The sequence below is a fragment of the Corynebacterium appendicis CIP 107643 genome, from assembly GCF_030408415.1.
Classification (GTDB): Bacteria; Actinomycetota; Actinomycetes; order Mycobacteriales; family Mycobacteriaceae; genus Corynebacterium; species Corynebacterium appendicis.
Map to the genome: position 1 here is coordinate 845,200 of NZ_CP046976.1, position 57,349 is coordinate 902,548.

A 57,349-nucleotide genomic window follows, 5' to 3' on the forward strand; every position below is an offset into this window, starting at 1 on the left:
ACTGTCACGATCCCGGAGGACTTCTCGCAGAACGTGGTCACGGTGATCGATCCGGAGCCGAAACAGGCGAATATCATGGTCAACTTCAACGACTACAACGGCAGTAACGGCGCCATTTTGACCTCCGGCCTGGTCCCGCAGATCCAGTCCGAAGTCCGCGCCGAGGTGGCCAAGACCTACGCGGAGGAGGTTCTCGGCGGCCTCAACGAGCTGGGCGACGGCATCCGCCAGGCAGCTGACGGCTCCAAGCAGCTCGACGACGGTGTCGGCCAGCTCAAGGACGGCGCCGGGCGCTTGGACGACGGTGCGAAGCAACTCAATGACGGTCTGTACCAGCTCGAGGACGGCACCGACCAGCTCGCCGACGGGGCGCGCCAGATTGATGAGGGCGTGGACAAACTGACCGGTATGCTGATCCCGCTGCTGGAGAATGTGCAGGGCGGCGTCAGCCAGCTCACACCCATCGTGGACACCCTGCGACAGTTCGGCCTGCACGCCGAGGCGGACAAGCTCGACGGCATTGTCAGTCAGCTCGACCCGGGCAACCCGGACAACGTGGTCAACGACCTGAACCGTCTGCGCGAAGGCACGGGCGAGCTCTACGCCAACCTCTCCAATCCGGAGATGCCGTACCGAAACGGCCTCAACCAGCTCATCGACGGCTCCGAGCAGCTTGTCGACGGCACTGGACAGCTCACCGACGGCACCGCACGCCTCCAGGACGGCGCAAATCAACTGAATGACGGTGCGAAGCAGCTCAACGACGGCACTAGCCGGTTGACCGACGGCACCTCGCAGCTTGTCGACGGCGGCGGGCAGCTCGAAGACGGCATTAACCAGCTGAAGGACGGTTCCGAGGAGCTGTCGACCAAGCTCGGCGAGGGTGCTGACCGTGCGCCGGAAGTCAAGTCCATGGATAAGTCCTCCGATCAGATCGCGGTGCCGATCATCTTCGACGAGGCGAACCTGCACCCGACGCAGGTCGTGGTCGATCCGGAGGACCCGACGAAGAAGGAGCCGTCGAGCGGCTTCTCCGTCCTTGGCCTGATCGTGATCAACTTCCTGCTCATGGCAGTGGTGTCGATCCTTCTGCCGCACGCTATTGGCCGCCGCCACAAGGCATCCGGCGCGGCCGGCCCGGTTTTGAGCGCCTGGGGCACGATGTTGGGCATCAACGTCGCACTCACCGCGCTGCTGGGCTTTGTGTCCATCACCCTGGGCTGGCGTCCGGAGAACTGGTTCGTCATCGTCGCGGCTCTGCTGCTGATCGACATCGCCGGCACCACGATCTTCCAGTTCTTCCGGATCCTGTTCGGCCGGGTAATCGGTGCGATGTTCAATATCGGATTCTTCGCCCTGGGTCTCTTCGTCTCCAGTGCGGTCTGGCCGCTGTCCACGCTGCCTGCCCCGCTGAAGTTCATGAACCCGCTGCACCCGATGAGCCACGCACGCAACCTGTTCGTGCGCTCCGTGGACGGCATCTACGACAACACCTTCTGGATCGCCATCGTGGTCCTGCTGGTCTTCACCGTCCTGGCGCTCGGCGCATCCATCCTCATCTACGATGCACGCCGCAAATCTCTGTTCATCGACGACCCGAACGAGAACGAGCGCGACCGTAAGAAGTACGAGCGCGAGATCCGCGAAGGCGAGGAGCCGCTGCAGTCGGTGTTCTCCCGCTAGTCAGCGGGAGAAGTTGGGCGGACGTCGTGACTGGCGTCCGGCCTTTCTCATGTCCACTATGCGATGTGCACTATGCGATGCTGATCTTCACCGATTCGCGACCTGGTGTTTTCGCGACTGCATAGTGCGCTTCGCATAGGGGGCATCGCATAGTGCGCTCCGTTAGGAGAAGACACGAAAAACCCCGCCGAGGCATTCAGCTAAAAGAATTGAGCTGAAGCCCGGCGGGGCTTTTCGTGTGAGCGGCGAGAGCTACCAGGTGGCCACGAACCGCATGAGCAGCTGCGCGATCGGGTCCGGGAACGGCTTGCGCAGCCACTTGAGAAGGCGGTCGGTGAGGCTGACGGCGTAGTGGGGGACCCATTTGCCCCACGGCGCGTTCTTGGTCAGGACGCGGACGGCTTCATCGGCGACGTCGCCGGGGGTGAGGTTCACACCCATTGTCTTGACGGACTGGGCGTTGACATTGGCGACCTGGGTGGCGGCCCAGAGGGGCATGAGGTCGTGGACGCGGATGTCGTCGTTACGCCATTCGACGCTGAGTGCTTCGGTGATTCCGTTCACGTAGAACTTCGTGGCGGAGTAGGTGGAGATCTCCGGCTGGCCGAAGATGGCGGACGCGGAGCTCATGTTGATGACCACAGCGTCCTTCGTGGCCTTGAGATACGGGTAGGCGGCCTGGGCGCCGAAGGTGACACCGAGGCAGTTGATGTCCACCAGCGCGCGGATTTTCTCCGGGTCCTGCTCGGCGAGCAGGCCGTCGATGATGATGCCGGCGTTGTTGAACAGGAAGTCGAGGCGGCCTCCAGTGCGGGCGGTGAAATCCGCTAGGGCGGTGTCCCATTCGTCCCGGTCGGTGACGTCGAGGTGTCCGGTGACGAGCTGGCCGTCGGGGATATTATCGGTGCCCCAGGTGACGTCCTGGATGTCGTAGGCGCCGACGGTCCAGCCGAGGTTGAGCAGCCGCTGTGCGGTCGCTTTGCCGATGCCGCTCGCGCCGCCGGTGATGAACGCGGCGGGGCGGGAGGCGGCGTCGGCGGTGAAGTCCGCGGGCTTCACGTAGGGAGTTTCGGTGGTGTCTTCATGAAATGGCTTGGCAAATGGATTCCACATAGAAAAAACTCTAAACCCTAGATAAATATGGCGCGGGTCAAAGCTATATAAATATGTGATTCACAGCATAGGTCAGTTGTCGCTCCACGTGCGGGTCTTCGCGAACATCGCGGCGACAGCGACACCGAGCATGAGCACACCGGCGGGCAGCAGCAGAGCCACGCTCATCGCCTCAGCGAACGGTTCGTGGAGGAATTCCGGCAGGGGACCGGTCTCCGAATGCCCGGCCGCATCGCTCCCGAGACGCAGCGCGAGCTGGGACGACATTGCCGCAGCCACCGCGGCCGAGCCGATGACAGCGCCACCTTGCCGCACCGTGTTGTACACGCTCGACCCCGCGCCCGCGAGCGCCGGATCGAGGTTGCGGGTCGCGATCATCGACAGCGGCCCCCAGATCAGCGAGTTGCCGAGACCATAAAACACGCTGATCAGCAGCATCCAGTAGGGATTGATCTGCGGGTCGGTGATCCACGCCGTGGCAAAGATGCTTATCGACGTCACCGCCAGCCCCACAATCGCGAACGGTTTCGGGTCATGCGTATTGGTCTGCTTGCCGATGAACCCGGACAGTGCGCCGGACACCAAACCCGACGGCAGGAGGAGAAGCGCGGCCATCGTGGGGCTGAAATTCTGCACCCGTTGCACGTAGATCATCAACGGAATGGCGAAGGTGGACACCGCGAAGCCCACCGTGGTGATCGCAGCGGATGCGAGCGCGAAATTCCGGTCCGCGAACAGCGAGAGCGGGACCAGGGCATCGCGACTGGTGCGGGCCTGCCAGGCGATGAATGCGGCGATGAATACTGCGCCCACAACGATCAGGCCGATCGAGCGCGCGTCCCAGTCGAAATTGGAGCCCTCTTGAATGCCGAAGATCAGGCAGAACATTCCCACTGCGGATAAGGCGACGCCGAGCCAGTCGAGACGTCGGGCGGTGAGTTCTAGCTTGGGCACGTTCTTCCAAGCCAGGATCAGCCCGATGATGCCGAACGGGACGTTGACAAAGAAGATCCACTCCCAGCCGCCAAGGTCCACGAAAATCCCGCCGAGCAGCGGGCCCACGATTGTGGCGACGCCGGCGACCGCGCCCCAGACGCCCATGGCGCTGCCGCGCTGGGTGGGGGAGAAGGTTCGGATCATCACCGACATCGTCTGCGGCGTGAGTATCGCGCCGCCGAGCCCCTGGAAGGCGCGGGCAGCAATGAGCACCCCGACGGAGCCGGCCAGTCCGCATGCCAGCGACGACACGGTGAACACCGCGAGGCCGAGCATGTACAGTCGCTTCGGTCCGAACCTGTCGCCGAGCCGGCCCGTGATGAGCAGCGGCACCGCATATGCCAGCAAGTACGCGCTATTCACCCAGATCACGCCGTTGTACGTGGCGTTCAGGCTTTCCGCGATCGCGGGGATGGCGACGGCGACGATGGTGGAATCCACGAGGATCATGAAGAAGCCGACCATCATCGACCACAGCGCCGGCCACGGGGAGCTTTGCGACGCCGAATCCTGTTGTGCCATTGCGCCTCCAAACCCTCTATTCCGACACCGGCAATCTACCCCTTCACTTCGAAAGGGTCTATCCCCGCTGGATGACCGCACAAAAAGAACCAGCCCCTCCCCGCCGGGGAAGAGGGCTGGTTCAGGTTGAGTGCAGACTCAGCGCTGAATTAGATCTGGATGCCGAAGTCCTTCAGTGCGGCGTTGATCTGGTCGCGGACCGGTGCGAACTGCGGGACGAAGGCCACGATGACGCCGGCGAGAGCTGCCAGCAGGCCTGCGACTCCGAGGCCGATCAGAACCGGTTTAGCGCTGGAACCGTCGTTGCTGGAACCGGAGGAGCCGTCCTCGCCACCGTCCTGGCTGCCCTCAACCTTCACCGGCATGGTCACGTCGGTGCCCTTGTCGGTGGTGATGCGCAGGACTGCGTCCGCCGGAGCGTTGGCCGGAACAGAAAGATTGACGGAGGCAGTACCGGCCTCGCCCAAGCCCTTCTCGCCAAGCGCCGGGTCGATGTCAGACTCCGCGGAGGCAAGCTCCTTGCCCTCAGCATCCTCGAGCTTGACGGTGACCTTCTTGGCGTCGTCGTTCTGGGAGTAGATCAGGGAGGACAGGTCGATCTTCGCGTCCTGGCCTGGCTTCAGAGGCTGCTCGACCTTCACGCCAACAGCGGACTGGCCGCGCGGAGCGAGCTCCTCGCCGCTCTTCAGGTACTGGATGAAGGCATCGACATCGACGAGGCCGATGTTGGACATCTCGGAGCCCTTGGTAAGAGCATCGAAGCTGTCGCCGCCGCCGAGCAGGAAGGTGGAGCCAGCGACAACGTAGTCCTTGTCCATGTCCATCGGCTTGCCGTCGATGGTGATGGAGGTGATGCGCTCGCCCTGCTCAGCGTCCGGGTTGTAGGTGTAGGAGACGTTGTTGGACAGGCCCAGCGCCAGACGCGGGCGGTCTTGACCCGGCTTCCACTGCTGCTCGAGAGCCTCCTTGAAGTCGGCGCCCTTGAGGGTCTTGTAGGAGTTCTCGTTACCGAACGGCTGGACGGAGAAAGCCTGCTTGTAGGTGACCTCGCCGGCGGGCAGGTCGTCGCGGACGCCGCCAGCGTTCATGATGCCGATGTCGGGGGTGACGCTGGAGTTCGCAGCGACGCTCCACTTGGCGGCCTCGGCGAGGAGGTTGCTCAGGGAAGACTCAACACCGCGGTTGGAGCCGGATTCATCGCCCGCGTTCTTGCCGCGGGTGAAGTCGATCGGAGACGTAGCGACGACCTCCTTGCCCTGTTCTTCAGCTTGTGCCTTGGCCTCGTCGACGATCGCAGCGATCTCCGGGTTCGCCTTGTCGCACGCAAGAACGGTGGCGTTGTCGACGACCTTGGCCTCGTCGACAGTGATCTCCTTGGTATCGCGGTCGATGCTCAGGTCGACGTTTGCGAAGCCCTGGGAGTAGGAGCCAGCCTGCGCGACGACCGGGGTGGTGGACTTATCCGGTGCGACGTAGACGTGGGTGTGGCCGAGGAAAGCGACGTCGACGTTTTCAAACTTGTCCGGAGAGATATTGCCTGCGTGGACCAAGGCGACGACGACGTCGGCTTCCTTGGAGTCCTTGATCTGCTTGGCCAGGGTGTTGGTGGTGGCGACCGGGTCGTTCCAGGTGATTCCCTCGATGCCGTCCGGGCTGACCAGGTTCGGCATATCGGCGGTGACGGTGCCGACGAATGCGACCTTCACACCGTCGACATCTTCGACGTGGTACGGCTTGGTGCCTTCGACAGACTCGGCGTTAGCTGCGAGGTAGGGGAAGTCGGCGTCGGGGATGACGCGGTCGGTGAGGTCTTTTGCGCCCTTGTCGAATTCGTGGTTGCCAACGGCGGAGACCTTCAGGCCCATCTCGTTGAGGACGTCGATAGTCGGTGCATCGTCGAGAAGCATTGCCGCGAACGGGCCAGCGCCGATGTTGTCGCCGGAAGAAGTCAGGATGTGGGCGTCGCCAAACGGCTCAGCTTCCTTGTCGATCGCGCACTTCAGGCGCTCGGCGCCGGGGATGGACTTCTCCGGTTTCTTGGAGTCCTCTTTGTACTCGAAACGACCGTGAAAGTCGGTGATGTTGGAAATCGAGATCTTGGCGGTATTCTCGTTGGCGGTAGCGGTGACGGGGGAGAGAACGCCAGCGCTGACGGACAGCGCGGCGATGGTGGCGCACAGAACGCGGTTACGCATCGGAGGGAACCTTTCGGGCAGCGGTGGAATGAAGTAACCGGGTGGAAAACAGCCAGCTCACGATGCTGTGATTGCCAGCTTCCAACCAGGGCACGTCAAAACTAAGCCAGGCACATGGACCTGTTGTGACGGTCACATGGATTGCCCGTGACCGGCGGGTGAAAAGCGCGTGACCCGTGGTTGGGGGAAGGCAAGGAAATGGGGAAAGGCCGGACGTCGATAAGCGAAACGCCCAGCGAAAATGCTGGGCGTTGTGTGGATGCCGTGCGTTTATGCGCCGTCGGCGTCCGCCTTGGTCTCGTGGTGGGTGCCCGGCTCGTGCTCCGGCGGAGCGTAGATGGAGTAGAGCTTCGCTGGTGCGTCGGACTCGTTGACGAAGTTGTGCCACTTGCCGGCCGGAACGAAAGCGACCCAGTCGGCGCCGATGACCTGGTCGACCTCGAGGTCATTCTCGCTCGGGCCGATCTGGGCGCGCAGCTCGCCACCCTCGAGGCGGAGGAACTGGTCGTGGCCGTCGTGGACCTCAGCGCCGATCTCGCCGCCGGGCGGAATGGTCATGACAGTGAGCTGGAGATTCTTACCGGTCCACAGGGTGTCGCGGAAAGCCTCGTTGTCGAGCGTGGCCTTCTCGATGTCGACGACGTACGGGTTCGGGCCGTAGTCGTTGCCCTTCTGTGCAGTCATTGTGGCCTCCTTGCCGTGGGGATCCTTCACCTCCCAGCTTACGCTGAATTCTGGTGGCCGGTTCCCAGTTGATAACCCAGCTTTGGGTGCATGGGCGGGGTACAGTGACGGCCATGACCACTGGTGAGTCCGATTTTCCCGGGGCCGACGACATCCCGGAACGAATAACGTCCAACGACGCGCGCCTGTCGCACTTCGTCGAGGCGAATGACCGCTGGGAGGAAATTCCCGAGCGTCTCGCCGAAGACTGGGATTCGATGGCGCAGCTCATCGCGTACTACGAGTCTGTGTGGCGCGACGACGTCCGCGATTTCCCCGAGGCGCAGTACGGCGTGCTCTCCGAGGACGGCGTGTGGAACGAGATGGGGCGTTTCTACCAGTCGATGAAGGAGATCGCTGAGACCGCGACGCGCGTCGTGCGCGAATACGAGCGTGACAATGATCCCGAGGTCGACCCGGGCACCGCGCCGACGGACGAGGAGACCGCCGACGAGCAGTAGCGCAGCTGCGCTTTCCGCTTATCGACGCCCCGTTCCGCGCCCTTTTACCTAGTCCAGCGTGGTTAGCTCGTTTCGGTGCGCGGGGGGAAGAATGAACCGGAACGGAACTCTCACAGGTCGTGGGCTAGTCGGCGCGGCGGTGACGCCCGGTGTACTCCTGCGGCGACACATCGTCTTTGGAGTGCTTCGGCCCGTGCGAAGCACGGCGCGCCCGGCGGAGACGGACCTTCTCCACTTCGGTGAGGTAGGTCTCGCTAGCCGCGGTGTCGCCGTTTCCGCTATGCGACGGGTTGAAGTCCACGAAGGCTGGGAAGTACTGCGTGGGCGCGTCCTGGGCGGAGTCCGCGGAGTGGGCGGGCGACGCCGGTTCTTCCTGCTGCTCGAACGGCTCTGCTGCAGTGTCGACGGGTGCTGCGGTCTCGGCAGGCTCCGCTGGGTGCAAAGGTGCAATGGTTCGCGCGCCAGGGCGGGGGTGGACCCAGTCGTCGGGGTCGATGGCGGCGGACAGATTGACGGTGACGACGAGTGAGCCGTCGCCGAATTCGTAGACCTCGGCGGACGGGATATCGATCTCCGGGCCGGCGGGGAGAGGCAGCAGCGGGAGAGTCCGGACCGGAAAGGCGCCGGGGGCGCGGGTCACGTCGACGCTGATGGAGCCATCGACGGCCCAGGCGCGGGCTTTGACGTCGGATCCCTGCGCGAAGAGCGCCGCGAGTTTCTCCCGGATCGGCCCAGCCTGCTGGGTGTCGAGGGTGCCGAGGACGCGACCGCCGCAGGTGACCACGACGGTGTGACCGTGCAGGTGCAACCCCACGAGCCATTGCCCGGGCGACATCAGCATGGTCTCGGCGGCGGTGAATTCGCCGTCGGCGACGTGAACGTACACGGGGGCTTCACCGGGGGCGGTGCCCGGCAGCAGCAAGGCGCCGGGCAGCAAGTTGTTACGGGGCACGCACAGCGCCGGCGGCGCGAGCTGCACGGTAACGCGGTGGGACGCCGTGAGGCGGTCGAACGTGATCGTGGCCTGGGCGGTGGGCACCAAGCCCGCCTCGTGAAGGGTGTCCACGCTGCGGAAAGGAGCGCGCTCGTGGGCGCCGATATCGCCGATGACGGAGCCGTGGGCTGCCGGCCAGCGCACCCGCCACGCGCCGGTGAGCGGGTCGGGCTCGAGTTCGACGGTGGTGCGGAGGGGCTCGTCGTCTAGCGGCGTGCCGGCGTGCGCGAACAGGGTCGCCGCGACGAGATTGCCCACGCCCAGTTGCGACCCGCCGCCGAGAGCGGACGGGGCGAGAGGGTAGCGGGGCATCGGTTCCATGGCCCTCGACCTTAGCGCAGGACCTTGCGCACTCCCGCCACAACACCGAGGACGATGAAGCCGACGATCAGGCCGACGACCGCGGAGCCGGCGGTGTCCACCAGCCAGCCGAGTGCTCCGCCGCCGACAGCTTCAGACGCCTGCGCGAGGATGTCGTGCGGCCAGTGCCAGCCGAAGACTTCGTGGAAGCCGCGGACGATCAGGTGGCCGCCGACCCACAGCATTGCCACGGTGCCCACGATGCCGATTATCTTCAGCACCCACGGCATGCCCTTGACCAGAGCTTTGCCCAGGCCGGGGGTGTTGCCGCGCTCGATCATTCCGAGACCGATGTCGTCGACCTTGACCAGCAGCGCGACGGCGCCGTACACAGCCGCGGTGATGAACAGGGCGACGGCGACCAGCACGATGAACTCCATGAACAGCGGCTGGTCGGCGATCTCGTCGAGTGCGATGATCATGATCTCCGCCGACAGAATCAGGTCGGTCCGCACGGCACGTTTGACCAGAGAATCTTCGCTTTCCTGGTCGCGGTTGACGGCTTGTTCCTGCTGTTCTTTCTCGTCGTGGAGGAGCTTGTCGGCGATCTTCTCCGCTCCTTCGAAGCAGAGGAAGGTGCCGCCGAGCATGAGGATCGGCACGAGCGCCCAGGGCGCGACAGCATTGAGCAGAAGTGCGATCGGGAGAATGATCAGCAGCTTGTTGCGTAGCGAGCCCTTCGTGATTTTCCAGATGATCGGCAGTTCGCGGGCGGGGGAGACCCCCGTGACGTACTGCGGGGTGACAGCAGCATCGTCGATGACGACGCCGGCTGCCTTGGTGGAGGTTTTCGCCGTCATGGCCGCCACATCATCCATGCTGGTGGCGGCGGTTTTGGCGATGAGGGCGACGTCGTCAAGCAGTGCGAGGAGACCGCCAGCCATACGCGGACCTTTCTGTTCGGGGGTGTGTCGAAGAACAAATACTAGTGCGAACGCGCCGTTTGGGTAGGGTGTGGTCCATGTCAGAATCCGTGACCTCTACCGCGCGCGTGCGACTCGACCGCCCCGCACGTTACGGCAAACTGTTGGCCAGCTATTTTGAGCAGCTTATCGACGCCACGTGGGACCCCGAGTCCTCCAAAGGCACCTTCACGTTCCCTCCCGCCGGTGCCCTGGGAAACCCGGGCGGCGGTGCTGCGACCTGCGACGTGATTGCCACCGACGGTGTTCTCATGCTCAGCCTTGAAGGTGCGGAATCCGCTGTCGAGTGTGCCGAGCGCGATCTTGCGACACGGTTGATTCACATGGCGAAGGACCAGGAAGTCGCAGTGGAATTTGCCCGCGGCGACGGCGGCATTGCGCGATTCACCCGCGAGGACGAAGAACTGACTGCTTAAGTCCGCCGATACTTATGTCGCGGCCGGCGTGAGCTCGACCTCGTCTGCCCAGGTGAGATCGATGCCGAGGGCGCGGAGCCATTCCATCGCGTCGTCGTCGTGGCGGGTGATGCCTTCGACGGCGTTCAACGTTGCGTCGATAGCCTTTTCCGCTTCTTCCGCGGTGATGAAGCCGGCAGAGGTGGCCGCCGCGAGCTCGTCGATGTCGAGTACGTCGATTGCCTCGCCTTGGACTGCGACGAGGTCGACGTACAGGTCGCGGGTGCGCCACACCTCGCCCTCGACGTCGATGTCCGCGATGTCGAAGTAGTAGTCCTGCTCCACATCGACGCCCTCGCGGAAGTGGAAGATATTCGCGCGCAGGTTCAGCTTGGGCAGCAGCCAGCTCTCGAGGTACCCGAATTTCGGGTGGTTCGCCCCGCGCGCCATGTACAGGCCGAAGTCGGTGACCCGGAAGGTGTCCACCTCGCGCAGGAACCCCTTCGGGTCAGTGTTGATCTTCGACGTAGTGTCGAAGGTCTCCTGCTTCACCGGGTGCAGATCGGGGCCGTCTGCGCTCTCAGTCTGGCCCGTGCTGTTCGCATCCATTGCGTTCACCTGCCGTCCGTGCGTGTTTATGCGTGGATACTTACTTCACCGTCACGCTCAGCGCCGTCGGGGCGAAGCCGCAGCTGCGGCCGTCAGTCTTGACAGCCCCGGAGACCACCGCCAGCACCGGGCCGGAGCCCGTGTCGGCGACGTTGGAGAGCGTTGCCGGTCCTGTCTTGTTTATCCCCTTGTTCAAAAGCGGCGTTACACCGGTGCGCAGGTTGGCCAGGTTGATCCAGTGGACATTCATGGCGCCTTGCTGGGGCGATGCCGGTTTCGTGCCCAAAGCCGTGAACACGAACGTGGCCTGTCCCGCCTTGGGGGCCGGCACCGGAATGCGCGCCGGTCCCGGAACAGCGATCAGGGAGCCGGTGGAGTTCATCCCCGGGCCCATGCAGTTGGGGGAGACCGTCGGCCAGAAGCCTTGCCGGAAGTCAGGCCCGCCCTCCGGCAGGCCTGGCCCGCCGCTGCCGCCGCCCGCGAAGAACGCGAGTGCGCCCAGAAGCGCGTCGCGGACCTGGGGCGGGACTCCAGGACGGTTGGCAAAATCCTTCACCGCGCGCTGCACTTCCGGAGTGGGCCGGCCGAGCGGGTCGACGATCGACGAGCCCGCGGAGAGGGCGGCAGGAGAGAAGGCGGGGGCCGCCTGCGCGGGGGCGGGCGCGGCGAAGGCACCGGCGGCGAGCGCCGCGGAGAGGGCGGCAGACACAACGGTGCGGCGGGAAGGGCGGAAGGGCTTAAGGGGTGTTGCTATCTTCAAGGAACTAATCCTTTGTCGCGGGAAAACAACATTAGGGCATAAATAACGTTAGTAACGCAAGTAACTTTAGTGACGTCAGCAACATTTGCAACACTGTCTCCGGATTTCGCTGCGTTCTCCCGCTAATTTTGTGCTCTGTCAAGATGTGGGTCTGGACTTTGCGGCACTGTTTTTCGGCACGTGTATTTTCGGTGTCGCACGTACAGCCCTACAGGAGTAGGGTTTAACCGTTCAACTGCGCTGTATGCAGTATTCCTACCTGAAGGAGCAGACGAAGAAGTGTCGCACCCTGAGTTCCGTAACGTCGCCATCGTCGCCCACGTCGACCACGGCAAGACCACTCTCGTCAACGGCATGCTGGAGCAGTCCGGCGCCTTCGGCGACCACGGCGAGGTTGCAGACCGCGTCATGGATTCCGGCGATCTCGAGTCCGAGCGCGGAATCACGATTCTGGCGAAGAACACCTCCATCCGCCGCAAGGGCCTTGGCAAAGACGGCCGCGACCTGGTCATCAACGTCATCGACACGCCGGGCCACGCGGACTTCGGCGGAGAGGTCGAGCGCGGCCTGTCCATGGTCGACGGCGTCGTCTTGCTTATCGACGCCTCCGAAGGCCCGCTCCCGCAGACCCGCTTCGTCCTGGGCAAGGCCCTCGAGGCGAAAAAGCCCGTGATCATCTGCGTGAACAAGACCGACCGTCCGGACGCGCGCATCGACGAAGTCGTCGAGGAAGCCCAGGATCTCCTCCTCGAGCTCGGCGCGTCGCTCGAGGACCCGGAAGCCGCCGAGGCCGCCGAGAACTTGCTCGAGCTGCCGGTGCTCTACGCCTCCGGTCGCGCAGGCCGCGCCTCCTTCAATAACCCGGGCAACGGTGAACTGCCAGACAACGACGACCTCCAGCCGCTTTTCGACGTCATCTACGACGTCCTCCCCGAGCCTTCTGCCGACATCGACGCGCCGTTCCAGGCTCAGGTGACCAACCTGGACTCGTCCTCCTTCCTCGGCCGCATCGCGCTCATCCGCGTCTACCGCGGCTCGGTGAACAAAGGCGACACCGTCGCCTGGGTCCACTACGACGCTGACGGCGAGCAGCACGTCAAGAACGTCAAGATCGCGGAGCTCCTTGTCACCGAGGGCCTCGAGCGCGTGCCCGCCGACGGCGACGTCGTCGCAGGCGATATCGCCGCTGTGTCCGGCATCGACGAGATCATGATCGGCGACACTCTCTGCGACCCGGAGAATGTCGAGCCGCGCCCGCGAATCAAGATCGACGATCCGGCGATTTCCATGACCATCGGCGTGAACACCTCCCCGATGGCGGGCCGAGGCGGCGGAGACAAACTCACCGCCCGCATGGTCAAGGCCCGCCTCGACCAGGAGCTGATCGGCAACGTCTCCATCAAGGTCCTGCCGACCGAGCGCCCCGATGCCTGGGAGGTCCAGGGGCGCGGCGAGATGGCACTGACCGTCCTGATCGAGACGATGCGCCGCGAGGGCTTTGAGCTGACCGTTGGCAAGCCGCAGGTGGTCACAAAGGAGATCGACGGCAAGACCTACGAGCCGTACGACCACATGGTCATCGACACCCCGGCCGAGCACCAGGGTGCCGTCACCCAGCTGATGGCCAACCGCAAGGGCCAGATGACCGCGATGGGCAACGCCGGCTCCGGCGACTGGGTCCGCATGGAATTCGACGTCCCGTCCCGCGGCCTGATCGGCTTCCGCACGACCTTCCTCACCGAGACACGCGGCGCCGGCATCGCCAACTCGTACTCCATCGAGCATCGCCCCTGGGCCGGCGAGATCAAGGGCCGCCCGACCGGCTCGCTCGTCGCCGACCGCTCCGGCCAGGTCACCTCGTATGCGTTGATGCAGCTCGCCGACCGCGGCAATTTCTTCGTCGAGCCCGGCGCGGAGACTTACGAGGGCATGGTCGTCGGCGCGAATAACCGTGACGAGGACATGGACGTCAACATCACCAAGGAGAAGAAGCTGACCAACATGCGTGCCGCGTCCGCGGACACGACGGTCACCCTCTCCAAGGCGAAGACACTCTCCCTCGACGAGGCGATCGAGTTCTGCGACGATGACGAGTGCGTAGAGGTCACCCCGGAGGCCATGCGCGTCCGCAAGGTGATCCTGAACGCTACCGAGCGCGGCCGCGCCCGCTCCCGCGCAAAGCAGAAGAACAAGTAGCCGCAGTAGCGGGAGGACCCGCGCAATGCAGTAGCATTGACCCTCATGCGCACCCCCAGTTGCAGAATCACGGCGGCGAGAATCATCGCCCCGGTTCTCGCGCTGGGGGTGTTGTCGTCGTGTTCGGCGCAGCCGGGGCCGCCGCCGATCGTGGAGAAGACCGAAACCACGGAGACCACCACGACAACGGCGCAGCCCGCAGCCCGCACTGAGGCGGCCGTCGGGGTTCAACCACTGCGCAACGGCCTCAACCCGCACATGGTGGCCGACGAGAATTCCACGGTCCGCGACGTCGCGGAGCTCACCCTGCCCAGCGCGTTCAGCCAGGGGGAGCTCAACACCGACTTGCTCGAATCGGCGGAGGTGCTGGACGACGAGGCCCCGACGATGACCGTGCGCTACGTCATTGCGCCTGCCGCGCAGTGGTCCGACGGCAGCCCGATCACCGGCGCCGATTTCGTCTACCTGTGGCGCGGCATGACCACAACGCCCGGCACCGTCGACCCCGCGGGCTACCGGGCCATCGAGGACGTGCGGGTCAGCGGCCCCGGCGGCAAGACAGTGGACGTCGTCGTCCGCGAGCACACCGACACCTGGCCCGAGCTGTTCAACTATCTTCTGCCGTCGCACCTGCTCGATTCACGGGCGGCGGATTTCGCTGTCGCGCTCGCCGACACGATTCCCTCGTCCGCCGGCCGCTACATGGTGGACAAGGTCGACCGTGGCGCAGGGGTGGTCACCCTGAAGCGCAACGACAGGTTCTGGGGCCCCGATCCTGCGAGTATCGACCTGCTCACCCTCAACTTCGTGCGCTCGACCGACCTGACCGCCGACCGCCTGCGCTCCGGCCAGCTGGCATTCGTCGACCACGTGCCGGGGGAGACATCGTGGGACGCGTATTCGCTGCTCCCCGACACGCAAGTCCGCCTTGCCGAAGGTCCGCGCGAGCTCGGTGTCACGCTCTCCGCCACCTCGCCCGTCCTCAAAGACAAGGATGTCCGCCGCGAATTCGCATCGCTTATCGACGTCCCCCTCATCTCCCGCATCGCCGCCTCCCGTTCCCGCGACCTGGCTGTCGCCGACCCCACCACCCCCTTGGACGGTGAGCCGGACGCGCTGCGCGCTGCTGTGGAGGAGTCGGGTCCTCTCCGCATCGCCGCCGACCCGCGCGACGACCAGGCCATGCCCGCCGCCCGCGCGCTCGCCGACATCCTCGTGCGCGCCGGCATCGACGCCGAAGCCGTGGCCGCCGACGCCTCCGATACCGCCACTCGCCTGCGCGAGGGCACCGTCGACGCCGTTGTCGGCTGGTCGCTCGACGGCGGCACCGCTCTGTGGGCCAGCAAGGTCCAGTGCCCGGATGACGAGGTAGATTTCGTCTCCGGCAACGTGAGCGGCTTGTGCCTGCCGTCGACACGCGGCATGGCCGGCGACATTCTTTCCGGCCGCATCCCCGCCGAGGATGTTCCCGGTGCCGTGTCCGACACTCTCCGCCACGAAGTCGTCTGGGTGCCCCTGCTCTCTGAACGCCGCGTTATGGCTCTCGGCCGCGGCATCACCGGTCCCGCGCCCGCCCTCGACGACTGGGAACGTGGCGTCGACGGGGCTGCCCAGTGGACCACTACCCAGACGTCCTCGGACGCCGAACCCGACGACGACACCTCCGGTGACCGGGACAGTGACCGCGACAATGACAGTGACAAAGACGGTGACAGAAAGGACGACCGAGTCGACGATGAACGCAGCGAACCCGAGCACGAAGAGCAGTGACCTCAACCCGCGCGACCTAGTGGGGCTGCGTGTGGTGGCAGTCCACGCGCACCCGGATGACGAGTCCATCTCCACCGGCGGCGCCCTTGCGGATCTTGCGCGGCGCGGCGCCGACGTTCTCGTCGTCACGTGCACCCTCGGCGAGGAAGGCGAGGTGATCGGGGAGACCTATCAAGGGCTCGTCAATGACGAGGCCGATCAGCTCGGCGGCTTCCGCATCCACGAGCTGACCCGCGCCCTCGACATCCTCGGGGTCCGGGGCGAATTCCTCGGCGACGTTGGACGCTACCGAGATTCCGGGATGGCGGGATCGCCCGCGAGCCGGAACCCGCGCGCCTTCGTCAACTCCGGCGAGCACGCGGTCAACGACCTCGTCCAGATCTTCCGCCGCGAAGCCCCGCACCTCGTCCTCACATACGACTCCAACGGCGGTTACGGCCACCCCGACCACATCCGCGCCCACGAGATCACCCACCTCGCCGCCCAGCAGGTCGACATTCCCCGCATCCTCTGGGCCGCGCGCCTGCGCGAAGAGCTCGAGGCCGACATCGCCAACGAGATTCCCGCCGGCTGGACGCGCCCGGAACCGGGCGAGCTCGACGCCGTCGACACCACCGACACCTGGGTCGAAATGGATGACATCGTGTACGCCGCCAAGGCCGACGCAATGAAGGCGCACGCCACCCAGATTTGGCTTGCCGACGGCTCCGTTTCCCCCACCAACCCCCATCCCGCCACCGCACACGGGCCCGTGACCACCTACGCCCTGTCCAACCTCATCGCGCAGCCAATTACCCGCCGCGAGCACTATCTTGTCGGCGCAGGCGTGCTGCTCGGGCGCGGCGCCGACATCGCCAGCGGCCTCGACTTCTAGACTTCTAGATTTCTCATGACACCACCCGGCCCGTCCCGCCAGCCCATCACGCGGACCGACTTCACACCAGCCGAAGCGCGTTCCGGCCTCACCTGGCTGTCGGTGGGAGCGGGGATGGCGGGGCTGGTGGAGGTGGCGTCGATAAGCGTGCTCTATGGCGTTGCCTCGATCCTCGCCGCAGGTCTCCTGGGGGCTGTGTTCACGCGCACTGCGCTGCTGTGGACACGCGGCAGAAGACTGCCGGCGGCCGTGCCGCTGCTGGTGTGGATCTGCAGTTTTGTGCTGCTTGCCGTCGGGCCGGAAGTGACCGCCGCGATCGTCGCCGAAAATAAGATTCGCTGCGGCCTCCTGCTCGCCGCCGCGTGTGCCGGGGGCGTGTGGCCCATCGTGGCGCGGAAGTGACATACTGATGTGAGAGTTTTCGTCATAAGGAGTGACAGGAGCCCATGACCTACATCATCGCTGAGCCGTGCGTCGACATTCTGGACCGCGCCTGCGTCGAAGAATGCCCCGTCGACTGCATCTACGAGGGCAAGCGCATGCTCTACATCCACCCCGACGAGTGCGTCGACTGCGGCGCCTGCGAGCCCGCATGCCCCGTCGAGGCCATCTTCTACGAAGACGACCTGCCGGAAGAGTGGAACGACTACTACGACGCCAACGTCGCCTTCTTCGACGAGATCGGCTCCCCGGGCGGCGCCGCCGCTGAAGGCCCGTACGACTTCGACCACCCGTTCGTGGCAGCGCTGCCACCCATGAACCAGGAGTAGGGGACATGGGGACGCGCCGCCCGCTCAGCCAGGTCCTGCCCGATTTCCCGTGGGACACCATCGCCGACGTCAAGCGCAAGGCCGCGTCCCACCCGGACGGGCTGATCGACCTGTCCGTCGGTGGGCCCGTCGACGAGGTGCCGCCCGCGATTCAGCTCGCGCTCGCGGAGAACTCCGCCGCGCCCGGCTACCCGCAGACCATGGGCACGCCTGAGCTGCGCGCCACGATCGTTGCGGCGTTGGACCGGCGCTTCGGCGTTGCCGGGCTGAACGAGCGCGCCGTCCTGCCGACCATCGGACTGAAGGAAGCTATCGCGTGGCTGCCCACCTTGCTCGGTTTGCGCGGCCAGACCGTGGTCATCCCGGAGGTCGCGTACCCCACCTACGAAGTCGGCGCACTCATCGCGGGATGCGACGTCGTGCGTTGCGACGACCCGTCTGACGCCCCCCGCGACGCCGCCTTAGTCTTCATCAACTCCCCGTCGAACCCGACCGGCGCTGTGGCCTCCGTCGAGCTGCTGCGCTCCTGGGTCGCGTTCGCCCGCGAGACCGGCGCCATCATCGCCTCCGACGAGTGCTACCTCTACCTTGGTTGGGCCGCCGAACCCGTCTCGGTGTTGCACCCGTCCGTCACAGACGGCGACAACACCGGCCTTCTTGCGCTGCACTCCCTGTCCAAGACCTCGAACCTGGCGTCCTACCGTGCCGGCACGATTTCCGGAGATGAAGCCCTCGTGCAGGAGCTTCTCGAGATCCGGAAGCACGCCGGCCTCATCGTTCCCGGCCCGATCCAGCACGCCATGGTCGCCGCGCTCGAATCGGATTTGCACGAGGAAATGCAGCGCTCCACCTATGCCACGCGACGCCTCGAACTGCTCAAGGCGTTGCCCGAAGCCGGCTTCACGGTTGACCACTCCGACGCCGGCCTGTACCTCTGGGTGCGCCGCGACGGCATGGACTCCCGCCAGGCTCTCGACTGGTTCGCCGACCTCGGCATCCTCGGCGCCCCCGGCGATTTCTATGGCCCCGCCGGCGCATCCCACGTCCGCATCGCGCTGACGGCCACCGACGAGAAAATCACCGAAGCCGCGCACCGTCTCACCGCGTAGCTACGCGCGCAACGTTTTCCTTTCGCCGCGCAGTCAGGACTACACTGACGAAAGTTTGAAGATAAACCTTACAGCCAGCGGCGGTCCTGAGGCTGCGCGCGGCGAAAGAAAGGTGGCCGGGGTTGTGACGACCCGTAACAAGAGCGCGAACGGCGCTGCACATGGCTCCGGAAGCACTGCTGTGCGCGTCATCAACGGCCTGCGCGAATTCATTAGATTCGGCCTCGTCGGCGGCTCCGGCGTGCTGGTCAACTTCGTGGTGTTCTACCTCGCGTCGAAGGTTCTGCTCCACGGCTTCGGCTTGGAAGCGGACGACATCATCACGCAGATCGGCTCCACCCGCTGGAACGTGCGCTGGTACCACTTTCTGTCGTCGCTGGCCTTCCTACTCGCCAACACCTGGAACTACCAGCTCAACCGCAGCTGGACGTTCCGGGGGCTGGAGAAGAGGTCGTGGCTACGCGGGTTCTTCCCGTTCCTGGCCACCGGACTCGTCGCCTTCGTCGTGTCGCTTACGTGCATGACCTTGCTCATGAACCCGACGACGCCCGTCGGCCTGCCCGACCACATCTTCGACGGCTCCAGCGGTCTGCGCACGAAGTCCTACTGGGCGCAGGCGATCTCGACGTTGATCGCGATGCCCGTGAACTTCATCATCAACAAGCTCTGGGCGTTCCGGAAGCCCAAAATCAAGCGTTCCGATGCGGCCACCCGTCATGCTGTATCGCAAGCGTCTGCCGATCTGAACAGTGTAAACGGATCGCGCGAAACGGAATAACAAAACTGCCGGGGGCCTCGAGCCCACCGGCAGTTTGCGTCTTCGTTCCCTCGGGGCGGGGCGCTAGTTGTTGTGCAGCTCCGCGTTGAGCTCCACACCCTTGGCCTTGACGGCCTCGACAGCGCCGGTGACGGAGTTGCGGCGGAACAGGATCCCGCTGGCGCCGGAGAGCTCGACGGCCTTCACTGTGTCGCCCTCGGAGCGGCCGACGGTCTGGGCGATGTCGGCGGACAGCACCACCTTGGTGCCGGCGGTGACGTAGAGGCCGGCTTCGACGGTGCAGTCGTCGCCAAGCGAAATGCCGATGCCCGCGTTGGCGCCGAGCAGGCAGCGCTCGCCGATCTCGATGGTCTCCTTGCCGCCGCCCGACAGGGTGCCCATGATGGACGCGCCGCCGCCGATGTCGGTGCCGTCGCCGACGACGACGCCCGCGGAGATGCGGCCTTCGACCATGGACGCGCCGAGGGTGCCGGCGTTGAAGTTCACGAAGCCCTCGTGCATGACCGTCGTACCCTCAGCGAGGTGCGCGCCGAGACGGACACGGTCAGCGTCGCCGATGCGCACGCCGGTCGGAACAACGTAGTCGACCATGCGCGGGAACTTATCGACGGAAAAGACCACCACAGGACCCCTTGCCGACAGACGACTGCGGACCACCTGGAAATCGGAGACAGCGCACGGTCCGTAGTTGGTCCACACCACGTTGGCCAGCAGGCCGAACAGCCCGTCGAGATTCGCCTCGTGCGGCTTGACCAAGCGGTGGGAGAGGAGGTGGAGGCGCAGGTACGCGTCGTAGGCGTCGACGGGTGCTGCCGTGATGTCGACGATCGAGGTCGCGACCGGCACACGTGCCACGCCGCGGTCCTCATCCGGGCCCGCGAGCTTGGCGAACTGCTGCGGCGTCTCCTCCAAGCGGGTCGTCCCAGTGGTGGACACGGACTCACCGAGCTTCGGGGCCGGATACCAGACATCCAGGACAGTTCCATCGTGGGTGACAGTGGCCAAACCTCGTGCGAATGCGGTGGTCATAGTAGCAATCAGTTCTTTCTCTTACGTTGTATGCGGATGCACAGTCTGCGCGAAGCGCTAGCTGTGCTCAGCTTAGAAGATCTTCAGGCGGCGCGTGGGGTTCCACGCGGGGCAGCGGCGTCGACCCAGCACGAGCCAGCCCGACCTGGCTCGAGCCGGGGCGGCGGATTGCGCCCGCGGCAGCCAAGCTGAACAGCCGAATCGGCTGCCGCCCGAGCCAGAGAGACCAGCCAGCGACAACCGGTGCCCGCCGACGCCAGCGCTACGCCATGTGCGCCGGCGCGGACGCCTTGCCGCGGTGCACGATGAGGCTGACCACGACGATCACGCCGACGATGACGAGGGCGGAGAGGAGTTCGGCGCGGCCGCCGTCGTCGAAAAGCATGAGCGTGATGAAGCCGCCGAGCGTGGCGAGTGTCGCCCACGGCAACCACGGGTAGCCCCACATGCGCACGTTGGTGATTTCGCCGGATGCGACAAGCTGCGGGTGGAGGCGGATGTAGGAGAGGATCACCATCGTCCAGATGGCGATGAGGATGCCGCCGACCGCGTTGAGCAGGAAGGTGAGCAGCCCCGGCGGGTTCCACCACTGCATGGCGACGGATACGAAGCCGAAGAAGATCGAGACGAGCACGGCGCGCACGGGCACGCCGGCCTCGTTGGTCTTCGCGAAGTAGGCGGGCGCGTCGTTGCCGCGCGCCATGGAGTACAGGAGGCGGGAGTTGCCGTAGAGCTGCGCGTTGCACGCAGACAGGAGGGCGAGCGCAATGACGACCTCCATGATGGTGGCGGCCCCGGAGACATTCGCGCGCTGGAGCACAAGGGTGAACGGCGATTCGGCGGCGGAGTCGGCGCCGGCGATCTGGTCGTACGGCAGCAGCAGAATGATGAGTAGGACGGAGCCGATGTAGAACACGGCGATGCGCCAGATCGCGGAGCGGATGGCGGCGCTGACGGCTTCCTGCGGGTTCTCCGATTCGGCGGCGGCGATGGTCACGAGCTCAATGCCGCCGAACGCGAAAGCGACGGCGAGCATGGCGGTGGCGATGCCGCCGATGCCGTTGGGGACGAAGCCGACGGCGTCGATATTGCTGAAGCCCACGGCGTCCATGCCGGGGAACAGGCCGACGACCATCAGCACGCCCACGACGAGGAAGACGACGATCGCAGCCACCTTGATCAGGGCGAACCAGAACTCGAATTCGCCGAAGCCGCGCACGGCGGCGAGATTGATCGCGGCGAAGAACACGACGGCGATCAGCGCGGGGATCCAGGGGGCGATACCGAACCACCCGGAGATGATGGCGGAGGCGCCGGTGATTTCGACGCCGATGATGAGCACCTGCATGAACCAGTACGCCCAGCCGACGGAGAAGCCGGCCCATGCGCCGAAGGCTTGGTCAGCGTAGGTCGCGAAGCTGCCCGACGACGGCCTCGACGCCACCATTTCCGCGAGCATCCTCATGATGCAGACGGTGACGGCGCCGGCGATGACGTAAGCGATGATGACGGCCGGTCCGGCGGCTTGGATGCCCACGCCGGTTCCGAGGAAGAGTCCCGCGCCGATGGCGGAGCCCAGACCCATCATGGTCAGGTGGCGGGTTTGCAAACCGCTGTTCAGGGTGTTCGACATGAGTCAAGTGTAGAAACCCTGGGAGCGTGCCAATAATCCGGGGTGAATTAAATGCACTCCACGGCAAAAAGAGCACGCTTATCGACGCCCGCGACCACCTCCACAGCTCACAAACGTTCGCGCACGACCGGGGTGGCGCTGTGCGGTTCGTGGGTGATTGTCCAGTCGGATTGCTCGGTGATGGTGTGGGCGGGGACGTAAGTCTTCTCGTGCGGGTCGCGGGTGTCGTAGACGATGGTGCCGGGCTCGAGGATCACTCCGGCGCCCAGTTCGCAGCGGTCGCCCACATTGAGGTCGATGATGCCGGCGGACGGCCGTATGACGCAGTTCTCGCCGATGCGCAGGGGAGTGCGGTTGCGGCCGTCGGTGCGCTCGGCCATGACGAACGACGAGAGCCCCAAGTCGCAGCCCGAGCCGATGACGCAGGAGGAGAAGACGCGGCCCTCGATCCGGGCCGGCCCGAGCGTGCCCGAGTTGTAGGAGACGGAGCCTTCGCGGTAGACGCTCGTGCCTTCGGCCAGGTAGGCGCCGAGGCGGACACGCTCTGCCTCGGCGATGGACACTCCGGTGGGCACCACATAGTCCACCATGCGCGGCAGTTTCTCGATGCCGTAGACGTGGATTGTCCCGCGGGCGCGCAGGTTGGTGCGGACGTACTCGAAGTCGTCGGGCAGGCACGGCCCCTTATTCGTCCACGCCACTGGAACGAGATGCTCGAGCACATCGGTCATGTTGATCTCCAGCGGCTTCACCTTCCGGTGGGACAGGAGGTGCAGGCGCAGATAGACGTCGTGGGCGTCGACGGCCGGCGCCGACAAGTCCGCGATCTCGGTGCGCACCGGCACCACCTCCACGTGACGGTCACGGTCCATGCCGATCAAGTTCAGCAGCCGGGGCGAGAGCTCGTTGGCGCTGACGCGGCGGGTGGAGGGGTGGGTGATGTCGTCGATAAGTTCAACGGTGGGGTACCAGCTGTCCAGGACGGTACCGTCGGCGGCGATGTTGGCAATTCCTGTCGCGCGAGCTCCGTAAGCCATGGCTGTATCGTACGTGCCCGCGCGCCGGTAAGATCGCCGACGTGAAAATGGACCTTTTTGCTGACCCTGTCGAGCTGACCAAAGCTCTGATCGACATCCCGTCGCCCTCCCACGAGGAGGAAGCGATCGCCAACGCGATCCAGGCCGCACTCGAGGCCTTGGACGGCGTGGAGGTGATCCGCCGCGGCAACACCGTCATCGCGCGCACCAACCGCGGCCTCGGCGAACGCATCGTGCTCGCCGGGCACATCGACACCGTGCCCATCGCCGACAACGTCCCGCACCACGTCGAGGGCGACGTGCTGTGGGGCTGTGGCGCCGTCGACATGAAGTCCGGCATGGCGTGCTACCTCCACGCGTTCGCCGCGCTGTGCAACTCCGACGACCTGGCCTTCGACCTCACGCTCATCTGCTACGAAGCCGAGGAAGTCGCCGCGGAGTACAACGGTCTTGCGCACCTCGAGGCCGACGTGCCGGAACTCCTTCAGGGCTCGCTGGCGCTGCTCGGCGAACCGTCCGGCGGCATCATTGAGGCTGGTTGCCAGGGCAGCATTCGCGTCAAGGTGGTCGCGCACGGCACCCGCGCCCACTCTGCGCGCGCGTGGCTCGGACACAACGCCGCGCACGACCTCGCCGGCGTGCTCGGCCGCGTCGCCGCGTACGAGCCGCGCGTCGTCACCATCGCCGGCTGCGAATACCGCGAGGGCCTCAACGTCGTGGGGCTTTCCGGCGGGGTGGCGACCAACACGCTTCCCGACGAAGCCGCGCTCACCATCAACTTCCGCTTCGCACCCGACCGCAGCCTCGCCGACGCGAAACAGCACCTCGAAGACACACTCGCGCTCGAAGAAAACCTGGAATTGCTTTACGACGACGCCGTCCCCGGCGCCCTCCCCGGCCTCGACGCTCCAGCCGCCCAAGGCTTGCTCGCCGCCGTCGGCGGAAACTACCGCGCCAAGTTCGGATGGACGGATGTGTCCAGGTTCTCTAGTCTCGGAGTTCCGGCTGTGAACTTCGGCGCAGGCGACCCCGGGTTCGCCCACAAGATCGACGAACAGTGCCCGATCGACCAGATCCGCACCGTCGCCGACACGCTGACGGCGTACCTGACCGGCGCCTCCGTTTAGGCGGCGCCTCAAGACAGGCTCCGGATCGTCGGGCTCTGCGTCGTCGGCTAATCTCCCCGGTGTCGCTGCTTCGGCGGCGCCTCGCGGAAGTTGGCCCCTCTCCCAGCCGTCCGCGCAGGCCGCATCGGCTGCAGGCTCGTTGCACAGCGCAATAACTCCCCCGAAATAGAAGGCTTTCCCAGTGGCTCCACACATCACCCCGCGCCCGGACCGGGACCGCACGCTGAGCGGCCCGATCCTGCGCCGTCACAAAGGCGACGACGCCAATTCCACCTCCACCTACGACCAGCGCCTGCTGCAGATGGGGCGCGCGGACCACGACTGGAAGCACGCCGACCCGTGGCGCGTCATGCGTATTACCAGCGAATTCGTTTCCGGCTTCGACGCGCTCCACGACCTCGACTGGGCTGTGACTGTCTTCGGCTCCGCGCGCCTCGGCGAGGGCACCCCGGAGTACGAGCAGGCCCGCGAACTGGGCAAATCTCTTGTGGAGGCCGGCTACGCGGTGGTCACCGGCGGCGGCCCGGGCCTCATGGAGGGCCCCAACCGCGGCGCCCACGAGGCCGGCGGCATGTCGGTCGGTCTCGGCATTGAGCTGCCGTTCGAGCAAGGCCTCAACCCGTGGGTCGACCTGGGTCTGAACTTCCGCTACTTCTTCGCCCGCAAGACCATGTTCTTGAAGTACTCCCAGGCGTTCATCTCGCTGCCGGGCGGCTTCGGCACGATGGACGAAGTCTTCGAGATGCTCTGCATGATCCAGACCGGCAAAGTGACCAACTTCCCGATGGTGCTCCTCGGCACAGAATTCTGGTCCGGCCTCGTCGACTGGATGCGCACGCAGCAGCTCGCCCGCGGCCTCATCTCGGAGGGCGACGACCAGCTGTTCCTCGTCACGGACTCTGTCGAGGAGGCGGTCAAGTACATCGTCGACACGCACCGCGAGATGTCGGATCCGCGCAACCTACACAAATACGAGCGCTAAATGGGCACGCTTATCGACGCCCACCCCCGCGTCATGGCCATCATCAACCGCACCCCCGACTCGTTCTACGACAAGGGTGCGACCTTTGCCTTCGACGCCGCCCTGGCGCGGTGCCGTGAGGTTGTCGAGGCCGGTGCCACCATTGTCGATGTCGGCGGCGTGAAAGCCGGCCCCGGCGACGACGTCGATGTGCAGGAGGAGATCGAGCGCGTCGTGCCGTTCATCGCGGCGGTGCGCGACGAGCTCGCTGCCGCCGCCACAGCCTCCGCCTCCGCGCACACCACCGCCACCGCCGCAACCACCGCCACGTCCGAAACCGCCCCCGTTGCAGCCGAGCCGTCCTCGGCAAACGCGGCGAGAACGGTCGATATTTCTGTCGACACGTGGCGCCCCGAGGTCGCGGAAGCGGCGATCCAAGCGGGCGCGACGCTCATCAACGACACGTGGGCGGGGTTCGAGCCGGAGCTCGTGGAGGTCGCCGGCGCGCACAAGGTGGGCTATGTGTGCTCGCACACGGGCGGGGCGACGCCGCGCACGCGCCCGCACCGCGTCCACTACGACGACGTCGTCGCGGACGTGATCCGCGAAACGACAGCACTGGCGGAGAGTGCAGTCGCTTGCGGGGTGCCGGAGGAGAAGGTGTTCATCGACCCCACCCACGACTTCGGCAAGAACACTTTCCACGGCCTGGAGATTCTGCGGCGCATCGACGAGGTGGTCGCCACCGGCTGGCCGGTTCTCATGGCGTTGTCGAACAAGGACTTCATCGGTGAGACCACGGGCCGCGGCGTGGGGGAGCGGGTCGCGGGCACGCTCGCGGCGACAGCATGGTGCGCGGCCCGCGGGGTCGCGGCGTTCCGCGTCCACGAGGTCGCGGAGACGCTCGACGCCATCCGCATGACACAGGCAATCCAAGGCACGGCGACGCCGCTCGACACGATCAGGGGTCTCGCGTAGTGCCCGCCGCCAGCGCCACAAAAAGCCTCGGGCTGAGCGTGTCCGTCGTCATTCCAGCGCTCAACGAGGAGGACACCGTCGCAAACGTCGTGCGCGCAGCCCGCGCATCGTGCGCAAACGAGGTCATCGTCGTCGACTCCGATTCCACGGACGCCACAGCCGCCAACGCGCAAGAAGCCGGCGCGACCGTGCTCAACTGGCGCGACATCGCCCCGGAGATCCCCGTCCAGCCGGGCAAGGGCGAAGCGCTGTGGCGCGGGGTGCGGGCGGCCGCCGGCGACATCGTCGTGTTCCTCGACGCAGACGTCACCACCGTTCAGGCGGGGTGGGTGGACAGGTTGGCGGGGGAGTTCGTCGATAAGCGGGTGCATCTTGTAAAAGCGACCTATGCCCGCGCGCTCGACGGTGCCTCGCGCGGCGGCGGGCGCGTCACGGAACTCACCGCGAAGCCGCTGCTCCGTCTGCTTTTCCCGGACCTCCCGGCGCTCGATCAGCCGCTCGCCGGCGAATACGCCATCCGCCGCAGCACCGCGCTCGAGGTGCCGTTCGTCGCGGGCTACGGCGTCGAAGCTGGCTTGCTTATCGACGTCGCCTCTCTCCACGGCCCCTCCTCCCTCACCCAAGTCGACCTCGGGCAGAAAATCCACCGCAACCGGCCCCTTTCCGAGCTGTCCGAAATGGCTGACACCGTCGCCCGGACGATCCTCGCGCGCGCCGGCGTCGGCGATATTCCCCAGCGCCAGCCGTGGGCGGAACTGCGGTAGCATCAGCTCATGCTGTCTTGGGTCATTCTCATCCTCGTCATCGCCGCGATCGCGCTGCTCGGCGTGTGGGCCTCCGCGTCTGTGTTCGGGCGCGGTGAAGCCGTTCCGCCCATGGACGAACCGCGCGACGTCATCGCCGCGAACCGCGCCGCCGTCGACTCCGGGCGCTACGGCGACATCGCCCTGGAAGTCGTCCCCCGCGGATACCGCCAGGACCAGGTCGACGCTCTCATCGAGCACCTCCTTTACGCGCAAGAGCGTAAGATCGAGAAAGAGTTTTCACCGCAGGAGCCCGAGCTGGAACGATTCAGTCACGCGGCTGCCGGCGGTGAAAAGCCGACAATCGAAGAAGCCAAGGAGTAACACCACATGGCAGCAATGAAGCCGCGTACCGGCAACGGTCCGATGGAAGTCGTCGAGGAAAGCCGAAAGATCGTAATGCGCATCCCATCCGACGGCGGCGGGCGCCTCGTGGTGGAGCTCAACAACGAGGAAGCAGCCGAGCTCGGTCAGCTCCTCAGCGATGTCGCAGCTGAGTAGAGCTGCAGGTAACATAGGTCGCCATGCTCAAAGACATTGTTGATGTGCTGGCGGACCCCGTCGACGGCAGCGCCCTGACGGGGGCGGACGACTACAACCGCCTGGTGTCTGAAACCGGGCACTCCTACGATGTGGCTAAGCAGGGCTACGTCACGCTGGCGTCGGGCGCGGGCATCGCGCACCAGGGAGACAGCCCGGAGATGGTCACGTCGCGCGAGGCTTTCCTGTCGCGTGGCCACTTCGCGCCGTTCGTGGAGACGGTCACCGAGCGCGTCCTCGATGCGCTCCAATGCCTCCCGCTTGACGACGCCGCAGCCACCCCCACCATCCTCGAAGTCGGTGCCGGAACCGGCTACTACCTGACTCACACGCTTGACGCCGTGGAGAATTCCCGCGGCATCGGCGTGGATATCGCTGGTCCAGCCGCGAAGCACCTGGCGAAGGCGCACCGCAACATCGGCGCCGTTGTCGCCGATGTGTGGTCCGGCCTGCCCGTGCGCGATTGCTCTGTCGACGTGATTACCGTCATCTTCGCGCCGCGCAACCCGCAGGAGTTCGCCCGCGTGCTTGTCGACGACGGCGAGGTCCTCATCCTCACCCCCCAAGCCGGCCACCTCGACGAACTCCGCGAGCCCCTAGGCATCCTCGGTGTCGAGGAAGGCAAGCAGGAGCGCATGCTCGAGCAGGCCAAGGGCTATTTGGTGCCCGTCGGCGAGCCCGAGCTCATCGAGTTCCCGATGAACCTCGACCGCGAATCCATCGCCGCGCAGGTCGGCATGAGCCCGTCCGCGCGCCACCTCGACCCGGAGGTGCTTGCCGAGCGCGTCGCCGACCTGCCAGAAACGATGACGGTCACTGCGCGAGCGCAACTGACACGGATGAAGAAGGCCTAGCCGCGCCTTCAACGCTTCTCCGCCCGCTGCGCCCGCCGCCTTACCTTGCAACGCCCCTCGCCCGGGGCGTTCATCTGCACACAGCGCTTAACCGCCCGCAGCGCTTGACCGCCCGAAGAATTCAACTGCACAAAGCGCTCAGCCGCCCGCAGTGTTTAACCGCCCGCAGCGCACGAATGCGCGACGGGCGGTTTGCATTTGCGCATGTGGTGCGGGCTGCAAGAGCCCGCGGCAAGCTGAGCACTAGACGTTGGCGCGGGGGCGCGCCCACTGGTTGAGGATCTCGGCGTCGCCGTCGGTGGTGGCGCGAAGCTCGCCGACGCCGTTTTCGGGCCAGAAGCGGCTCGCCATGGTGACGGCGCCTCCGCCGGCGAAGACTTCGATGGCGGAGCCGTCGACAAGGACGGAGATGTGGTCCTCGTCGGCGTCGGAAAGCGTGGCTGTGGCGGGGGAACCGTCGAGGCGGTCGAGGGTGATCTCGTCGCCGGAGTGGGTGATGGTCGCCGCGACTTCGCCGTTGGTGTCGAGCACCTCCACAGTCACCGACGACCCCACCGGGATATCGCACATGCCGGTCCAGAACTTGGCGCGCTGGGTGGCGCTGACGGCGTCGGGAAGCCCCTCCGCCGGTGTCTGGAACAGCGCGCCGCCCGCCAGGGTGACCACGCGCGGCAGAGACAGCGCGTTGGCCCAGCCTTCTGTCTCCCACGTGGGCTGCGACGTCGGCTCGCCGCCGCGCCCAGTCGCCGCGAGGAGGCCGAAGATGCGTGCCTCGGCGTAGCGCTCGTCGTCGGTCTGCATGCCGCGCACGACGTTGGTGCTACGCGGGCGGGTGAAGTCGTGGCCGTAGTCGAGGCGCGTGAACGGCGTTTTCACGGTGAACTCGGTTTCGTCGAGCGTGCCCACCAGGTAGCCCGTGAGGTCGCCCTTGTCGAGCTCGACGGTCAGGAACAGCACGTCGTAGATCTCGCCGTCCTCCTCGTCGCGGAGGCGGATGATGCGCGGGGCGACGGTGACGGCGTCGTCGGAGAGACCGGTGTCGCCGTTGAAGCGCAGCGGCCCGAGCAGAGACCACGATGTCCCGTCGGGTGAGTCCAGCACGACTGGGACGGGCTTCTCGGACGGCCCGCTGCTGGCGACCATGACCCACCCGGACTGGCCGCGGGTGCGGTCCTCGCTCTCCTTCCAGTCGGGCACGACGCAGGGGGAGCGGAAGCGGCTGAATCGCCCGACGTCTTTCACGACCGGACCGAGGCGGCGCACTCCGGCGTCGATGTCGCCGTCTTCGGCGACTTCGTCGCAGAGGGTCTCGATCTCGTCGATACGCGCTGCTTGAATCGTCGTTCCTGCGTTGGTGACGGACGTGAAGTACAGGTCCGTGCCCTCCGCGGAGGAGACGACGGAGCCGGCCAGGACGCGGGTTTCGCCGCCGACGGGCGCGACGACGTCGTTGCACTCGTAGAAGTCGAACGGGTTGCCCTCGGAGAATTGGTGTGCCCACCGGGTCGGGGCGCCCTCGGAGGGTTCGTACTGGTAGAAGAGGTGCCAGTCGTCGCCGTCGCGAAGCATGCCCGCTGCGGCGTTCAGGATGCCTTTGTCAGCGGTGACATGGAGTTCGGGTCTCAAATTGCTCACAGTTTCGTCCTCCGGTTTCACAGAAGCGACTTGTACACGTCGACGGTTTCTTGGGCGATTTTGTCCCAGGTGAATTCTTCTTTCACGCGGGTCAGACCAGCTGCTGCGAAGCGTTTGGTGGTGGCCGCGTCCTGGGCGAGTGCGTTGACGGCGGCGGCGAGGTCTTTTTCGAAGGCCCGGGTGTCCTCCGCGTCGTAGTGCACCAGGGTACCGGTCTCGCCGTCGACGACAACCTCGGGAATGCCGCCCACGTCGGATGCGACGACGGCGGTGTTGCACGCCATCGCTTCCAGGTTCACGATGCCCAGCGGTTCGTACACCGACGGGCACACGAAGATGTCGGCCGCGGAGTAGATGTCGCGGATATCCTCCTTCGGCAGCATGTCAGTCACCCAGTGCACGCCGTCGCGCATTTCGCGCAGCTTATCGACGAGCCCCTCCGTCTCCCTCGCAATCTCCTCCGTGTCGGGAGCTCCTGCGCAGAGAATGAGCTGAATGTCCGGGTCGAAGTCCTGGGCGGCCTTGACCAGGTGCGGCACGCCCTTCTGGCGGGTGATGCGGCCGACGAACGCGACGACGGGGCGCGACGGGTCGATGCCGAGGCGTTCCACGACACCGCCGCCCGACGCGCCGCCGCCCAATGCGCCACCGCTGCTGTTCGCGCCAGCATTCGCGCTTCTCGCGTCGGCTGCGCCGCCCGCAATCGCGTCGCTGTCCGCCGCGCCGCCGTGCAGGTCGCCGCCGTCAACCGCGCCGCCGCGCAGATCGACGGTGGGGTACCAGAACGACGTGTCGATGCCGTTGAGGACGACGTGGACGCGGGAGGCATCGATACGCGGGTAGGCGCGCAAGATGGCGTCCTTCATGCCGGAGGAGACGCCGATGACGGCGTCGGCGTTTTCCATGGCGTTCTTTTCGGACCAGGAAGAGACGTCGTAACCGCCGCCGAGCTGCTCGCGCTTCCACGGGCGGTCGGGCTCCAAGGAGTGCGCGGTGACGACGTGGGGCACGCCGTGCAGCAGCCCCGCCAGGTGCCCGCCGAGACCCGCGTACCACGTGTGCGAGTGCACAATGTCGACATCGGAGGCGGCGTCAGCCATGCGCAGTCCCGTCGACATCGTCTTGATCGCGCCGTTCGCGTCCTCAAGGGCGGGGTCGACTCCGTGGACGTAGACGTTGTCCGCGTCGCGGGGCTGGCCCATGCAGTGGACGTCCACGGCGACGTCGTCAAGCTGGCGCATGAAGCGCGTGAGCTCCGTGACGTGGACTCCCGCGCCACCGTAAATTTCGGGCGGGTATTCGCGGGTCATCATTCCGACTCTCATGATCTCCGAGACTAGTAGCGTTTCCGCAGCCGTGCAGGCACCCACGGAGGGAGGTGGCCGCGGCGTGATTTTGCCCGGGCCTAGTGCGGGTTTAGCTCTTCTTACCTAGGCTTGGAGGTGTGAACAGCCAGCCGAATGTCCTCGCCATTGTCCTCGCGGGCGGAGAAGGCAAGCGCCTCTTTCCATTGACTCTCGACCGCGCCAAGCCCGCTGTGCCGTTCGGCGGGAATTACCGTCTCGTCGACTTCGTCCTGTCCAACCTCGTCAACGCCGGGTACAACCGCATCGCCGTGCTGACGCAGTACAAGTCGCACTCGCTCGACCGCCACGTGGCCACCGCCTGGAACTTCTCCGGTCCGACCCACCAGTACATTGCGTCGGTGCCCGCGCAGCAGCGCCTCGGAAAGCGCTGGTACCAGGGCTCGGCGGACGCGCTTCTGCAATCCCTGAACCTCATCTACGACGAGCAGCCTGACCACGTCCTCGTGTTCGGCGCCGACCACGTCTACCGCATGGACCCGTCCCAGATGGTGAAGAACCACATCGCGTCGGGCAAGTCGTGCACGGTCGCCGGCATCCGCGTGCCGCGCGCCGAGGCCACGGCGTTCGGCTGCATCCAGTCCGACAACGACGGCACCATCACCGAGTTTTTGGAAAAGCCCGCCGACCCGCCCGGCACCCCCGACGACCCGGAGATGACCTACGCGTCCATGGGCAACTACTGCTTCTCCACGGAGGCCCTCATCCGCGCCCTCCGCGAAGACAACGACAACGACGACTCCGACCACGACATGGGCGGCGACATCATCCCTTACTTCGTGGAGAAGGGACAAGCCAATGTCTACGACTTCTCCGGCAACGAGGTGCCCGGGGCCACGGAGCGCGACAAGGGCTACTGGCGCGATGTCGGCACCATCGATTCCTTCTACGAGGCCCACATGGACCTCATCTCCGTCCACCCGATCTTCAACCTCTACAACAAGTCCTGGCCGATCCACTCGACTGAGGATGAGAACCTGCCGCCCGCCAAGTTCGTCTCCGGAGGCATCGCGCAGGAATCGATCATCGCGCCTGGCTCCATCATCTCCGGCTCCACGGTGCGCAACTCCGTGCTGTCCACCGACGTGCGTGTCGAGGAAGGCGCCACCGTCGAATCCTCCGTCCTCATGCCCGGCGTCCGCATCGGCCGCGGCGCCGTTGTCCGCCACGCCATCCTCGACAAAAATGTCTATGTCTCCGACGGCGCCACCGTCGGCGTCGACGAGGACAACGACCGTGCCCGCGAGTTCACCATTTCGAAGGAAGGTGTCGTGGTGGTGGGCAAGTCCGAAGTCGTCGAGTAAATGCTGGCTCCCGTCGGCCGCGCCACGATTCCGGCGCGTCGCCGGCGCTTTGGGCAGGTTGGCTGAGCTGCAGCGAACCTCGGCCGGACCTAGCGCTGGTGGCGCGGGACGAATCTGCTGCTAAGCACCGTGCGTCTCGCTCGGCTTTCAACCGCGCGTGAGTATGCGGAGCGGCAGTTAGGCGCGGCGGGTGACCAGCGTGATGCCCGAGTCCAGCGGCAGCCGCGTCGCCACAGCGCTTTCACCCTCGAACCCCTCTGCCTCGCCGGCGGCGAACTTCTCGACCAGTTCGTCGGCTTCGCGGGCGGCGAGGGTGCCGCGGTCTTTGCGGGTGGGGTCGGTGATGGTGGCGTCGAGAAGCGAGCCGGACAGGACGAGCGTTCCGCCGGGGGAGAGCAGCGGCCAGGCGGCTTTGATAACGGCGGGCAAGTCGACCGGGTCGACGTCGGCATAGACGAGGTGGTACGCCCCCGTAGCCAGGCGCCCCAGCACGTCGAGCGGGCGCGACGGCAGGAAACGGGTGCGCGAGGCGCCGAAGCCGGCATCGCGGAACGCGGCCTTCGCACGCGCCTGGTGGTCGGCTTCGGGGTCGATGCACGTCAGCGACGCCTTCGCCGGCAGCCCGGCGAGAATATGCAGCCCGACGACGCCGGCAGCCGGAGTGATCGCGACCGCGCCCGTCGCGGGACCAGCGGTAGCGGCACCCGACGCGCCAGCACCCGAGGCGCTGGCGGCAGCGGCAGAGCCCGGAGCGCCCGCAGAACCTGCGGTAGCAGCCAAGGTGCCGAGCAATTCACCCACCGCAACGCTCGGGGTGGGAAGGGAGTACTCGGAGGCGTCGGAGCGGGCGTCGATAAGCGGGCCCTGTTGTTGCTTGCCTTCGATGTACTCGTTGAGGGATGAAAATGCTGAATTGCTCACATGAATATCCTACGAAATCGACCCCGGCTGTGCGGGGACCCGCGCGGTGCGCAACAATAGTGGGCATGCACGATGACGTCACTGGCACCGCCGCATTCGACCAAGGGCGCGGCTCGATGCCGAGCTGGGCGGAGCTCGTCGAGGAGCACGCCGACAGCGTCTACCGCCTCGCGTTCCGCCTGTCCGGCAACCAGCAGGACGCCGAGGACCTCACGCAAGAAACGTTCCTGCGCGTGTTCCGCAACCTGAAGACGTACAAGCCCGGCACGTTCGAAGGCTGGCTGCACCGCATCACGACGAACTTGTTCCTCGACATGGTGCGCCACCGCAGCAAGATCCGCATGGAGGCGCTGCCGGACGACTACGAGCGCGTCCCCGGCACCGCCCCGACGCCCGAGCAGGTGTACAGCGCGACGAACCTCGACCCCGCGCTACAGGCCGCGCTCGACGAGCTCGGGCCCGATTTCCGCGTGTCGGTCGTGCTCGCGGACGTCGTCGGGATGAGCTACGAGGAGATCGCGAAGACGCTCGGCGTGAAGATGGGCACCGTCCGTTCGCGCATCCACCGCGGCCGCAGCCAGTTGCGCGCCTCCCTTGAGGCCCAGGCCGCGTCCAGCGAGGCGGCCCGCGAACTCATCCGCGCGAGGTGACGGCCGTGCCCACGTTCGATTCGATCGACCACCTCAATTTCGAAGCCGTCGCCGCGCTTATCGACGACGAACTCACCCCCACTGCCCTCCACCGCGCCCAGCAGCACCTGCTGCAGTGCCCCGACTGCCGCCGCGAAGTCGCCCAGCAGCGCGCTGCCGCCGACGCCGTGCGCGAGCACAACACCGACGGGTGCCTGCGCGCGCCGCGGTCGCTGGTTGAACGCCTTGCGCTTCTCGACGAATACCCCACCCCCGATTCCGACGCTTCCGCCGCCTCCTCCAGCCACGCCGGCCTGCAGTGGCCCATTTCCTGGAGCCGCCTGCGCGACGGGCTAAGGTGAAACCGTGTTTGACACTATCGGTTGGGGCGAAATCTTCGTCGTCATTCTCGCGGGCTTGATCATCATCGGCCCCGAGCGCCTGCCCGGGGTCATCATGGATGTGCGCGCCGCCATCTTCGCCGCGCGCCGCGCGATCAACAACGCCAAGGAGGAGCTCTACGGCGAGGAATTCGACGAGTTCCGCAAGCCCATGAGCACTGTCACTGAGTACGCCGCGATGGGCCCGAAGCGCGCCATCGCCAAAGTGCTTTTCGACGAAGACGGTAACTACCTCGACCAATTCGACCCCCGCAGGATGATGGATGGGGATCCGGCTGTCGGCCGGAATTCTTCCGGCCCGGGGGCTCGCGCGGCTGCAGATTCCTCGTCTAGTTCTTCGGCAGGCGACGCGTCAGGTACCTCAGCCGCCTCCACACAACAACAGGGCCCACAGCCGGCGGCTCAGCAGCCCTCACAGCACTCCCCGCAGCCTTCGCCGCAGTCCTCTCCGGCGCGCTCTTCTAAACCGCGGCGTCGGCAGCCCGGGATGGGGATGTCTACCGGGCAACAGAATCCGCCGTCGCAGTCCGGCGGGGCGGGGTTCTCCTGGGCTGATGTCACCTAGCTTGCGCAAGCGGACTTGTAGCGAGGCGCGGCGGAGGCGAGCCGGGAGGGAAGCCTTAGCAGCGCGCCCGTGTCGCTGTACCCCCTCGCCGCAGGCCGACCTGGAGTTGTTGAGCCAGCAGCTGTTCAGTCGTGCTGTCGACCCGGCAGCGCGATATAATAGCTGGTCGCGTCGGCTGCTGCGCGTGAAACCGGACGAGGGGGGAACGCGGCAGGCATGGTGCGTGCAAGCCGATGCGGTTAAGCGCTAGTTGCGGGTGACTCCCAAGTTGAGGTTCTTACCGGCGAGGGAGTCGCGGCGGATCTTCAACTTTCCGGCGATGTCGGCGATGGCCTTTCCGGACGGGGAGTCGGGAGCCTGGACGGCGATGGGGGTGCCCTCGTCGCCCTGGACACGCAGCTGGGGGTCGAGGGGGACAGAGCCGAGCAGAGGGACCTCGGATCCGGTAATGGCGGTCAGTCGCTCGGCGACGTTCTCGCCGCCGCCGGTGCCGAAGATGTCCATGGTGGAGCCGTCGGGCATCACCATGGCTGACATGTTCTCGATGACGCCGGCGACGCGCTGCCCGGTCTGCTGGGAGATAGAACCGGCGCGCTCGGCCACCTCCGCGGCGGCGGCCTGAGGGGTGGTCACGATGAGCAGCTCGGCATTGGGGACCAGCTGGGCGACGGTGATCGCGACATCGCCGGTTCCGGGCGGGAGATCCATGAAGAGGACGTCGAGCTCGGACCAGTAGACGTCGGCGAGAAATTGCTGGATGGCTCGGGTGAGCATGGGGCCGCGCCACACAACGGGGGCGTTGCCCTCAACGAACTGGCCGATGGAAATGTGGCGCACGCCGTGGGCGATGGGGGGCATGAGCATCTCGTCGACAACCGTTGGTCCCTGGCCGGCGGAGCCCATCAGGCCGGGGATGGAGTGGCCGTAGATGTCGGCATCGAGAATGCCCACCGTCAAGCCCTGCTCAGCCAGCGCGGTCGCCAGATTCACAGTCATCGAGGACTTGCCGACGCCGCCCTTGCCCGACGCCACCGCGAACACCCGCGTCGTCGAGCCCGGCTGAGCGAACGGAATCACCGGCTCAGACCTGTCGCCCTTCAAGCGCTGGGCGAGGTTGCGGCGCTGCTCCTCGCTCATCGTGTGCATGGTGACGCTGACTTCGCCGACACCCTCGAGCTCCTCGAGAACGGCACGCACGTTGGATTCGATGGTGTCGCGCATCGGGCATCCGGCAATGGTGAGGTAGATGCCGACGGCGACGTCGCGGCCGTCGATACGCACGCTTTCGACCATGTCCAATTCGGTGATCGGCTTGCCGATCTCGGGGTCGTCGACCCGCGCGAGTGCGTTGCGGACAGCTGCTTCTGAAATCGGGGCTGTGTCAGTCATTGCACTTAAAGTATATGGCCTTCGCGCCCGCGGCTGAAGCCGGCACTAGACTCGAGCGGGTAAGCGAACGTGAAAACGAAGGACGAGCACATGAGCCAGCTGAATCCAGCATCCGACGGCGCCTCCGCGGCGCGCCGGCCCGTCAACGCGATGGAGCGCCCTTCGGGTTGGCCTGTGGGCAGCTTCCAGAATTATCAGGACGCGCAGGCTGCCGTCGACGGGTTGTCCGACCGCGAATTTCCGGTGGAGAACATCACGATCGTCGGCGTCGACCTCATGCAGGTCGAGCGCGTCACCGGGCGGCTGACATGGGGGCGCGTGCTGGCGGGCGGTGCGCTGTCCGGCATGTGGTTCGGGCTCTTCGTCGGCTTGCTGTTTGCGCTGTTCACGCCGGATGTGTGGACGTCGCTTCTGTCCGCGCTCGTGATCGGTCTGCTCTTCGGCCTCGTGTTCGCCGCGATCGGGTACGCGTTCACGCGCGGTCGCCGCGATTTCTCGTCCGCGACCACTATCGTCGCCGGTCGCTACGACATTTTGTGCGAGCCGTCCTCCGCACCCCGCGCCCGCGACTTGATCGCCGAGATGGGTCCGCGGCCTGGGCAAACGCTTATCGACGACAGGCCTCACTCCTCATGACCTTCCCCCTCAACACGAGTGCCTGGGCCCGGGCGCTGAAGCCTCGGCGGACATTGGCGGCGCGGGGGAAAGGACGATCGGTTGCTGCGACCGGAATCGCGGTGATGCTCGGTGTCGCTGGCAGTCTTGGCGGCCTCACGGCGTGCGCTCCTGAGGAAGAGCCGGTGCGTATCGCGGCTGATCCGTCAGATCCCGAGCAGATGGTGCTGGCAGAGATGTACCGGCAGGTGGCTGAGCTGGCGGGAAGGGACGTGGGGATCGTCGGCAAGCAATTTACTCACGACGCCGACAAGCTCGCCCTTCTGCAGACCCGTGATGCGAACCTGGCGGTGATGTGCGTCGGGTCGTTGGTCATGACCGCGAATCCGGGGGAGGCTGAGACACTCGAGGCGAAGTCGCAGGAGGCGAATGCCGACGACTCCAACGATGTCGATCTGGCGCTGGCTACCTACGACGCTGCCGTCGGGACGCTGCCCGGTGCGTTCAAGACTGTCGACCCGTCGCCTGCGGAGGGCTGCGCCGACGACGACCACGGGGATTTGCCGCAGAACATCATCCCCGTCTACGAGGCCGGCCTTTTCGACCGCGGCGTCCGCAACGCCATGAACAAGGTCACCCGAGCCCTGTCGACCACGGACCTTGAGAAGCTCGTCGAGAAGACTGAGGAGGACGGTGACCCCGGTGCAGCCGTCAACGCCTGGATGCAGGAGAAGACCGGCATGGGGTCGGAGCTGCAGCGCATCGTCGACGAAGGGCAGGCCCGCGAGGTCTAGCGGGCGTTTCCGCGCGCACCAAACGGGCCGCAGGGCTGTTTTGCCCTCGGCCTGGTGGTGTGGTCAGGTTCCGAACTAGCTTCCGAACAACAGGTGCATGGCACCGTATTGGTGGGTGGTGTTCGGGACTGGTGTTCCGCGCGGGGAGACCCATGTCGGGGTGCCGTTGCGGATGTGTATTCGGCCCCGGTGGTGTCTGTGGGGGTCGTCGTCGTTGGTGCGGTTGTGGTACCTGCACAACACTGACAGGTTGTCCATGTTCGTCGGCCCACCGCGGGCCCACGGTGTGATGTGGTGGACCTCGCAATTATCCGCCGCGTGCCGGCAATCCGGCACCGGACAGGTTGTCAACGTCGCACGGACCAGGTCGCGTTGCTTGGCGTTGGCGAACCGCTTCGCGTGGTACAGGTTCACCGCACCCGCCTGCGGGTGGAACAACGCCACCTCCAAATCCTTCGAGTAATAGTGAGTCAGATACTCCGCACCGGTCATGGTGGTGCCGTCCGACAGGCCCAGGATGGTCTCATCCCCCTCGCCGGCGAGGATCCTGGTGTGCTCGGAAAGCGGGACCTGGATCAACGGGCGCGGCACAGCCTGCGCGACCCCGGCACCGCCGCGCAGCAGCTCCGTGAAGGCTTCGTACATTTGCGGCCCCTCGGGCCGGTCAGGGTCGAGCTTTGCCCGCAGGGCGTGTTCCAGGTCGGCGATGTCGCGTTCTTCCCCGGTGGCGATGACCGTGCGTTTGCCTTTCCGGGTCCGGCCGAACCGCACTGTGGACTCCGGGGCGGGTTTATCCGGGTCGGGGATGATGTCTTTGGCGCGGCGCTGCAGCGTCTTGTAGTTGCCGCGCACCGATAGCAGGGCGAGGCGGAGTTTCCATGTCTCCCGGTCGGAGGAGACAGCTTTGAGTTGTTGTTCGATGAATACCAGTTGGTCCAGCGATTTCGCTGTTTGCCGGGCAACGGTGACAGCGTTGGCTTGTTGGCGGGGAAACCGGGTTGTTCCGTAGTAGGTGTCGAAGACGCCTTTCCATTCGGTGACGCGGGTGGGGTTGGCGCCGGCGTCGATAAGCTGCTGGGCGTTGAAGCTGCCCAGCATGTCGATGGCGTTGCCTGCGCCCACGAGCGCCGCGAATTGGTTCATGCCACAAACGTTAAACCGCGCGCAACCGCGGGTCCATCGAACAATGTCCACTACAGTCGACAACACCAAAACACGCAGGTGAGAAGGGGCGACGATATGAGGATTTGGGTGATTTGTGTGTGGGCCAGAGCGGAATAAGGGGGCAAAGACAGCGCAGACCCCGCCGCGCGCCAGCAAAGGCGGGGCGGGGTGTGCGGGTGGGGGTTAGGCGAAGGCTTCGTCGATAAGCGCCTTCTCTTCTTGCTGGTGGACCTTGGCCACGCCGGTCGCGGTGGTGGACTGCGCGCGGCGGGAGATGCGGCGCATCGGCGGGAGGTTGTCCACGAGGTTGGCCAGGTGCTCGTTGTAGAACGGCCACGGACCCTGGTTGGCGGGCTCGTCCTGGACGAAGCGGACCTCCTTGGCGTTAGGGTAGTTGGCGAATGCCTTGTTGAGGCGGTTGAACGGGATCGGGTGGAGCATCTCGATGCGGATGATGGCCACGTCGTCGCGTCCGTCCTTCTGGCGGCGCTTCTCCAGCTCGTAGTAGATCTTGCCGGAGCACAGCATGATGGTGGTGACCTTCTCTGCGTCGCCGATGACCTTGTTCTTCGCGTCGACGATGTTCGGGTCGTCGATGACGGAGCGGAAGGATGTGGACTCGATGAAGTCTTCCGGCTGGGAGACGGCGGCCTTGTTACGCAGCATCGACTTCGGGGTGAAGACGACGAGCGGGCGGCGCATATCGCCCAAAGCTTGACGACGCAGCAGGTGGAAGTGGTTTGCCGGCGTCGACGGCTGGGCGATGGTCATGGAGCCCTCGGCAACGAGCTGCAGGAAGCGCTCGATGCGTGCCGACGAGTGGTCCGGTCCCTGACCCTCGTAGCCGTGCGGGAGCAGCATGATCAGGCTGGACAGCTGGCCCCATTTGGTCTCGCCGGAGGAGACGTACTCGTCGATGATTGTCTGGGCTCCGTTGGCGAAATCGCCGAACTGCGCCTCCCACGCAACGAGTGCGTCGGGGTTACCGACGGTATAGCCGTACTCGAAGCCAAGGCCGCCGAACTCTGTGAGAGCCGAGTTGTAGATTTTGAAGCGGCCGCCGTTACCTGCCTCGATGGCGTTGGCGTCGAGCGGGTTGTACTGCTCGCCGGTGTTCGGGTCGAACAGGACACCGTGGCGCTGGGTGAAGGTGCCGCGCTTGGAGTCCTCGCCGGCGAGGCGGACGTGCTTGCCTTCCGCGGCCAGGGAACCGAAGGCGAGCAGCTCGCCCCATGCCCAGTCGACGTTGCCTTTGTCGAAGGAGCCGCCGCGGTTCTTCAGCACCGACTTGAGGCGCTTGTTGGGGGTGAAATCGCCGGGGAGGGTGGCGTAGGCGTCGGCAAGCTGCTTGAACATTGCCTCGTCGATGGAGGTGTCTAGGCCGCGGGTGAGCTCCTGGGACTCAGTGATGCCGTACTGGGAGGCCGGGGAGCCGCCGTCTTCCTTGACGTCGTTGAACACGGAGTCCAGCTGGTCGTGGAAGTCGCGTGCCGCGATCTCGGCGTCTTCCTCGGTGAGGTCGCCGCGGCCGATCAGGTCCTTGGTGTAGCGGGTGCGCACGGACGGGTGGGTGTCGATGCGCTCGTACATCTGCGGCTGGGTCACCGACGGGTCGTCGGCCTCGTTGTGGCCGCGCAGGCGGTAGCAGATGAGGTCGATGAAGACGTCCTTGCCGAACTCGCGGCGGTACTCGGCAGCCAGCTGGCCGACCCAGGCTGCTGCCTCGGGGTCGTCGCCGTTGAGGTGGAAGACCGGGCAGTCGAAGCCCTTTGCCAGGTCGGTGGAGTAGTAGGTGGAGCGGCCCTGGTCCGGGGTGGTGGTGAAGCCGACCTGGTTGTTCACCACGATGTGGACGGTGCCGCCGACGTCGTAGCCGACGAGCTTGGACATGTTCAGGGTCTCCTGAACGACGCCGAGGCCGGTGAAGGAGGCGTCGCCGTGCAGCATCATCGGAACGACGGAGCGCTCGTTGACGTTCTTGTCGCGGTTCAGGATGTCCTGCTTGGCGCGGGCGATGCCGACCACGACCGGGTCGACGGCCTCCAGGTGGGACGGGTTGGCGGCGAGGGTGACCTTGATGTCGCCGTCGCCGAACATCTGGATGTGCTCGCCCTCGAAGCCGAGGTGGTACTTGACATCGCCGGAGCCGCCCTGCTGGGCGGGCTGCAGGTTGCCTTCGAATTCGCCGAAGATGGTCTTGACCGGCTTGCCGACGATGTTGAACAGCACGTTCAGGCGACCGCGGTGCGGCATGCCGATGACGACCTCGTCGAGGCCCTGTCCGGCAGCGGTGTCGATGACGGCGTCCATGAGCGGGATCAGCGTCTCGGCGCCCTCGAGGGAGAAGCGCTTCTGGCCGAGGTACTTGGTCTGCAGGAAGTTCTCGAAGGCCTCGGCGGCGTTGAGCTTCTGCAGGATGTACTTCTGCTCGGCGCTGGTCGGCTTGGGCATGCCGACCTCGATGCGGTCGCGCAGCCATTCACGCTCGTCGCGGTCGAGGACGTGGGTGTACTCGGCGCCGACGTGGAGGGTGTAGGCGGCGCGCAGGCGGGTGAGCACCTCGCGCAGCGTCATGGTCTCCTTGCCGCCGAAGCCGCCGACGTTGAAGGTGCGGTCGAGGTCCCAGAGGGTCAGGCCGTGGGTCTCCAGAAGCAGGTCGCGGGAGTCCGGCTTGGGTAGGCCGGGCTGGCGCCACTGCAGCGGGTTCGTGTCGGCCATGAGGTGGCCGCGGGCGCGGTAAGCCTCGATGAGGTTCATCACGCGGGTGTTCTTGTCCACGCCGCTGTTGGGGATGTCCTGGGCCCAACGCATCGGGGCATACGGGATCTGCATGGCACTGAAGATCTCGTCCCAGAACTTGTCGTCGATAAGCAGCTGCGAGATGTCGCGCAAGAACTCGCCGGACTCTGCGCCCTGGATGACGCGGTGGTCGTAGGTCGAGGTCAGCGTGGTCAGCTTGCCAACGCCCAGTTCAGCGAGGCGGTCCTCCGAGGCGCCCGCGAACTCGGCCGGGTAGTCCATGGCGCCGACGCCGACGATCGTGCCCTGGCCCTTGGTCAGGCGCGGGATCGAGTGGCGGGTGCCGATGCCGCCCGGGTTGGTCAGCTGGATCGTGACGCCCTGGAAGTCCTCGAGCTTGAGCTTGTTCTGACGCGCGCGGACGACGATGTCCTCGTACGCCTTGACGAACTCGTCGAAGGTGAGCGTCTCGCACTCCTTGATGGCGGCGACGACGAGCGCGCGAGTGCCGTCCTTCTGCGGAAGGTCGATCGCCAGACCCAGGTTGATGTGCTCGGGCGTGACGACGAACGGCTTGCCGTCCTCGACCTTGTAGTTCACGTTCATGCCCGGGTGGAGCAGGGCGGACTTCACGATCGCCCAGCCGATGATGTGGGTGAACGAGATCTTGCCGCCGCGGGTGCGCTTGAGGTGGTCGTTGATCTGCGCGCGGTTTTCGAACATGAGCTTGACCGGCATGTCGCGCACAGTGGTCGCGGTCGGGACGGTCAGGGACTCGTCCATGTTCTTTGCGATCGCCTTGAAGGTACCCTTCAGCTGCTTTTCACCAGCCTCCGGAAGCGGTTTGAGGCGGTCCATCGGGGACTGCTTGCCCTTCTTCTTGCCGGCCTGCTTCGCGGACGGCTTCGGCACATCGTTGACAGCGGCGTCGACGCGGGTTTCGCGGCCGTCCTGGCTCGGGGTGCCGGTGGTCTCGGCGACCTTGGTCGCGGTGCGGGCCTTGTGCGTCTGGTCGTTGTCCGCCGCCGCCTTCTTGGCCGCGGGGGAGACGAGCGGCGCGGCGTCGCCGTCGACGGGTTTGCCGTGCTTTTTGAACAACTCGCGCCACTCGTCGTCGACGGAGTTCGGATCGTCCTGGTACTGCTGGAACATCTCATCAACCAGCCAGTCGTTTTGGCCGAATGTGCTCTCGCTGCTCACGGCAGGTACTCGCCTCGTTTCTTCGTTCTACGTGTGCTTTTGATTGCTTTGTCGGTCATTGTCAATCAATGGCTAACAGCCCACAATACTGCATACTTTCCGCCCTGCTTGAGCAGGTCGCTGTGGGGTCCGTCCTCAATGATACGTCCTTGGTCTATAACAAGGATTCGGTCGGCCCTCGCGGCGGTGGCGAGGCGGTGCGCGACGATGATCGCGGTGCGCCCCGCAGTGGTCTTTCCGGAGGCGTCCAGGACGGCGCGTTCGGTGGCGGGATCTAAGGTGGCGGTGGCTTCGTCGAGAAGCACGACGTCGGGGTGCAGCATTTCCGCGCGGGCGAGCGCGATGATTTGCCGCTGCCCGGAGCTCAAGCCACGGCCGCGTTCTCCGACGCGGTGGTTGAAGCCACCGGGGATCGCCGCGATGATGCCGAGCGCGCCGATGCGCCGCACCGCGTCCTCGATTTCGCCGCGGCCGGCATCGGGCGCGCCGTACGCGATGTTTTCCGCGACGGTGCCGGGGAACAGGTACGACTCTTGAGGCACCTGCGCGAGAGCGCGCCGCCAGTCGGGCAGCGGGAAATCGCGCACGTCGGTGCCGCCCGCCGTCACAGCGCCGCTTACCGGATCATAAAAACGCGCGAGCAGCTTCACGACGGTCGATTTGCCCGCCCCCGTCGACCCCACCAGCGCCACGGTCTCGCCGGGCCGGAAGGCGACGGTGACGTTGTCCAGCGCGACCGCAGAAGCGCTGGCCGGCTTGGCTGCGTCGGGCTGGATTTGCGCGGCGGGGTCGCTGGAGTCGGTGTCGTCGATGGGTGCGTCGTCGGCGGGCGCGCTGGCGGCGGCGGGGCGGGCGCCGTAGGAGAACGCGACGTCGTTCAGGGCGAGTGCGCCGCGTGCTGCGTCGGCGGCGTGCGGGGAGGTGCCGGTGTCGGGGACGGTGGTGGGTTCGTCGAGAAGCGCGCGGATGCGGTCGAAGCTGACGGTAGCTTGCTGCCAGGAATCGAAGATTTGGCCGAGCTGCTGGATGGGTCCGTAGAGCTGGCCTAAGTACATGGTGAAGGCGACGAGGACGCCGACGGACAAGGTGCCCTCGGCGATGCGGGCACCGCCGATGGCGATGATGATGGCCGTCATGATCTGGGAGATCATCTGCATGCCGTTGAAATAGGTGGCGACGAGGAGCTGGGAGCGCATGCGGAGGCGTCGATAGACCTCGCTCTCGGCGGTGAAGTGCGCTTCGGCGGACGGCTCCATGAGGTGCATTTGGCTGATGCGGATGCCACCAATGAGCTCGGCGAATTCGCCGTTGACGGCGGAGATCTGGGTGCGGGCTTCGGCGTGGAAGCGTTTGGAGTAGTGGCGGAAGATGACGGTGATCAGCGCGATGACCGGTACGGCGTAGAAAGCGGTGAGTGCGAGCGAGCCGTCGGTGGCCACGAGCATGGCGGCGACGCCGACGAGCGTGCCCACCGAGACGATGGCTTGCGCGAGCCCCGTCTGCAGGAAGCTGGACAAGGTGTCGATGTCGGTGGTCATCCGCGTCATGATTCGGCCCGACAGGTGCGATTCGAAATAGCTCAGCCCCAAGTGCTGCAGGTGGGCGTAGCTGCGCACGCGCAGGCCGTAGAGGAGGCGCTCGCCGGAGCGGGCGGACAGGACGGTCATCGCAGCGTTGGCCAGCCACGCGACGAGCACGACTACTAGGGCGGTGCCGGAGACCAGCCACAGGGTGCGTTCGTCGCCGGTTTGAATGCCCTTATCGACGGCCGTGCGAACTAGCGTCGGGAAGCTCAGATCCGCGAGCACGCCCACGACGAGCAGGCCGGTGACCGCCGCGATCAGCCACTTCACTGAGGAGAACATCGCGCGCAGGCCTGCCGGGATGGTGCCTTTCGGTTGCTCGTCGGCGGGCGGGAGCTGCTCGAGGCGCTCCAGAAGCTCAGGGGTCGCGGTGACGACGCGGGCGCCGCCGCCACCTCCTCCGCCACCGCGGCCGCCGAAACCGCCGCCAGCGCCAGCGGCGGACGGGCCGAGGACGTGTTCGTGGGGCGCGTCGTCGGGGATGTCGGGCCAGAGTTCGGCGGCGGAAGGCTCGGCGGAGACTGAAGCCGGGTTGGAATCAGAGTTGGAATCAGAGGCAGGAGAGGGGGCGCCGTCGGGCGCCATGAGGGCCGTGTAAGCGGGGTGGGTAAGGGCGGGGGTGAGGGGAGCATCGATAAGCGCTCTGCCGTGGTCGATGATGACGACGCGCTCGCCGTGCTCGACCGTCGACTGGCGGTGCGCGACGGCGATGATGGTGACGCCGGGGAGGTTGTCGCGCAAGTTGGCGAGGATGTCGGCTTCGGTCGCGGCGTCGATGGCGGAGGTGGCGTCGTCGAGGATGAGGACGCGCGGGCGCGACAGGAGTGCGCGGGCGAGCGCGATGCGTTGGCGCTGGCCGCCGGATAAGGTGAGGCCGCGTTCGCCGACGACGGTGTCGTAGCCGTCGGGAAGCTGGGCGATGAATTCGTCGGCGCACGCCATGCGCGCGGCGTGTTCGACCTCGGCGTCGGTGACGTCGGCGCCCATGGCGATGTTGTCGCGGATGGACAGCGAGAACAGGAATGCCTCGTCGAAGACGCACGTGACGGCGCGGCGGATCTCGCGGTGGGCGAGGTCGCTGTACGGGATCTGGCCGTCGGGCGTGACGAGGGTGAGGTGCCCGCTGTCGGGCGAGTAGAACCCGCCGGCGAGCTGCACAGCCATGGATTTGCCGGCGCCCGCGGGCCCCACGACGGCGACCTGCTCGCCCGGCGCGACGGTGAGGTCGAAGCCGTCGAGGACGCGGCGGCCGTCGGTGGTGAAGGTGACGTTGTTGAACGCGATGCCGACGGGGCCGTCGGGGACGGTGCGCGGGTCGGCGGGGTCGGGGTGCTCGGGTGCGAGCTGCAGGACCTCGTCGAGGCGGTCGACGCCGCTCATCCCCATCTGGAGCGTGACGTAGGTGTTGGCCAGCATGGACATCAGCGACGTCAGCGAGCTCAAATAAGCGGTGAACGCGACGAAGCCGCCGACGGTCATGCCACCGCGCAGCGCGATGATGCCGCCGGCGACGATGGTGACCACGAGCGCCAAGTTGGGCAGCTGGCTCAGCGCGGGCTGGAAACGGGCGGTGAGCTTCGCCGCGCGCATCTTCACGGCGTACAGGTGGCGCGCCAGCCCGTCGAGCACCCCGATCTCGTGGTCCTCGCGCCCGAAGGCTTTGACCACACGCACACCAGAGACGGTCTGCTCGACGTGGCTGGTCAGGTCGGCCGCGGACTGCTGGTTCGCCCACGTCGCGGCGTACAGCGATCTGCGCGAGCGATTGGCCACCCACACGATGACGGGCAGGAACGCCAGCGCCATGACGGTCAGCGGCAGATCCACCCACGCCATGACGGCGACGGTGAGCACGAGCTGCACCAGCCGAGACAACGCCATGGGGGTCATGGCTAGAACGGAGAAGAGCTGGCCTAAGTCGGTGATCGAGCGCGAGACGATCTGCCCGGTGACGATCTGGTCTTGGCCGGGCCCGTCGAGGCGGTGCAGCGTTTTCAGAAGTTCCACGCGCACGTAGTGCTGCGAGCGCGTGGCCAGGTTGCCGGCGGCCCAACGCCGCAGGACCTGGAAGGCGAATTGCGCGACAGCGATGCCGGCCATCGCCCATGCGATTGTGGCGATGGAACCGTCCCGCTGCCCGGTAGCCACATCCACGGCTGTGCCGGTCAGCCCCGGCAGCGTCGTTTGCAGCACCGCCGCCAGTACCGCGGTGACGAGTGTGAGCACCGCGAAGCCGCGGTTCGCTTTCAGCGACCGGGTGATCAGATGGCCGCGCAGCTTATCGACGGCACCTGCCCGCCCCGTGACCTGCTTTTCCGAGTGAGAGATTACCGCTACTCCCGGCTAGTCCTGGGACTTCGCGGAGTCGAGGGCTTCAGCGGCGGCTGCTTCGGCGGCGTCGTCGTCCTTGTCGTTCTTGTCGTTCTTGTCGTTCTTGTCGCTGTCGCGGAAGCGGCTGAAGACGTCGAGGACGGACTTGATGCGTGCCTTGGTGTTCTTCTCCGCGGCGTCGATCTCGTCTTCTTCCTTGGATTTAGCGGGCAGTTCATTGGCGAATTCTGCAGGCGGCTGGCCGAGATTGGGCTCGATGCCCTCGATGACCTTCTTTGACAGAGCGCGGTTGGCCATGGTGCCGGCGACAGCGCCAATGCCGAACGGCATGAGCTTGCCTAGCCACATGCGGCGCAGGCGGCGCTTCATGGATTTCAGCAGCTGACGGGTGAGCATGCTGTTGGCCTGGTTCAACGTCGGGCCGGAGAATTTAGACACCGTCGCCATGGACGGGACCTTCTGGGCGTTCGGGCCGATGAGCGTGTCAACGATCGCCGCGCCCTGCGAACCCGACAGCACCATCAGGACGATGGCGCGGCGGCGCTCCGCATCCGAGATGTCCACGCCGCGCAGGTACGCGGAGCCGACGGTGTAGACGGCGGCCAGGTCGACGAAGACGAGCGATTCGCCTGCAATCGCGGCGGCACCGGTGAAAAAGCCGATGCCCGGAACCGCGGCGGCGCCGCCCGCACCAGCACCGGTGCCGGAGGCGGCGTAGAGGAAGTGCTTGTCCATGATCGCCTGGATCTCCGCCGGCGAGGCATCCGGGTTGGAGCGGCGAAGGTGGTCGACATAGGCGCGGATCACGGCGGACTGCAGGCGCACCGCCCGGTCCAGTCCGCGGATGAAGGACCGGCCCCAGATCGTGGCGTTCTTCTCGATGGTCGCCGGATCCAGCTCAGCTGGAGCGGCGGCCGATTCGTCCTTCTTGTTGTTTTTGTCCTTATTGAACAGGGCCATGGTGTGGCGCCTCCTTTATGCGCGCATGCGCGGGATTCACGCGCTTCAGTGCAGTGTCATCTGGCCCGTGAAAAGCCGATGCGCACCAATTTATAGGACGAAGCGGTGGGTCGTCGTCAAGCGCGCTCTGCGGTGGAACTGCCAGCCGTTTCTGAGCTGGCGTGGCTACAGTGGCGAGTCATGGTTACCGAACCCGTCGTGCGCACCACCGCTGGCCTCGTCCGCGGCATCGTGGACCCGACGACGGGCATGCGCACGTGGCGCGGCGTACCGTACGGCGCACCGACGCACGGGGAGCGCCGCTTCCGCGCCCCGCGGCCGCCCGAACCGTGGGACGGGGAGCGCGACGCTGGCCATTTCGCGCACCCGGCGATGCAGGGCACCTACGGCTGGAACGACCGGGTGAAAGGCACGGAAGACTGCCTGGTGCTCGACATCGTGCGGCCGGACACCGACGACGAGCTACCGGTCGTGGTGTACATGCACGGCGGGACATTCCTCACGGGGTCCTCGCACGAGAAAGTGCTGCAAGGGCACCGTTTCGCGCAGGCGACGGACATCGTCTACGTCTCGATCAATTTCCGCCTCGGCGTGCTGGGGTATCTGGATCTGCGCTCGCTCGGACCCGACTGCGTGGGCAACCCGGGGACGATGGACCAGATCCTGGCGCTCGAGTGGGTGCAGGACAATATCGCGGCTTTCGGCGGCGACCCGGACCGGGTGACCATCATGGGCGAATCCGCGGGCGCGGCGTCGGTGACCACGCTGATGTCCTCGCCGGTCGCGCGCGGGCTGTTCCACGGCGCTGTCGCCCAATCCGCGCCCGCCGCCGCGGTCCACTCGCGCATTCAGGCGGCCATGTGGGTGCGCAAGCTTCTCGACGGCATGGGCCTGTCCCGCCTCTCCACCCTCCAGGACCTGCGCGAGGTCGACGGCGAAGAACTGGTGCGCGTGGGCAACTCGCTGCTCATCCGCAGCGGCGAGCTGCCGTATTTGAACCTGGCGTTCATGCCCACCGTCGACGGGGAGGTGCTCCCGGCCCACCCGATCGACGTGTTCACCGCTAACGAAGAAGCGCCCGTGCCGCTGATCATCGGCTCGAATTCCGGCGAAGCCAGCTTCACCAAGGCGATGTACTTTTTCAGCCGCTCCCGCGGGCGCGCCGCCCGCCGCCTGCTCGAAGTCTTCGACCCCGGGCATGCCGACGCGATTCTTGCGGCCTACAACGGCGCCCAGACCCGCTCCGATTTCGCGGAGCTGATCGCCGACGCCGTCTTCTGGGCGCCCTCGGTCCGACTGGCCACGGAGCACCGCCGCGTCGCGGACGTGTGGATGTACCACTTCGACCACGCCGCTCCGGCCGTGAAGCGCCTCGGCATCGGCGCCGTGCACACCGCCGACCTGGAGGCCGTGTTCGGCGAACCCTTCACCAGCCCCGCCGGCATCCTCCAGCGCCTCGGCCCGCAGAGCGATTTCGAGACCGTCAGCGAGATGATGCAGCGCAACTGGGGGTCGTTCTTCCACACCGGCCAGGTGGGCGAGGAGTGGCCCGTCTACGGCTTCCGCTCCGACGATGCGCCGGGCCGGGCGACCGCCGTCATCAGCGCGGACCCGAAGGTGGTGCGCGACCCCAAGGCGGAGAAACGCCGTGCGTGGGAGGGCTTCAAATTCACCAGCTGGGGCAGCGGCCGCCCGGAGATCCTCGAGAGCTTGACCGATTTCCTGGGCCTCGACCCCGAGGACATCCCGTGACAACCGTGATGGCGGAGACAGGCACACGTACGCTCACCGGGCCGCACGACCTATCAACGCAAAAGCACATGTGAATCACTTTTCAACCGGTGCGTTGCCGCAGGAACCTAGCTAGGCTAGGTGCGGCCAGGCGGAACGCGTCTTAATCATCCAGCAGGAGGGAGCTGCCGTCATGAGCTTTTTCGAGGACATCGCCGCAGGCCTTGACCGTGAAGGTATTGAGTCGCGCGTCCACGACGACACGATGTTCGTACCGATCACCTCGGATGTGGAGATCCACTTCGTCGAGATCGACCCGCTGCTTCCCGCCGCGAATGTGTACATCGCCGCCGCCGACGTGGACGAGGACGACGACGAATTCGAGACCGTCTTGGTCTCCGTGGTCTTCTCTGTTGAAGACGCGGTGCAGACCGCGGTGAAGCACATGGCGACTGACCAGGTGATCACGGTGCTCAGCGACTTGCTGGAGGGCACCGACGAGCGCATCGGCGACCTGGATTTCTTTCAGGACCCAGTCGACCCAAACCTGGTCCGCGCCGAAGTCGGCGACAACGCCGAGCTGCAGGTCCAGGTCGAGCTCCAGGACGGCACCCCGTGCGCGGCGGTGACCTTCATCGCCTTGCCCGAGTCCTACGACGACCTGCTGGATGACGCGATCGGCGAGCTGTGGGAGTCCGATGGCGACGCCGAACTCACCGACGAGGACCGCGAACGCCTCTTCGCCAGCCTCCACGCGGAAGCCGTGGCCGATGTGGAAACCCTGGACCTGGGTGTCTTCGTCGACTTCGACCGCCTCTTCGATGTTCTGTCGCTCGCCGCCGACCAGGCCGAGGACTGGGAGTCCCAGCTCCTCCCGTTCGACGACGAGGACTTCGACGAGCCCGAAGTCTACGACATCTTCGGCGCTGACGACCCGGACGACGAGGACGAAGACGAGGACGACGACCTCGATGACGAAGACGATTACGACGAAGACGACCTCGACGACGAAGACGAAGATGACACCGTCGCCGAGGACGTCGACTACGAGGACGAGGTCTAAGACCTAGGCGGCGGCCAGGCCCTCGAACATGGAGGCGGGGGAGTAGACGGGTGTGAACGTGCCGTCCACGAGCCAGACGAAGGTGGTGCCGGTCGGGGAGTAGACCTCGTGCACCGCGCCGGCCAGGTTGGACGGAACAAGGACACGCACCCACGCTTCGGCGAGGTCGCGGTCGACGGTGATGCCGGTGACATCGGTGAAGCGGGCCTCGATCAGATAGGCGGGGATATGGGATTCGCCGTAGCCCTTGATGCGGGCCTTCGCGCGCGGGCCGACGCGGCGGCGGGTCACTGCGACCTTGAGCTGTGGCCCGTGCCCGATGCGGGGTAGCTCCCGTGTCGGCGGCCGCCACGCGGGTGTGGGGCGGGCGAGCGAGCGCGGGTGGTGGATCACGGCCTCGAAGCGGTCGAGGGCTTCGGAGTGGGTGGAGCGGATCTGATGGGCGAGTTCTCGTGTGTTCGTCATGGCCCTCAAACTACGAACCGACCCCGACATAACTGCGCCGTCATTCGAACACTGTTTCGAACAAAGGGCGCAAAATAAACTGCGACGTGGCTTTACGGACCGAAACGGGTAGCCTGTTGGGCGCTATGACAACCCCCTCTAAGGCCAGCCGTTGGGCTGCGCATAGACATGCCCGTGCGGAAGCGAAGGCCGCGCGCGGGCCGGTGCCGCCGATCCCGCAGGAGATCTGGGTGCTCGTGTCCGCGGCGTTCTTGATCGCGCTCGGTTACGGACTGATCGCACCGATCATCCCGCAGTTCGCGGAGAGCTTCGGTGTCTCGATGGCGGCGGCAGCGGCCGTGGTGTCGGTGTTTTCGGCAGCACGGCTGGTGGGGGCGCCGGGGGCGGGACGGCTCGTCGATAAGCTCGGCTCGCGCAAGATCTACTTGTCCGGCCTGGTCATCGTCGCGGTGACCACCGGCTTGGTCGCAATCGCGCAGGAATATTGGCACATGATGGTGCTGCGCTTCCTGGCGGGGCTCGGGTCGACGATGTTCACGATCTCGGCGCAGGCGCTGATTGTGAAGGTGGCGCCGCCGCAGATCCGCGGGCGGGCGAGCTCGACGTATGCGACGGCGTTTCTGCTGGGCAATATCATTGGACCCGTTGCGGGTGCTGGCCTGTCGTTTCTGGGCATGCGCTGGCCGTTCGTGATCTACGGTTTCGGCGTAGGCTTGGCCGCGTTCGTGGTGTGGGCGCGTCTGCCCAAGTCCGACCATGACGTGGACCGCGCTGCGCGTCCCCCGATGCGTCTCGACGAGGCGTTCGCCCACCCCAGCTACCGCAGCTTGCTCGCATCGATGTTCTCCCAGGGCTGGGTGAACATGGGCGTGCGCGTGGCGATCCTCCCGCTGTTCGCGGCGTCCGTGTTCACGCACGGCGCGGCGATGTCCGGCCTCGCGCTCGCGGCGTTCGCCGCCGGCAACGCGGTGACGCTGCAATTCTCCGGCCGGCTTTCCGATGAGATCGGCCGCAAGCCCATGATCCTCTCCGGCCTGGCTACCACCGTTGTCGCGACTGCGACCCTCGGTTTCGCCACTAGCTTCTGGCCGCTGATCGCTCTGTCTGCGCTCGCCGGCGTCGGCGGCGGCCTTCTCGTGCCGAGCCAGCAGGCGACGCTGGCGGACATCATTGGCAACGACCGCTCCGGCGGCAAGACGCTGTCGGTGTTCCAGATGTGCGGCGACGCCGGCCAGGTGCTCGGCCCGATCGTGATCGGCGCGCTCGCCCAGTCCCACGGGTTCCCGACCGCCTTCGCCGTGTGCGGCGCCGTCGCCGCCGCGGCCTTCACCGTCTGGGCGCTCATGGGCCAGGAGACCCGCCCCAACCGCGCGGGCGCAGCGATGACATCCAAAGCCACCAGCACAACGAACACCAGCGCCACAACGACCACGACCACACCCACAACAAGCACGACCACAGAAACCCCCGCGAAGGAGCATTAATGCGCATCATCTACGACTGCGACCCGGGCGTGGACGACACCTACGCGCTGATCTACTTCGCGGCCGCCGCGCACGCCGGCACGCACGAGCTGGAGTGCGTGACCACCACCAGCGGCAACGTGGACGCCGACCAGTGCGCGCGCAATGCCGCGTGGATCCTCACGTTGTGCGGCCTGCCCATCATCCCGCTCGCCGCCGGCATCCCGGAGCCCCTCGGCTGGGACCTGACCACCGCGCCAGAGACCCACGGTGACACCGGCCTGGGCTACGCGCACGCCCCAGAGCGCCACGTGGAGCATGACTGGGACCGCCTGTGGATCGACGCGATCGACCGCGGCACCGAGGACCTCCACCTCATCGTCACCGGCCCCATGACCAACCTGGCCGCCTTCCGCCGCCTCCACCCGGAGCATTACGCGAAGCTGCGCCACATCACCGTCATGGGCGGCGCGTTCACCTACCCTGGCAACACCACGCCCACCGCCGAGTGGAACTTCTGGGTCGACCCCCACGCCGCCAAGGAGGTCTTCGCCGACGCCCCCGCGCCGATCACCGTGTGCCCCCTCAACGCCACGGAGCAGATGCTCCTCACCCCCGAGCGCCTCGAACACATCAAGCACACCCTCGGCGCCGCCCCCATCGCCGAGCAGCTCGACTCCATCACCCGCTTCTACTTCGAGTTCCACGAGGAGATGGGGGAGGGCTACCAGGCCCAGATCCACGACCTGTTCACCGTGCTCACCGCCACCAGCGCCATCACCCCCGAACCGCAGCTGACCACCGTCGACGTCGAAGCCGACAGCGACCTCACCCGCGGCACGTCCGTCGCCGACACCAAAGACTTCTGGGAGCGCGACCCCAACGCCGCCATCATCACCCACACAGACACCGCCACCATCGAACACGCATGGACGCTCTTCGACGACGCCTCCCACATCCTCTCCCGCATCGCCGCCGGCGACGCCGCACTGGAGAAGCTCCGGCACCTGCGGGCGGAGGACTAGGGGCTTAATTTTCTGGGGAATGTCGGATTAAGTCACATCTACTTAAATCGGCCGGCTCCACGGAACGATCAGAACAGCCGATCCGAAAAGGAATCGGTAGGTCCAAGAAGTTCATCTTGGCGCATTGCTTTCGGAGGTTCTTTCGACTCAGCTTTGAGAATTCGTTCTAGTTCTCGGCGAGCTAGATCTAGAAGCTCCTCCTCGTTCATTGCTTGAAGATTTCTGAATCCTGCCTCAATGTTAATTCGTTGAGCTAAACGGCGGGCAGCGTCAGCGGAGGGGAGCGAATCAGGATTCTCGGTCAGCGCGGACATTAGAGCCCAACGTAACTTTGGGGTGCGTCCGATTAGGCCTTCGAAAATGTACTTCCTTCTGTCATCGTTTGCTAGAACCCAACTTGTATATGCGTAAGGGTTGCCGAAATGGTTGGTGAGTGGGTATTTGAACTCTCTGTCGAGTGTAAGATTGGTAATCCACCATAAGCGTGCAATTCCATGCTGGACCAGGTTTCTAGCTTTGGGTTCGACCATCAACCAATATGTGGGTACTCGACGAGGATAAAACCCCTCTAGACTTCGTCTCTGTTCCATATAGGACCTGTGTGTTACGAAAGCTAGGTATGACCATAACCGAGGATCAGATGCCACGACCCGGTCTCTAGGGCCCAGATCTTCGAAAACTGAAACCGCATTCCTGGGCTCATGATCAACTTCTAATGGTTGGCTCCACTCGATTGGATATTTGAGCCTTACTAGATACTGTTCGTCATCCTTAATCTCATCTGTAAAGGCCAGGAAATCAGCGGGATTATCTTTCCTATTAAGCTCGGCTCGAAGGAGCAGCAGTGCCTCCTCCGTGAACATGTGAGTGGTGGCGTCAACAAGCATCAAAGGTCTCCATCCTGCAATTCGATCAATTCGGCCAGGGCTTTTTCATTTACGCGGCTCAATAACTCCTGGGCAGTCTGTAGGGGGTTTGAAGTATCCAAATTGAGTTCTTTAATGCGTTTAAGTAGGCCCTGGTACCAGTTCGTATCTACATAGTCGTCTTGGTTCGGGTCCTCAACTGACTTATTGATCAGGTTTATTGCGTCTACAAGGACGGGGAACACAATCACACTGATTTTCGATGCGTCGAATTGACCGGGGCTTAGGGATTGAAGGTTGTTTCCAAAACTCTCAGAAACTTCGATGAGGATTTGGTCCTCAAGGCTGTCATAAGAGACTGACATAGGCTCTGCAATGTCTGCCGTGATGATTCGAAAGAGGCTGCCCAGGGGCGGGTCCATTGCATCGTAAATCTTGCGAACTTTGAAATTGAAGCCGCTGAGAACCGCTAAGACATCCCCTTTTGAGATCGAGAATGTACTAGACCCGTAAAGGTGATTCTGAGATTGCCAGTGAAAATTCGGCAGATCAGTGGCTGCTACCAGATCGAGATCGATTTCCACTTGGCTTCTAACTTCTTCCTGAAGCAAGCTGAAACGCAAGTTCCAACCATAGTGGGTTTTCTCAGTCTTGTAATCCGCTGTGCCCCTTGCGAGCGTAGCGGCGCAGTCCCAGCTAACGACAAATTTCGCCTCCCCTGTATTCACAAGATCGCGAATCTGAGGGTCATCAGTTTTAATTGGAATTTCAAAGGTGATCAGGTCCGAAAGCGGGTGAAAGACAACGCCATCCTCAACAGCATCGAGATGCGCGTTGACATCGTTTCCGTTGCCCACTACTGGATGAGGGTAAGAGCTGTATTTCATTAGTCAATCCCCAACCTCAACCGACGAGGTTCCTTGAACTGGACAGTTAGTTGCTTTACTTCTGTATCGGAGAAGTTCAAACCTAAGATGGTATTTCCAGAAAATTCCAGCTCTACTTCGTGGTCTGCGAGTTGCTCGGTGACCCGCGATATCCCTAAGTCGTAACTGTCGTCAACACCTTGCTCACCGATCGCGTGTAACGGTAGATTTCCCGTCGTTCCTACAGGAGCTTCCAGAGCAACCCGTAAACTCTCGTTTTCTGTGTTGAACCAGCAAACCATGTCATTCAAGAGACTAGCTACGCTGGCTCCACCCGGGCCTTCTGATCCATTTGATTGTTTGCTGCCTCCCTCGGATCTTTTGCTTGCATTCTTTCTAGATCGGTTGCCGCCTAAAGCATCTTCTTCTCCGCCGGGGATAGCCGGTTTTCTAAGTCTGGGTCTCACAGCTGCTCGTTTTCGAAACTCAATGGGTACGGGTGTTTCATCCCCATGCACAGTTGCTGATTCGGTATCGTTGTCCTCCCCCAACGACGATGGAGAATTCGAGAGCGGCAACTCATCGAGAATTGGATTTCCGAGGCTTGAAGGCAGTAACTCATTCAACCCCTTTATTTCGATTTCCTCGCCTTGCTTCACCGAAATAAGTGAACGAATAGCTTGTCTGATGAATGCATGTATCTCTCTTACGAGCTTCTTTCCCAGAGGGAAATCTGGGTCATCACGTACCCAGTCGTCGTGAGTGGGAGGTTCCAAGGATCTAAGTAACTCGTTGCCGGAATCATCATCGCAAAGAAACACCGCTGCGTAGTTCGGTAGCGATCGAGGACGGTAGTCAGTGACCGTCATCAGAGGAGAACGCATGAGGAGGGTGTGGTGCCTCTTACTGAGGGTTGGATCCAAATTCACGAAAAGCTTCACTTCACCGAGGCCATCAATGCTCCCGATTATTGGTTCTTGCTCAAGCGCATAATAGAAGGGCTTGATATGAGGAAAATCGTCGATCTCCGCAGCCAATGTAGCGGCATTCAGAATCCAGGTTGACTTCGTTGTTTTTCCTTCTACTTCAAGTTTTCCGTCGCGGATAGCTGCGAAGAAATTCTCAACGAAACATTTTCTAATTTCTAACAAGTCAGGATCCGTTTCGGCCCCCCGATAGGCTGGAATGAAAGTATCGGTTCCGGGTTCTAACCGCTTATCAAAACCCATAAGAGGAGCGGTTGTTCTCAAGTACTCGAACTCATTCTGCTTCTCAATATTTAGAAAGAAACCAGTCGCGTCGAATCTCTCGTCTCCGATAGTGTGGGTGGCGAGATCGGTTCTCGCTGCTAGAACGGTCTCATCCGGGTTAGCAGCAGTAGCCGTGGTCCAGTAAGTTGTGAAGATTCTTGAATTGAAGGTTCCAGCTGCTGCCCCGATTCCGTAGGAGCCTCCTTTTCCACGGGGCTTGGCGCTGACTCCGTTGGTTCGAGTCAAAGCCGCGAGAGCTGAGTTGGTATCGTTTTCGTGACCTTGAAGCCCAGTTGTGTTGTAATCCGATATTCTCAGCACCGGAATTCTGTTGCGTTCTAGCGTCGAAACTGCACTTTCGTAATCTTTGCTCGGGCCTGTCAGCGAGCAAATTGTTTCGTGTGAAGCTCGAATGTGGAGACCTAAGGTTTCTATTCCAGGGATGGATTCAGTGGGAAAGTCATTCAGCTCAAAGACCATTCTTACTGGGCCGTTTGAGCCAGGGGCTTTCGCATCCAAAGAATTCTGGCCCAGTTCGCGCACAAGCGACTTAATCGGTCCCTGTTTTCGGAAATGAGCGCGCCTAGAGTCGTTTTCCCCCTGGGTCAGTCCCAAGGAGGCGGGGATGAAATGGAAATCGTAGGTTTGATCCGGCATCGTTATTCGGTCCCTTCCGATGGCAAGTTGCGTTCGAATTCCTTCTTCGCCGCCACTAGGGCAGTATCAATTTCCTCAAACAATCGAGATACTTGTTCGGATGTGTACCTATAGTTTTTGGTGTTGGAAAGGTTTGAAATTAAACGGATCTCATGAACGAGCCTGGCTTTTCGACT

General features: G+C 65.0%; 50 protein-coding genes (1 of these 50 cut by a window edge). 27 read left to right on the plus strand and 23 right to left on the minus strand.

Features of this window, described 5'->3' with window-relative positions; translation table 11 throughout:
• Positions 1-1,683: the 3' portion of a YhgE/Pip domain-containing protein gene (locus tag CAPP_RS04305; RefSeq protein WP_076599842.1), read on the plus strand. 381 nt of this gene lie to the left of the window's left edge; only the last 1,683 of its 2,064 coding nucleotides appear in the window; its start codon lies beyond the left edge, outside the window; the stop codon is at positions 1,681-1,683.
• 252 nt (positions 1,684-1,935) lie between these two features.
• On the opposite strand, the gene CAPP_RS04310 is transcribed toward CAPP_RS04305, so the two are convergent.
• The 4 genes from CAPP_RS04310 to CAPP_RS04325 form a co-directional block, all read right to left on the minus strand.
• Complete coding sequence (locus CAPP_RS04310) at positions 1,936-2,796, minus strand: SDR family oxidoreductase (RefSeq protein WP_084560724.1); 861 nt, start codon at positions 2,794-2,796, stop codon at positions 1,936-1,938.
• A gap of 72 nt (positions 2,797-2,868) precedes the next feature.
• Positions 2,869-4,314, minus strand: coding sequence for a DHA2 family efflux MFS transporter permease subunit (locus CAPP_RS04315; RefSeq protein WP_234958986.1), 1,446 nt, complete (start codon positions 4,312-4,314; stop codon positions 2,869-2,871).
• A gap of 149 nt (positions 4,315-4,463) precedes the next feature.
• Positions 4,464-6,509, minus strand: coding sequence for a bifunctional metallophosphatase/5'-nucleotidase (locus CAPP_RS04320; protein WP_076599844.1), 2,046 nt, complete (start codon positions 6,507-6,509; stop codon positions 4,464-4,466).
• A gap of 270 nt (positions 6,510-6,779) precedes the next feature.
• Positions 6,780-7,193 (minus strand): cupin domain-containing protein, encoded by a 414-nt coding sequence (locus CAPP_RS04325; protein ID WP_076599845.1) that lies wholly within the window; start codon positions 7,191-7,193, stop codon positions 6,780-6,782.
• Between the two features lie 113 nt (positions 7,194-7,306).
• Here CAPP_RS04325 and CAPP_RS04330 point away from each other — a divergent pair, with 113 nt between their 5' ends.
• Positions 7,307-7,693, plus strand: a complete 387-nt coding sequence (locus CAPP_RS04330) for a DUF4298 domain-containing protein (protein ID WP_076599846.1) — start codon at positions 7,307-7,309, stop codon at positions 7,691-7,693.
• Between the two features lie 124 nt (positions 7,694-7,817).
• Here the strand turns inward: CAPP_RS04330 and CAPP_RS04335 are convergent, their stop codons facing one another.
• Both CAPP_RS04335 and CAPP_RS04340 read right to left on the minus strand, forming a co-directional pair.
• Entirely contained in the window at positions 7,818-9,008 is a 1,191-nt protein-coding gene (locus CAPP_RS04335) for a hypothetical protein (protein ID WP_076599847.1), read from the minus strand.
• 11 nt (positions 9,009-9,019) lie between these two features.
• A complete protein-coding gene (locus CAPP_RS04340; RefSeq protein WP_076599848.1) occupies positions 9,020-9,931 on the minus strand; it encodes a DUF808 domain-containing protein in 912 nt (303 codons plus the stop codon).
• A 77-nt stretch (positions 9,932-10,008) separates the two neighbouring features.
• On the opposite strand from CAPP_RS04340, the gene CAPP_RS04345 reads away from it, so the two are divergent.
• A complete protein-coding gene (locus CAPP_RS04345) occupies positions 10,009-10,386 on the plus strand; it encodes a DUF2218 domain-containing protein (protein ID WP_076599876.1) in 378 nt (125 codons plus the stop codon).
• A gap of 12 nt (positions 10,387-10,398) precedes the next feature.
• Here the strand turns inward: CAPP_RS04345 and CAPP_RS04350 are convergent, their stop codons facing one another.
• Positions 10,399-10,974 carry a ribonuclease FAU-1 family protein gene (locus CAPP_RS04350; RefSeq protein ID WP_076599849.1) on the minus strand — a complete coding sequence of 192 codons (576 nt, stop codon included), beginning with the start codon at positions 10,972-10,974 and terminating at the stop codon, positions 10,399-10,401.
• Positions 10,975-11,014: 40 nt separating this feature from the next.
• Positions 11,015-11,734: an Rv1157c family protein gene (locus tag CAPP_RS04355; protein ID WP_234958987.1), complete on the minus strand. Its 720-nt coding sequence runs from the start codon at positions 11,732-11,734 to the stop codon at positions 11,015-11,017.
• Between the two features lie 279 nt (positions 11,735-12,013).
• Between CAPP_RS04355 and typA the strand changes: the two genes are divergently transcribed.
• From typA to CAPP_RS04390, 7 genes are all read left to right on the plus strand, one after another.
• Entirely contained in the window at positions 12,014-13,930 is a 1,917-nt protein-coding gene (gene typA, locus CAPP_RS04360; RefSeq protein ID WP_076599850.1) for a translational GTPase TypA, read from the plus strand.
• 45 nt (positions 13,931-13,975) lie between these two features.
• Entirely contained in the window at positions 13,976-15,700 is a 1,725-nt protein-coding gene (locus tag CAPP_RS04365; protein ID WP_290173258.1) for an ABC transporter family substrate-binding protein, read from the plus strand.
• A complete protein-coding gene (gene mshB / locus CAPP_RS04370) occupies positions 15,666-16,574 on the plus strand; it encodes an N-acetyl-1-D-myo-inositol-2-amino-2-deoxy-alpha-D-glucopyranoside deacetylase (protein ID WP_076599852.1) in 909 nt (302 codons plus the stop codon). The genes CAPP_RS04365 and mshB overlap by 35 nt, the downstream gene beginning before the upstream one ends.
• Before the next feature lie 15 nt (positions 16,575-16,589).
• On the plus strand, positions 16,590-16,976 hold the full coding sequence (locus CAPP_RS04375) for a hypothetical protein (RefSeq protein WP_076599853.1): 387 nt from the start codon (positions 16,590-16,592) through the stop codon (positions 16,974-16,976).
• A gap of 44 nt (positions 16,977-17,020) precedes the next feature.
• Positions 17,021-17,344 (plus strand): ferredoxin, encoded by a 324-nt coding sequence (fdxA, locus tag CAPP_RS04380; RefSeq protein WP_076599854.1) that lies wholly within the window; start codon positions 17,021-17,023, stop codon positions 17,342-17,344.
• Positions 17,345-17,349: 5 nt separating this feature from the next.
• Entirely contained in the window at positions 17,350-18,453 is a 1,104-nt protein-coding gene (gene dapC / locus CAPP_RS04385; RefSeq protein WP_076599855.1) for a succinyldiaminopimelate transaminase, read from the plus strand.
• Between the two features lie 124 nt (positions 18,454-18,577).
• Complete coding sequence (locus CAPP_RS04390) at positions 18,578-19,231, plus strand: GtrA family protein (protein ID WP_076599856.1); 654 nt, start codon at positions 18,578-18,580, stop codon at positions 19,229-19,231.
• A 63-nt stretch (positions 19,232-19,294) separates the two neighbouring features.
• On the opposite strand, the gene dapD is transcribed toward CAPP_RS04390, so the two are convergent.
• The 3 genes from dapD to CAPP_RS04405 form a co-directional block, all read right to left on the minus strand.
• Positions 19,295-20,260 (minus strand): 2,3,4,5-tetrahydropyridine-2,6-dicarboxylate N-succinyltransferase, encoded by a 966-nt coding sequence (dapD, locus tag CAPP_RS04395; protein WP_076599857.1) that lies wholly within the window; start codon positions 20,258-20,260, stop codon positions 19,295-19,297.
• Positions 20,261-20,522: 262 nt separating this feature from the next.
• Complete coding sequence (locus CAPP_RS04400) at positions 20,523-21,893, minus strand: amino acid permease (protein WP_076599858.1); 1,371 nt, start codon at positions 21,891-21,893, stop codon at positions 20,523-20,525.
• A gap of 107 nt (positions 21,894-22,000) precedes the next feature.
• Complete coding sequence (locus CAPP_RS04405; protein ID WP_076599859.1) at positions 22,001-22,930, minus strand: 2,3,4,5-tetrahydropyridine-2,6-dicarboxylate N-succinyltransferase; 930 nt, start codon at positions 22,928-22,930, stop codon at positions 22,001-22,003.
• 47 nt (positions 22,931-22,977) lie between these two features.
• On the opposite strand from CAPP_RS04405, the gene dapE reads away from it, so the two are divergent.
• The 7 genes from dapE to CAPP_RS04440 all read left to right on the plus strand — a co-directional run bounded on the left by dapE (position 22,978) and on the right by CAPP_RS04440 (position 28,193).
• Positions 22,978-24,057: a succinyl-diaminopimelate desuccinylase gene (gene dapE, locus CAPP_RS04410; RefSeq protein ID WP_200803304.1), complete on the plus strand. Its 1,080-nt coding sequence runs from the start codon at positions 22,978-22,980 to the stop codon at positions 24,055-24,057.
• A gap of 181 nt (positions 24,058-24,238) precedes the next feature.
• On the plus strand, positions 24,239-25,039 hold the full coding sequence (locus CAPP_RS04415; protein ID WP_076599861.1) for an LOG family protein: 801 nt from the start codon (positions 24,239-24,241) through the stop codon (positions 25,037-25,039).
• Positions 25,040-25,996 carry a dihydropteroate synthase gene (folP, locus tag CAPP_RS04420; protein WP_076599862.1) on the plus strand — a complete coding sequence of 319 codons (957 nt, stop codon included), beginning with the start codon at positions 25,040-25,042 and terminating at the stop codon, positions 25,994-25,996.
• Positions 25,996-26,760: a glucosyl-3-phosphoglycerate synthase gene (locus tag CAPP_RS04425; RefSeq protein ID WP_076599863.1), complete on the plus strand. Its 765-nt coding sequence runs from the start codon at positions 25,996-25,998 to the stop codon at positions 26,758-26,760. Before folP ends, CAPP_RS04425 begins: the two co-directional genes overlap by 1 nt.
• A gap of 9 nt (positions 26,761-26,769) precedes the next feature.
• The gene (locus CAPP_RS04430) at positions 26,770-27,123 is read left to right on the plus strand and encodes a hypothetical protein (protein ID WP_076599864.1); all 354 of its coding nucleotides are present in this window, start codon (positions 26,770-26,772) and stop codon (positions 27,121-27,123) included.
• Positions 27,124-27,129: 6 nt separating this feature from the next.
• On the plus strand, positions 27,130-27,300 hold the full coding sequence (locus tag CAPP_RS04435; protein ID WP_076599865.1) for a DUF3117 domain-containing protein: 171 nt from the start codon (positions 27,130-27,132) through the stop codon (positions 27,298-27,300).
• A gap of 23 nt (positions 27,301-27,323) precedes the next feature.
• Positions 27,324-28,193: a methyltransferase domain-containing protein gene (locus CAPP_RS04440; protein ID WP_076599866.1), complete on the plus strand. Its 870-nt coding sequence runs from the start codon at positions 27,324-27,326 to the stop codon at positions 28,191-28,193.
• A 243-nt stretch (positions 28,194-28,436) separates the two neighbouring features.
• Here CAPP_RS04440 and CAPP_RS04445 read toward each other — a convergent pair whose 3' ends face one another.
• The gene (locus CAPP_RS04445; RefSeq protein WP_076599878.1) at positions 28,437-29,828 is read right to left on the minus strand and encodes a GH32 C-terminal domain-containing protein; all 1,392 of its coding nucleotides are present in this window, start codon (positions 29,826-29,828) and stop codon (positions 28,437-28,439) included.
• 17 nt (positions 29,829-29,845) lie between these two features.
• A complete protein-coding gene (locus tag CAPP_RS11285; RefSeq protein WP_234958988.1) occupies positions 29,846-31,153 on the minus strand; it encodes a glycosyltransferase in 1,308 nt (435 codons plus the stop codon).
• Between the two features lie 119 nt (positions 31,154-31,272).
• On the opposite strand from CAPP_RS11285, the gene glgC reads away from it, so the two are divergent.
• The gene (gene glgC, locus CAPP_RS04455; protein ID WP_076599867.1) at positions 31,273-32,496 is read left to right on the plus strand and encodes a glucose-1-phosphate adenylyltransferase; all 1,224 of its coding nucleotides are present in this window, start codon (positions 31,273-31,275) and stop codon (positions 32,494-32,496) included.
• A 177-nt stretch (positions 32,497-32,673) separates the two neighbouring features.
• On the opposite strand, the gene CAPP_RS04460 is transcribed toward glgC, so the two are convergent.
• Complete coding sequence (locus CAPP_RS04460; protein WP_076599868.1) at positions 32,674-33,417, minus strand: O-methyltransferase; 744 nt, start codon at positions 33,415-33,417, stop codon at positions 32,674-32,676.
• A gap of 65 nt (positions 33,418-33,482) precedes the next feature.
• Here CAPP_RS04460 and sigE point away from each other — a divergent pair, with 65 nt between their 5' ends.
• The 3 genes from sigE to CAPP_RS04475 are packed head-to-tail and all read left to right on the plus strand — an operon-like array spanning position 33,483 to position 35,012.
• On the plus strand, positions 33,483-34,067 hold the full coding sequence (gene sigE, locus CAPP_RS04465) for an RNA polymerase sigma factor SigE (RefSeq protein WP_076599869.1): 585 nt from the start codon (positions 33,483-33,485) through the stop codon (positions 34,065-34,067).
• A 5-nt stretch (positions 34,068-34,072) separates the two neighbouring features.
• The gene (locus CAPP_RS04470; RefSeq protein ID WP_159437744.1) at positions 34,073-34,408 is read left to right on the plus strand and encodes an anti-sigma factor family protein; all 336 of its coding nucleotides are present in this window, start codon (positions 34,073-34,075) and stop codon (positions 34,406-34,408) included.
• Between the two features lie 4 nt (positions 34,409-34,412).
• Entirely contained in the window at positions 34,413-35,012 is a 600-nt protein-coding gene (locus tag CAPP_RS04475) for a twin-arginine translocase TatA/TatE family subunit (RefSeq protein ID WP_076599871.1), read from the plus strand.
• Between the two features lie 246 nt (positions 35,013-35,258).
• On the opposite strand, the gene CAPP_RS04480 is transcribed toward CAPP_RS04475, so the two are convergent.
• On the minus strand, positions 35,259-36,401 hold the full coding sequence (locus CAPP_RS04480; protein WP_076599872.1) for an Mrp/NBP35 family ATP-binding protein: 1,143 nt from the start codon (positions 36,399-36,401) through the stop codon (positions 35,259-35,261).
• 90 nt (positions 36,402-36,491) lie between these two features.
• On the opposite strand from CAPP_RS04480, the gene CAPP_RS04485 reads away from it, so the two are divergent.
• Together CAPP_RS04485 and CAPP_RS04490 are read left to right on the plus strand one after the other, a co-directional pair.
• On the plus strand, positions 36,492-37,037 hold the full coding sequence (locus CAPP_RS04485; protein WP_076599873.1) for a YflT domain-containing protein: 546 nt from the start codon (positions 36,492-36,494) through the stop codon (positions 37,035-37,037).
• Between the two features lie 104 nt (positions 37,038-37,141).
• Positions 37,142-37,810, plus strand: coding sequence for a type 2 periplasmic-binding domain-containing protein (locus CAPP_RS04490; RefSeq protein ID WP_076599874.1), 669 nt, complete (start codon positions 37,142-37,144; stop codon positions 37,808-37,810).
• A 75-nt stretch (positions 37,811-37,885) separates the two neighbouring features.
• Here CAPP_RS04490 and CAPP_RS04495 read toward each other — a convergent pair whose 3' ends face one another.
• The 4 genes from CAPP_RS04495 to CAPP_RS04510 form a co-directional block, all read right to left on the minus strand.
• On the minus strand, positions 37,886-38,953 hold the full coding sequence (locus CAPP_RS04495) for an HNH endonuclease signature motif containing protein (RefSeq protein WP_290173259.1): 1,068 nt from the start codon (positions 38,951-38,953) through the stop codon (positions 37,886-37,888).
• Between the two features lie 204 nt (positions 38,954-39,157).
• Positions 39,158-42,913 carry a multifunctional oxoglutarate decarboxylase/oxoglutarate dehydrogenase thiamine pyrophosphate-binding subunit/dihydrolipoyllysine-residue succinyltransferase subunit gene (locus CAPP_RS04500; RefSeq protein WP_076599966.1) on the minus strand — a complete coding sequence of 1,252 codons (3,756 nt, stop codon included), beginning with the start codon at positions 42,911-42,913 and terminating at the stop codon, positions 39,158-39,160.
• Positions 42,914-42,978: 65 nt separating this feature from the next.
• A complete protein-coding gene (locus tag CAPP_RS04505; RefSeq protein WP_234959004.1) occupies positions 42,979-46,722 on the minus strand; it encodes an ABC transporter ATP-binding protein in 3,744 nt (1,247 codons plus the stop codon).
• A gap of 117 nt (positions 46,723-46,839) precedes the next feature.
• Complete coding sequence (locus CAPP_RS04510; protein WP_076599968.1) at positions 46,840-47,787, minus strand: hypothetical protein; 948 nt, start codon at positions 47,785-47,787, stop codon at positions 46,840-46,842.
• 180 nt (positions 47,788-47,967) lie between these two features.
• Between CAPP_RS04510 and CAPP_RS04515 the strand changes: the two genes are divergently transcribed.
• Entirely contained in the window at positions 47,968-49,539 is a 1,572-nt protein-coding gene (locus CAPP_RS04515; protein WP_076599969.1) for a carboxylesterase/lipase family protein, read from the plus strand.
• A gap of 172 nt (positions 49,540-49,711) precedes the next feature.
• Positions 49,712-50,581, plus strand: a complete 870-nt coding sequence (locus CAPP_RS04520) for a hypothetical protein (RefSeq protein WP_076599970.1) — start codon at positions 49,712-49,714, stop codon at positions 50,579-50,581.
• 3 nt (positions 50,582-50,584) lie between these two features.
• On the opposite strand, the gene CAPP_RS04525 is transcribed toward CAPP_RS04520, so the two are convergent.
• On the minus strand, positions 50,585-51,046 hold the full coding sequence (locus CAPP_RS04525; protein ID WP_143313932.1) for a hypothetical protein: 462 nt from the start codon (positions 51,044-51,046) through the stop codon (positions 50,585-50,587).
• A 125-nt stretch (positions 51,047-51,171) separates the two neighbouring features.
• Here CAPP_RS04525 and CAPP_RS04530 point away from each other — a divergent pair, with 125 nt between their 5' ends.
• Both CAPP_RS04530 and CAPP_RS04535 read left to right on the plus strand, forming a co-directional pair.
• Positions 51,172-52,530, plus strand: a complete 1,359-nt coding sequence (locus tag CAPP_RS04530; protein ID WP_084560776.1) for an MFS transporter — start codon at positions 51,172-51,174, stop codon at positions 52,528-52,530.
• The gene (locus CAPP_RS04535; protein WP_076599972.1) at positions 52,530-53,534 is read left to right on the plus strand and encodes a nucleoside hydrolase; all 1,005 of its coding nucleotides are present in this window, start codon (positions 52,530-52,532) and stop codon (positions 53,532-53,534) included. Before CAPP_RS04530 ends, CAPP_RS04535 begins: the two co-directional genes overlap by 1 nt.
• Positions 53,535-53,602: 68 nt before the next feature.
• Here CAPP_RS04535 and CAPP_RS04540 read toward each other — a convergent pair whose 3' ends face one another.
• The 3 genes from CAPP_RS04540 to CAPP_RS04550 are packed head-to-tail and all read right to left on the minus strand — an operon-like array spanning position 53,603 to position 57,173.
• Positions 53,603-54,421, minus strand: a complete 819-nt coding sequence (locus CAPP_RS04540; protein WP_143313933.1) for a DUF6339 family protein — start codon at positions 54,419-54,421, stop codon at positions 53,603-53,605.
• Positions 54,421-55,287 carry a hypothetical protein gene (locus CAPP_RS04545; RefSeq protein ID WP_143313934.1) on the minus strand — a complete coding sequence of 289 codons (867 nt, stop codon included), beginning with the start codon at positions 55,285-55,287 and terminating at the stop codon, positions 54,421-54,423. The genes CAPP_RS04540 and CAPP_RS04545 overlap by 1 nt, the downstream gene beginning before the upstream one ends.
• Positions 55,287-57,173, minus strand: a complete 1,887-nt coding sequence (locus tag CAPP_RS04550) for a hypothetical protein (protein ID WP_143313935.1) — start codon at positions 57,171-57,173, stop codon at positions 55,287-55,289. The genes CAPP_RS04545 and CAPP_RS04550 overlap by 1 nt, the downstream gene beginning before the upstream one ends.
• Between the last annotated feature and the right edge of the window lie 176 nt (positions 57,174-57,349).

Bases quoted from the DNA above. Each gene is read 5' to 3' on its own strand.
- CAPP_RS04310 (WP_084560724.1), bottom strand. From the start codon at position 2,796: ATGTGGAATCCATTTGCCAAGCCATTTCATGAAGACACCACCGAAACT.
- CAPP_RS04315 (WP_234958986.1), bottom strand. From the start codon at position 4,314: ATGGCACAACAGGATTCGGCGTCGCAAAGCTCCCCGTGGCCGGCGCTG.
- CAPP_RS04320 (WP_076599844.1), bottom strand. From the start codon at position 6,509: ATGCGTAACCGCGTTCTGTGCGCCACCATCGCCGCGCTGTCCGTCAGC.
- CAPP_RS04325 (WP_076599845.1), bottom strand. From the start codon at position 7,193: ATGACTGCACAGAAGGGCAACGACTACGGCCCGAACCCGTACGTCGTC.
- CAPP_RS04330 (WP_076599846.1), top strand. From the start codon at position 7,307: ATGACCACTGGTGAGTCCGATTTTCCCGGGGCCGACGACATCCCGGAA.
- CAPP_RS04335 (WP_076599847.1), bottom strand. From the start codon at position 9,008: ATGGAACCGATGCCCCGCTACCCTCTCGCCCCGTCCGCTCTCGGCGGC.
- CAPP_RS04340 (WP_076599848.1), bottom strand. From the start codon at position 9,931: ATGGCTGGCGGTCTCCTCGCACTGCTTGACGACGTCGCCCTCATCGCC.
- CAPP_RS04345 (WP_076599876.1), top strand. From the start codon at position 10,009: ATGTCAGAATCCGTGACCTCTACCGCGCGCGTGCGACTCGACCGCCCC.
- CAPP_RS04350 (WP_076599849.1), bottom strand. From the start codon at position 10,974: ATGGATGCGAACAGCACGGGCCAGACTGAGAGCGCAGACGGCCCCGAT.
- CAPP_RS04365 (WP_290173258.1), top strand. From the start codon at position 13,976: ATGCGCACCCCCAGTTGCAGAATCACGGCGGCGAGAATCATCGCCCCG.
- mshB (WP_076599852.1), top strand. From the start codon at position 15,666: ATGAACGCAGCGAACCCGAGCACGAAGAGCAGTGACCTCAACCCGCGC.
- CAPP_RS04375 (WP_076599853.1), top strand. From the start codon at position 16,590: ATGACACCACCCGGCCCGTCCCGCCAGCCCATCACGCGGACCGACTTC.
- fdxA (WP_076599854.1), top strand. From the start codon at position 17,021: ATGACCTACATCATCGCTGAGCCGTGCGTCGACATTCTGGACCGCGCC.
- dapC (WP_076599855.1), top strand. From the start codon at position 17,350: ATGGGGACGCGCCGCCCGCTCAGCCAGGTCCTGCCCGATTTCCCGTGG.
- dapD (WP_076599857.1), bottom strand. From the start codon at position 20,260: ATGACCACCGCATTCGCACGAGGTTTGGCCACTGTCACCCACGATGGA.
- CAPP_RS04400 (WP_076599858.1), bottom strand. From the start codon at position 21,893: ATGTCGAACACCCTGAACAGCGGTTTGCAAACCCGCCACCTGACCATG.
- CAPP_RS04405 (WP_076599859.1), bottom strand. From the start codon at position 22,930: ATGGCTTACGGAGCTCGCGCGACAGGAATTGCCAACATCGCCGCCGAC.
- dapE (WP_200803304.1), top strand. From the start codon at position 22,978: ATGGACCTTTTTGCTGACCCTGTCGAGCTGACCAAAGCTCTGATCGAC.
- folP (WP_076599862.1), top strand. From the start codon at position 25,040: ATGGGCACGCTTATCGACGCCCACCCCCGCGTCATGGCCATCATCAAC.
- CAPP_RS04430 (WP_076599864.1), top strand. From the start codon at position 26,770: ATGCTGTCTTGGGTCATTCTCATCCTCGTCATCGCCGCGATCGCGCTG.
- CAPP_RS04435 (WP_076599865.1), top strand. From the start codon at position 27,130: ATGGCAGCAATGAAGCCGCGTACCGGCAACGGTCCGATGGAAGTCGTC.
- CAPP_RS04440 (WP_076599866.1), top strand. From the start codon at position 27,324: ATGCTCAAAGACATTGTTGATGTGCTGGCGGACCCCGTCGACGGCAGC.
- CAPP_RS11285 (WP_234958988.1), bottom strand. From the start codon at position 31,153: ATGAGAGTCGGAATGATGACCCGCGAATACCCGCCCGAAATTTACGGT.
- sigE (WP_076599869.1), top strand. From the start codon at position 33,483: ATGCACGATGACGTCACTGGCACCGCCGCATTCGACCAAGGGCGCGGC.
- CAPP_RS04480 (WP_076599872.1), bottom strand. From the start codon at position 36,401: ATGACTGACACAGCCCCGATTTCAGAAGCAGCTGTCCGCAACGCACTC.
- CAPP_RS04485 (WP_076599873.1), top strand. From the start codon at position 36,492: ATGAGCCAGCTGAATCCAGCATCCGACGGCGCCTCCGCGGCGCGCCGG.
- CAPP_RS04490 (WP_076599874.1), top strand. From the start codon at position 37,142: ATGCTCGGTGTCGCTGGCAGTCTTGGCGGCCTCACGGCGTGCGCTCCT.
- CAPP_RS04495 (WP_290173259.1), bottom strand. From the start codon at position 38,953: ATGAACCAATTCGCGGCGCTCGTGGGCGCAGGCAACGCCATCGACATG.
- CAPP_RS04510 (WP_076599968.1), bottom strand. From the start codon at position 47,787: ATGGCCCTGTTCAATAAGGACAAAAACAACAAGAAGGACGAATCGGCC.
- CAPP_RS04515 (WP_076599969.1), top strand. From the start codon at position 47,968: ATGGTTACCGAACCCGTCGTGCGCACCACCGCTGGCCTCGTCCGCGGC.
- CAPP_RS04520 (WP_076599970.1), top strand. From the start codon at position 49,712: ATGAGCTTTTTCGAGGACATCGCCGCAGGCCTTGACCGTGAAGGTATT.
- CAPP_RS04525 (WP_143313932.1), bottom strand. From the start codon at position 51,046: ATGACGAACACACGAGAACTCGCCCATCAGATCCGCTCCACCCACTCC.
- CAPP_RS04530 (WP_084560776.1), top strand. From the start codon at position 51,172: ATGACAACCCCCTCTAAGGCCAGCCGTTGGGCTGCGCATAGACATGCC.
- CAPP_RS04535 (WP_076599972.1), top strand. From the start codon at position 52,530: ATGCGCATCATCTACGACTGCGACCCGGGCGTGGACGACACCTACGCG.
- CAPP_RS04540 (WP_143313933.1), bottom strand. From the start codon at position 54,421: ATGCTTGTTGACGCCACCACTCACATGTTCACGGAGGAGGCACTGCTG.
- CAPP_RS04545 (WP_143313934.1), bottom strand. From the start codon at position 55,287: ATGAAATACAGCTCTTACCCTCATCCAGTAGTGGGCAACGGAAACGAT.
- CAPP_RS04550 (WP_143313935.1), bottom strand. From the start codon at position 57,173: ATGCCGGATCAAACCTACGATTTCCATTTCATCCCCGCCTCCTTGGGA.